Origin of the sequence: Pseudomonas gozinkensis (assembly GCF_014863585.1) — a bacterium.
Lineage (GTDB): Bacteria > Pseudomonadota > Gammaproteobacteria > Pseudomonadales > Pseudomonadaceae > Aquipseudomonas > Aquipseudomonas gozinkensis.
The window spans coordinates 5,438,897-5,495,261 of sequence record NZ_CP062253.1; the positions used below are offsets into that span (position 1 = coordinate 5,438,897).

Genomic DNA, 56,365 nt, shown 5'->3' on the forward strand with positions numbered 1-56,365 from the left:
TCTTTTTCGAGGAATGTTCGTACGCTGTCGCGGAACAATTCGTGCTCGGAGCTGAACAAGGTTCTGGGAATCATGCGGCACCTTTTCTTTATTGTTGGAGGGATCAGACCTTCAGAGACTAAGCCTCGCTTCCGATACAGGACACTGGACACATCCGACAAAAAATAAGACGATCCAGCCGTCTGGTGACCACTTTCCCTTATAAAAACAAAAGTTGAATTATGTCCAAGCAAGTCTCCACGCCCTTGCGGCGCGTCAGCATCCTGGCGATCGACCGGGTTTTCGCTTCCACCCTCATGCAAGCCAAGGATTTCTTCCACCTGGCCAGCCTGCGTTACGGCAAACAACTGGGCCACGGCCTGACTCCGGCGTTCGAAACCCGCCTGGTCAGCCCCGACGGCAAACCGGTGAACAGCTTCAGTGACGTGGTCATGCCGGTGGACGGCGGCCTGGAAAACGCCGATGTCATCATCCTCCCGGCGTTCTGGGACGATTTCGATACGCTGTGCCAGCGTTATCCACAGGTCCTGCCGTGGCTGCGCGAGCAGCATGCCCGGGGCGCCGTGCTCTGCGGCGAGGCCACCGGGGTGTTCTGGCTGGCCGAGGCCGGATTGCTCAACGGCAAAGAAGCGACTACCTACTGGCGTTTCTTCAACGCCTTCGCCGAGCGCTTCCCGCAGGTCTATCTCAATCAGGACAAACACCTGACCGACGCCGACAACCTGTATTGCGCCGGCGGTACCACCTCGGCCTGCGACCTCTACATTTACCTGATCGAGCGCTTCTGCGGCGCCAATGTCGCCCAGGCGGTGGCCCGCGACATTCTCTATGAAGTGCAACGCAGCTATGCACCGGGCCGCATCGGTTTCGGCGGCCAGAAACTGCACCAGGACGTGATCATCCTGCAGATCCAGCACTGGCTCGAAGAGCATTTCGCCGACAAGTTCCGCTTCGAAGACGTGGCGCGCGAGCACGGTATGAGCATCCGCAACTTCATGCGCCGCTTCCAGACCGCTACCGGCGACAAGCCGCTGCACTACCTGCAACGGCTGCGCATCGAGACCGCCAAGGGCTTGCTTTCCGGCAGTCGCAAGAGCATCAAGACCATCAGCTACGAAGTCGGCTACGACGATGCGAGTTTCTTCGCACGGCTGTTCCGCCAGCACACCGAACTGTCGCCGAACCAGTACCGGCAGCAGTTCCAGCAAGCTGCCTGACGATTCGACCAGACACAAAAAAGGGCCTGCATCTGCAGGCCCTTTTTGTTTCCCGAATCTGCTTAAGGCTTGTGTGCCCGAGACAGGAATTCGTGAGATTGCATCTCCAGCAGACGGCTGAGGGTACGCTGGAATTCGAACGTCAGGCGTCCGCCGGTGTACAAGTCTTTCAACTCGACTTCGGCAGAAATGATCAGTTTGACGTTACGGTCGTAGAACTCGTCGACCATGTTGATGAAGCGTCGGGCGATGTCGTCGGTGGTGACGCTCATCTGCTCTACGCCACTGAGCAGCACGGCATGGAAAATCTTGCCGAGCTCGATGTAGTCGTTCTGGCTGCGCGGGCCGTCGCACAGTTCGCGGAAGTCGAACCAGGCCACGTCGTCGCAGGTGCGCAGGGCGCGGATTTCGCGGTTTTCGATGATCAGCACATCGTTTTCCACCGCCGCCGTGCACTCAGGCGTCAGCGCGCGGAAGCTCTTGCGCAGGCTTTCGTGAGCGGCTTCGTCGAGTGGGAAGTGGAACAGTTCCGCCTGCTCAAGGTGACGCAGACGATAGTCGACGCCGCTGTCGACGTTGACGATTTCGGTGTTCTGCTTGATCAGCGCGATGGCCGGCAGGAAGCGCGCGCGTTGCAGGCCGTCCTTGTACAGGCCGTCCGGCACGATGTTCGAAGTGGCGACCAGGGTCACACCGTTCTTGAACAACTCTTCCATCAGCGTGCCGAGGATCATGGCGTCGGTGATGTCGGAGACGAAGAACTCATCGAAGCAGATGACCCGCGATTCCGTCGCGAAACGCTTGGCGATGATGGTCAGCGGGTTTTTCTCGCCGCCGAGGGTTTTCATTTCTTCGTGCACGCGCTTCATGAAGCGGTGGAAGTGGGTGCGGGTCTTTTCCTTGAATGGCAGGGCTTCGAAGAAAGTGTCCACCAGGTAAGTCTTGCCGCGACCCACGCCGCCCCAGAAATACAGGCCCTTGACCGGGGTCTGATCCTTTTTGCCAAACAGCTTGCCCAGCAAACCCGGCTTGTTCTGCTCGGCCGCGATCAGATCGTCGTACAGGCGCTGCAGATGACGCACGGCAGTTTCCTGGGCGGCGTCATGGAAGAAGTCCGGGCGTTTCAGATCAGCTTGATATCGTTCTAGGGGCGTCATAATTCGTTAGCAAGGCAACAAAAACGGGCCGTCACTGTAGCGATGGCCCGTGGGAATGGCAATCGGCCCTTGGTCGGACCGGCCCGTTGATTATTCCTGAACCGGTGTCAGAGCGATCCGCAAGGCCTCGACGGCCGCGTCCCGCGCAGCCACGTCGGCGAACGCCGGGCTGTCGCCGACGCACTCGCCTTCCAGCCAGACGCTGAAGCTCAGGTCTTCGCTGCGCACATCCAGCGCCTGACCCGATTGCAGCTGCTTGGTCACCTGACCGGCGGTTTTACCGTCGGCGAAGTTACGCGACAGCAGCAATTGCTCGCCGTCGGCCGCCAGCAGACGGAAACGGAAGCTGCCGTCGTCTTCACGGAAGCTGACGAAACGTGCGGCTTTCGCGGCTTTCTTCTTGGTGGTCGCGGCCACCTGAACCTGATTGACGAAGGAGCGCAGACCGACTGCTTCGCGCAACTCGTTGAGGAACGGCGTCGCCACCGCACGGGCCTTCTTGGCGCCGTGCTGCAGGATGTCTTCCAGATCTGCCGGACGCTCGATCAACTGGTGATAACGCTCGCGGGACTCGCCCAGTTCGTTATCCAGCAACTGGAACAGACGGTTTTTCGCCTCGCCCCAACCCAGACCGCCCAGCAGTTCGCTGCGGAATTCGTCAGCCTGCGCCGGCGTGGAGAACGCCTGGAACAGGGTGAACAGGTGCGAGTTGTCCGGATCTTTCGCTTCGCCCGGCGCGCGGGAGTCGGTGACGATCCGCGAAATCGCGTCCTTCATTTCCTTGGCGCTGGAGAACAGCGGAATGGTGTTGTCGTAGCTCTTGGACATCTTGCGACCGTCCAGGCCCGGCAGGGTGGCAACGCTTTCCTCGATCAGCGCTTCGGGCATGGTGAAGAATTCCTTGCCCTGACCGAACAGGTGGTTGAAGCGCTGGCCGATATCACGGGCCATTTCCACGTGCTGGATCTGGTCGCGACCGACCGGCACCTTGTGCGCGTTGAACATCAGAATGTCCGCCGCCATCAGCACCGGATAACTGTACAAGCCCATGGTGATGCCGGCATCCGGGTCTTCGCCGGTCTCGACGTTCTTGTCCACCGAAGCCTTGTAGGCGTGGGCGCGGTTGAGCAGGCCCTTGGCGGCGACGCAGGTCAGCAGCCAGGTCAGCTCGGGGATTTCCGGGATGTCGGACTGACGATAGAAGGTCACGCGATCCACATCCAGACCACCGGCCAGCCAGGTCGCGGCGATTTCCAGACGCGAGCGCTGGATGCGCAGCGGGTCATCGCACTTGATCAGGGCGTGATAGTCGGCCAGGAAGTAGAACGAATCGGCATTGCTGTCGCGGCTGGCGAGAATCGCCGGGCGGATGGCGCCGGCGTAGTTGCCCAGGTGCGGCGTGCCGGTGGTGGTAATGCCGGTGAGGATGCGGGTACGGTTCGTCATGGGTAATCGCTTGTCAGACTGCAATCAATTCGAGAGACGCGGCAGGATCAGATCCTTGAGATCGGTCAGCTTGCCATGAAAAAAGTGTCCGCATTCTGCCACTTTCAGCAGCTCATGGGGGCGCTGGAGTTTGTCGGACCATTCGTAGACCAGCTGCGGATCGATCACTTCGTCGGTTTCCGGCTGGATCACGGTCAGTTCGCCCTGCTGCGGCAGTTGATCCTGATCGCCCAGACGCATCACCGCCGGCGCGACCATGAACAGGTGCTTGAGCGTGATGCCTTGGGCTTCGAGTCGACCGCCGAGACTTGCTGCAACAAATCCACCGAAGGAGAAACCGAACAGGGTCAGCGGCAGATCCGGATGCTTTTCCAACAGCCAGGCGGCAGCGGCCTGAGCGTCGTCGACTTCACCGGTGCCCATGTCATGAGAACCTTCGCTGGCACCGACGCCGCGATAGTTGAAGCGCAAGGTGATCAGGCCCGCATCGCGCGCGGTGCGCTGCAGGGTCGAGACGACCTTGTTGAGCATGGTGCCGCCCTGCACCGGGTTCGGATGGCAGATCAGCGCGATGCCGCGGGGCTGCTCGTTGTCCAGATACAAAGACTCAAGTTGCCCCACCGGGCCATCAATCACTACAGGGGTTTCACGCATCAGCAAGGAAGGAACTCCGTGACCTCGAATCGGGTCGACTCGTCTAGCAAATTGTCTGTGCCAGTCTATTGCGAGTGAATCGCGGTATACAGCGCAGGTTCGAGCCGTTAACGTAAAGCAAAGCCGTTTATAGAGGAAGGACTCGTGGAACACTCGCTCTTAGTTTGGTTGTTACCGACTCTTGCCCTGGTTGTGGGTGTCGCCATTGGTTTCCTGATCGCACGCGTTGCGCCGAACGCCGCGCCCAGCCGCACGCAGCGTCAACTGGATGATATTCAGGAACGTTTCGACAGTTATCAGAACGAAGTGGTGACCCACTTCAACAGCACCGCCAATCTGGTCAAGAAACTGACCCAGAGCTATCAGGAAGTGCAGGACCACCTCGCCGAGGGCGCCAACCGTCTGGCCCTGGACGAGCAGACCCGTCAACGCCTGCTCGCCTCGCTGCACTCTGAAGCAGCACAGTCCCCGCGGGAACGCCTGACGCCACCGCGGGATCAGGAACCGCCGCGTGACTACGCGCCAAAGACCCCGAACTCGCCAGGCATGCTCGACGAGCATTACGGCCTGAAGAAGTAATCAGCCTTCGCGCCAACAAAAAGCCCCCGGACAATTCGGTTGTCCGGGGGCTTTTTTGTATCCGCCGATATGTATCGCCAGTGATGGCCTCATCGCGGGCAAGCCCGCTCCCACAGGTATTGGTGGTGTACACAAAATCTGTGTTCCACACATCACCCTGTGGGAGCGGGCTTGCCCGCGATGGGGCCATAACAGGCCACACACAAAAATGCCCGATCATCAGGACCGGGCATTTTTTCATTCAGGCTTCAGTTACGGATACTGCTGAACTGTGCCCGGCTGTTGCTGCTGACCACCGTACTGTTGGCCCGGGATCGCCTTGAGGTTGACCTCGACGCGGCGGTTCTGCGCGCGGCCGTTGACGTCACCGTTGCTGGCGATCGGATTATCCGGACCGGCACCGCGGGCGCTCAGGTTGGCACCGCTGACGCCTTGCGAGGTCAGGTAGGTGGCCACGCTCTGCGCACGACGCTGGGACAGGTCCATGTTGTGCTGACGGCTGCCGGTGCTGTCGGTGTAGCCGACGATTTCGATCTGGTTCTGGTTGAACTCTTTGAGCGAGTTGGCCAGGTTGTTCAGTGGCTGATAGAAGCTGGAAGCGATGTTAGCCGAGTCGGTGGCGAAGGTGATGTTGCCCGGCATGATCAGCTTGATCTGATCGCCCTGACGCTGCACTTCAACTCCGGTGTTGGCCATGCTGGCGCGCAGTTTTTTCTCCTGCTGGTCGGCGTAGTAGCCATAACCGGCGGCCGAAGCACCGACGACGGCTGCGCCGATCAGCGCGCCCTTGCCGCGGTTGTTGTGGTCGATGGCGGCACCGGCCAGCGCACCGGCCAGTGCACCGAGGCCACCGTACTTGGCGGTTTTGCTCATGCCCTGGGAGCCACCGTCGGCCTGACCCTGATTGTCATACGGGTTGGGCGAGGCGCAGCCGGACAAAACGGCCACGGCAGTAGCGACAATAATCAAACGACGCGTGGTGAACATGGAGTGCTCCTACATTTTGCATTCTGTGGTGCAGCGGCCATTGGCAATTGGCCCGTGCGGGCGTTGGATCATGACAATGCACAAAAATTCCGCCGGGCACCCGTGACAAAATGTTTAGGCACGCACGAACGGGTTTTCACGCATTTCATCCCCCAGACGCGTATCCGGACCATGCCCGGTCACAACGGTTGCATCTTCATCCAGGGTGTACAGCCGCTGCTTGATCGATCGCACGATGGTCGCCTGATCGCCGCCCCACAAATCCGTGCGCCCTACTCCGCGACGAAACAACGTGTCGCCGGCAATCAACAGCTTAGCCTCGGAAAACCAGAAGCTCATGGAACCTGGCGTATGCCCCGGCGTATGCAACGCCACGCCGCAGCCGCAGGCCAGTTCCTCGTCGTCGCTCAACCAGCGATCCGGCGACGGCACCGGCGTGTAAGGCACGCCGAACATCTGGCATTGCATCTCGAGGTTGTCCCACAGGAACTGATCATCCTTGTGCAGGTGCAAGGTAGCGCCTGTCTTCTCTTTCATCTGGCCGGAAGCCAGGAAGTGATCGAGGTGCGCGTGGGTGTGAATGATGCTGACCACTTTCAGACCGAGGGCATCGAGGCGAGCCATGATCAGGTCAGGATTGCCGCCCGGGTCGACGACGATGGCTTTTCTGGTGATCGGGTCGCCGATGATCGTGCAGTTGCACTGAAGTGGGCCGACGGGGAAGGTTTCGCGGATGAGGGTGTTCATAGTGCCACTCGTCGAATATTCATGCGTATTGGGGGTGTGCCCAAGAATAACAGCTGATTTTTTTCTGCAGATTCAACAAGCCGTCCCGATATACAAGGTGAGCCAATTTTCTGACGTCAGTATCAAAAAAATAATGGCGTAGTGATATCAATTGACGCTGAATCTGGTACAAAATTATTGCTTTGTAGCGGCCATATCAGGACGGCCGCAAACTCACTCAGGATATTCAAATGTCGTCTCCGCTTGGCTATGCACTCACGCAGTCGTCGTTTTTAACCGGCAATACGCAGGCCGATAGCCTGATCTATGGCACGCAATGGCTGAGCCCGGACTTCGGAGGGGAGGATTTCCTTTCGACCCGCCTGACCTACAGTTTTGTTACGGTGGGTCAATCGTACTTCGCCAGAGACTACACGCCAGATAACGAATTCCTGAACAGCTTCAACCTGACCACCGCGCAACAGTCGGCTATCACCAGTGCCCTCAATAACTGGAGTTCGGTGGCGAACATCAAGTTCACGCTGGTGAGTGACAACATCAACAGCGCAGGTGACCTGCGGTTTGGCGGTTACTCGGGCATGGATCCGAAGACAGCTGCCTGGGCGTATTTCCCAGATGAAAAACCATCGGCAGGCGACGTGTGGATCGGGCCTGTGACGAACGACCCGAACCCGGTCAAAGGCACCTACGACTACATGACGTTCGTGCATGAAATTGGTCATGCGCTGGGTCTCAAACATCCTTTTGAGGCCAGCACATCCAACAGCAATGTAATTTCGCCGCTACTGGACGACTCGCATTTCACGGTGATGAGTTACAACAATGCCTACTCGTACCAGCCAACTACGCCGATGTTGCTGGACATTCTGGTCATTCAGAAACTGTATGGCGCCAACATGCTTTGGCAAACCGGTGACAATGTCTACAAATGGGGCGCCAACCAATCGGTATTCGAAACAATCTGGGATGCCGGCGGCAACGATACTATCGATGCCAGCAACCAGTTGGCGCCCGTCAGCCTGAACCTTAATGAAGGCGCGTTCAGTCAGATCGGCAAAGCATTCACCGACGGCACCAACCTGTTGAATGATGGCTTGGCAATTGCCTATGGTGCCAAGATCGAAAATGCCATCGGCTCGGCCTTCGACGATGTCCTCACAGGTAACGATCTGAACAACACCCTCGACGGTGGTCTTGGCGCAGACACCATGATGGGCGGTGCCGGCATCGACACGTATTACGTCGACAACGTCAACGACGTGGTCATCGAAACCGATGCCTCGCTGACCGCCATCGACCGGATCTTCTCCAGCGTCAGCTACAGCCTCGGCGCCAACGTCGAGAACCTGTTGCTGACCGGTAGCGCCAACATCAACGCCACCGGCAACGAAGTCGTCAACCGTCTGGTCGGCAACGACGGCAACAACATTCTCGACGGCGGCCTGGGTGCCGACCGACTGGAAGGCGGCCTGGGCAATGACACCTACATCGTCGACAACGTCGGTGACATCGTCATTGAAACCAGTGCCCTGGCCAATGAGATCGACACCGTTCAAGCCTCGGTTAGCTACAGCCTCAGCGCCAACGTTGAAGATCTGATCCTGACCGGTACTGCCCATATCAATGGTACCGGCAACAGCCTGAGCAACACCCTGACCGGCAATGCCGGCAACAACATTCTCGACGGCGGCCTGGGTGCCGACCGACTGGAAGGTGGCCTGGGCAATGACACCTACATCGTCGACAACGTCGGTGACATCGTCATTGAAACCAGTACCCTGGCCAACGAAATCGACACGGTGCGCGCCTCCATCGACTGGACCCTGGGTGCCAACCTGGAAAACCTTGTCTTGACCGGCAATGCCATCTACGGCACCGGCAACAACCTGGACAACACCCTCACCGGCAACGACCAGGACAACGTCCTCAATGGCGGCGTTGGCGCAGACATCATGATCGGCGGTGCCGGCATCGATACGTATTACGTGGATAACGTCAACGACGTGGTCATCGAAACCGACGCCTCGCTGACCGCCATCGACCGGATCTTCTCCCGCGTCAGCTACAGCCTCGGCGCCAACGTCGAGAACCTGTTGCTGACCGGTAGCGCCAACATCAACGCCACCGGCAACGAAGTCGTCAACCGTCTGGTCGGTAACGACGGCAACAACATTCTCGACGGCGGCCTGGGTGCCGACCGACTGGAAGGCGGCCTGGGCAATGACACCTACATCGTCGACAACGTCGGTGACATCGTCATTGAAACCAGTACCCTGGCCAATGAGATCGACACCGTTCAAGCCTCGGTTAGCTACAGCCTCAGCGCCAACGTTGAAGATCTGATCCTGACCGGCACTGCCCATATCAATGGTACCGGCAACAGCCTGAGCAACACCCTGACCGGCAATGCCGGCAACAACATTCTCGACGGCGGCCTGGGTGCCGACCGACTGGAAGGTGGCCTGGGCAATGACACCTACATCGTCGACAACGTCGCTGACCAGATCATCGAAACCAGCAACAACGCCAACGAAATCGACACGGTGCGCGCCTCCATCGACTGGACTCTGGGTGCCAATCTGGAAAACCTTGTTTTGACCGGCAACGCCATCTACGGCACCGGCAACAACCTGGACAACACTCTCACCGGCAACGACCAGGACAACGTCCTCAATGGCGGCGCTGGCGCAGACATCATGATCGGCGGTGCCGGCATCGACACGTATTACGTCGACAACGTCAACGACGTGGTCATCGAAACCGATGCCTCGCTGACCGCCATCGACCGGATCTTCTCCCGCGTCAGCTACAGCCTCGGCGCCAACGTCGAAAACCTGTTGCTGACCGGCAGCGACAACATCAACGCCACCGGCAACGAAGTCGTCAACCGTCTGGTCGGCAATGCCGGCAACAACATTCTCGACGGCGGCCTGGGTGCCGACCGACTGGAAGGTGGCCTGGGCAATGACACCTACATCGTCGACAACGTCGGTGACATCGTCATTGAAACCAGTACCCTGGCCAACGAAATCGACACGGTGCGCGCCTCCATCGACTGGACCCTGGGTGCCAACCTGGAAAACCTTGTCTTGACCGGCAACGCCATCTACGGCACCGGCAACAACCTGGACAACACCCTCACCGGCAACGACCAGGACAACGTCCTCAATGGCGGCGTTGGCGCAGACATCATGATCGGCGGTGCCGGCATCGATACGTATTACGTGGATAACGTCAACGACGTGGTCATCGAAACCGACGCCTCGCTGACCGCCATCGACCGGATCTTCTCCCGCGTCAGCTACAGCCTCGGCGCCAACGTCGAGAACCTGTTGCTGACCGGTAGCGCCAACATCAACGCCACCGGCAACGAAGTCGTCAACCGTCTGGTCGGCAACGACGGCAACAACATTCTCGACGGCGGCCTGGGTGCCGACCGACTGGAAGGCGGCCTGGGCAATGACACCTACATCGTCGACAACGTCGGTGACATCGTCATTGAAACCAGTGCCCTGGCCAATGAGATCGACACCGTTCAAGCCTCGGTTAGCTACAGCCTCAGCGCCAACGTTGAAGATCTGATCCTGACCGGCACTGCCCATATCAATGGTACCGGCAACAGCCTGAGCAACACCCTGACCGGCAATGCCGGCAACAACATTCTCGACGGCGGCCTGGGTGCCGACCGACTGGAAGGTGGCCTGGGCAATGACACCTACATCGTCGACAACGTCGCTGACCAGATCATCGAAACCAGCAACAACGCCAACGAAATCGACACGGTGCGCGCCTCCATCGACTGGACCCTGGGTGCCAATCTGGAAAACCTTGTTTTGACCGGCAACGCCATCTACGGCACCGGCAACAACCTGGACAACACTCTCACCGGCAACGACCAGGACAACGTCCTCAATGGCGGCGCTGGCGCAGACATCATGATCGGCGGTGCCGGCATCGACACGTATTACGTCGACAACGTCAACGACGTGGTCATCGAAACCGACGCCTCATTGACCGCCATCGACCGGATCTTCTCCCGCGTCAGCTACAGCCTCGGCGCCAACGTCGAGAACCTGTTGCTGACCGGCAGCGACAACATCAACGCCACCGGTAACGAAGTCGCCAACCGCCTGGTCGGCAACGCCGGCAACAACATTCTCGACGGCGGCCTGGGTGCCGACCGACTGGAAGGTGGCCTGGGCACCGATACGCTGACCGGAGGTGCAGGTGCAGATACCTTCATATTCAATAACTGGAATGAAACCGGTACGGGAAGCCTGCGTGACGTCATCACCGACTTCAGCAGCGCGCAGGGTGACAAGATCGATCTGTCGAAGTTTGATGCCAACTTGCTGAGTGCCGGTTTCAACGGGTTCAGCTTCATCGGCGCTGCTGACTTCACGGGCGCAGGTCAACTGCGCTTCGTAGACCATGTACTCTCGGGAAATGTCAGCGGCAATGTCGGGGCGGATTTCGAAATTCAGCTGGTGGGTGTCAATGCATTCAGTGCCAGCGATCTGGTGGCCTGACGCTCTTATTGACTGCCTCACACGGCGTCGGAAATTGATTCACCTTCAAAAACAAAACGCCCCGACCATTCGGGGCGTTTTGTTTACGATGCCTGGCATCAACTCAAAACACCCAGCGACTTTGCCCGCGCCACCGCTTGCGTTCGCCGCCCCACCCCCAACTTGCTGTTGATGTGGCTGGCGTGAGTTTTCACCGTGTGCAACGAGATGAATAACTGCTCACTGATTTCCTGATTCGAGCAACCTTGGGCGATCAGGCGCAGTACCGCCAGTTCGCGACTGCTGAGCTGCTCAGTGGCTCCACACTCCACGGTCACGCGGAGCGCCGTCACCGGAAGGTGCTCCAACAATTGCGGTCCGGCCAGCGTCGGTGATGCCTGCAACTGTCCACGTAACCAGTCCGAGTGTTCTTTCACCAAACCATCGAACGGCTGCAACACACCACCCGCCGCAGCTTCCAGCGCCAGACTCAACGTCTTGCGCGCCTCCGGTTCGCGCCCCGCCACCAGTAGCAGCGCGACCTTCTGCGTCAACGCCATCACGCTGAGCAACTGGCGACCGGTTTGCTGGCCGTTCTCGTGCAAGACGCTCAACCGCCCTTCGGCGAGCATCAGCTTGCCTTGTGTCACATCGAGCAGCGCCTGCTGCAGTTCGACATGCAAGGGCAACTGAGGATGAAACTCAGGCGGTGCGGCGGCACGGTCACCGGTGTAGGTCTGGCCGAGGCGCACCAGCCAGGCTTCCGCCAGATCGGTGCGGCCCTGGGCCAGCCAAAGTTCACATTTGACCAGGGTAATCATCGCCAGGTAGTAGATCGGCGGAACATCCCAGATGTGCATCAGACGTTCGGCTTCGGCGAGTTCAGCGAAGGCTTTGGCGAATTCGCCGCTCGCACCGTCCAGCCGCGCGATCACGCAGTGACCGATCAATACGCTGATGTCGCGGCAGGCTCGTGCTTCACCCAACCCCGCCTGCAATCGCACCTTGGCCGCCTGAGGCTGCAAACGCATTGCCAGCAGGAAACCTTCATAAAGCGTCAGTCTGGCACGCACTGCGTACAACCGCTGAGCCGAGAGGCCACGCAAGCGCCCGAGGCCCTCATGGACCTCCTCCAGAGCACGCAGAATTTCGCCACGGGCCTGCAACACACGGGCGCGATCGTAATGCGCGAGTGCTTCGAACAAGGGATTGCCAACCCTCTGCGCCAGCTCCAGCGATTCGCGATTCAACCTGCGGGCGCGCCAAAGATCACCATCGGCAATCGCCAGATTGGACAAGGTCGACAGGCACATCAGCCGCTGGCCGTAACGTTTGGCCGGCAGACTCTCAAGCGCCTCGCCGCAGTAGGTCAGCGTCAGTTCGCGCTGACCGCGCCCGCGCGCGATGATCCCGCTCAGCGCCAGCCATTGCGCGAGCATGGACTTTTGCGCTGTGGCCGAAGGTGCCGGCAGAAACCGGCTCAGATGGCTGACGAGTTCTTCCGCCGCATCGAGCTGACAGGCCAGTCCCAGCGCCCAGCTGTACAACACGATCAAGCGGGGGGTGCTTATCAGCAGGCTGTCGGGCAAGTCCATTTTCCAGCGCAGCAACATGCCGACGTTCTGTTCGGCCAGCAGCTGTTCTTCGGAAAGGTTCTGCACCAGGTTAGCCGCCACATCTAGATGACCGGCGCGTAACGCCTGCTCCACCGCTTCGTCGAGCAAGCCCTGCGCATTGAACCAGCGGCAGGCACGCAGATGCAGCGTCGCGGTCGGCACCATCGCCTGGGCGACCGCCCGACTGCGCAACAGATCAGAGAACAGATGGTGATAGCGATACCAGTGGCCATGTTCGTCCAGCGGCACCAGGAATACCTGATGCGCCAGCAGAAACCTGAGGATTTCGGCGCTGTCATGTGCCTCTCGTACGGCATCACACAGCTCACTGCAAAAACGCTCCTGGGATGCGGTTTCGAACAGAAACGCCTGAACCTCGGCAGGCAGGCAATCGATGACCTCCTCCAGCAGATAATCGCGAATCAGCCCTTCTCCGCCGTTCAGCGCGTGTGGCAGCACTGAATCACTCTCGGCTTCGGACTGGGCCAGCAACCAGAATCGCAGTCCGGCCACCCAGCCTTCACTACGCAGGATCAGGTTTTCCAGCGCTTCACCACGCAACGAACTGCTGTGTCGATCAAGCAGGGCCGCCGCTTCGTCGTGGGTCAGGCGCAAATCCTGTTCGTGCAGTTCCAGCAGCTGGCGCGACAGTCGCAGGCGAGCCAGGTGCCAGTCCGGGCGCTGCCGGCTGGTGACCATGACCACCAGGCCATCCGGTAAATGATTGAGGAAAAATTGCAGGCAACGGTCGAGCACCGGCCCTTGAGCCAAGTGGTAATCATCCAGTACCAACAACAGCGGAGCCGTCGTTTGCAGATGCAGCGCCAATTCATCCAGCAGCCCGTCGAGCCATTCCTCGAACGCAAATGGCTGATGACGTTGACGCATTTTGAGCAGCCCCAGTGCCCGGCTGCCCAATTGCGGAAAGTAATCCTGCAGGCCTTCGAGCAGACGCTCGAGAAACCGCCCCGGATCGTTGTCCCGGGGGCTCAGACCTAGCCACAGACTTTGCCAGTGTGCCGGCAGACTTTGGCAAAACTCTACCGCGAGCGAGCTCTTGCCGAACCCGGCCGGAGCGCTGACCAGCAACAAGCGCCCTCCGAGCCCCGCACTCAGGCGCTCGCACAAACGGGGTCGCAGCACGTAGCCATCGGGTAACGGCGGACGGAAAAAACGTCCGTCCAATGCCGCGACGGCAACGCTTGCGGGGCCCGGAAGTGGGGAGAGATCAGTCATGGCCGGCTCTTGTTTGTATGGCTGTTGGCGGCGTAGCAGATGTCCGCAGACTAGCCTTAAACGAAGCGGTTATGAAGGTCGTTGCTACAAATGGCTACAAAAAGGCTACGGAAAAAGCGACAGGCAAAAAAACGCCCCGAACCGGTCGGGGCGTTTTCACGAGGATGCGGCCTCGGTTTACAGCAGCTTAGCGAATACCGTCCTGGCGCAGCGCGGCCGGCGAGAAGTCGCTGATGGTGGCGGTGAAGCCAAAGTCATAAGCCCGGCTTTCTTCGTTCTTCATGCCCAGTGCCAGATAACGACCGGACTGCAGATCGTAGAGCGTTTCCAGGGTGTACCACGGCACTTCCACGTTGTAGTAGTCCTGAGCGTGAGCTTCCGCCACGCGCCACAGTTGGTTGCGACCGTCGTAGTGATCGATCACGGCCGCTTGCCAGGTGTCTTCGTCGATGAAGAAGTCACGCTTGGCGTAGATGTGACGCTGACCTTCCTTCAGGGTCGCGGTCACGTGCCAGACGCGACGCAGTTCATAACGCGCCAGATCCTGGTTGATGTGCCCGGCCTTGATGATGTCGGCGTACTTCAGCTTCGGATCGTCAAGCTTGTAGCTGTCGGAGGCGATGTACATCTCTTGTTTGCCGACCAATTTCCAGTCGTAGCGATCCGGTGCGCCGTTGAACATGTCCAGGTTGTCGGAAGTACGCAGGCCGTCTGCCGCGGTACCCGGGCCGTCATAAGACACTTGCGGTGCGCGACGTACACGACGCTGACCGGCGTTGTAGACCCACGCCGAACGCGGCTCCTTCACCTGGTCGAGGGTTTCGTGTACCAGCAGTACACCACCGGCCAGACGTGCCGGCGCGGTCACTTTCTGCTTGAAGTAGAACAGGATGTTGCCCGGGTTCGCAGGATCGTAATCCTTCATCCGGTCGCGGAACACGAACTGATCCTGGAAGTACACCAGGCTGAACGAGCCGTTCGGTTGCGGAGTGGCCTGGGTCACCAGACGGGTCACGCTGCCGCCGCGATAGCGGGTGATGTGGTTCCAGATGACTTCCACGCCGGTTTTCGGAATCGGGAACGGCACGGCGGTATCGAAGTTTTCCAGGCCGTTGCCACCCGACACCAGGGTCGTGGTGGTGGCGTTCTTCTTGATGGCGGCGAACACCGCATCCGGCACGGTGGCACCGCGATGGGACGGATAGACCGGCATCTTGAAGGTGTCAGGGTAACGCTGGAACATCGCGTACTGACCCGGTGCGAGCTTGGCCTTGTACTGATCGACGTTCTGCTTGGTGATGGTGAACAGCGGTTTTTCACTGGCGTACGGATCGGACAGGAAACCCTTGCTGTCGACAGTGCCGGCATTTTTCGGCATCGGTTTCCAGGCCGGGATCGAACCGTCGGCGTTACCGGCCATTTCGGCGCCCATCGGGGTCAGGCTCTTGCCCAGCTTGTCCGCTTCGGCGGCAGGCACTGCCGCCATGACACCGGTCGCCAGCAGCGACAGGCCCAAAACACCGGCGTGGAACAGACTCTTTGTTATTTTCATAAATTCGTTCGTCCTGAAAATGCAGTGCTTAGAAGTTCACGCCGAAGCTGAGCGCCACGAAGTCGCGGTCATCCACGGTGGTGTACTTGCCGTCGAAGAAGTTGGTGTAGGCCAGGCTCGCGGTGTAGGTGTTCTGGTATTCGGCATCGACGCCCAGGCTGACGGCCTTGCGACCTTCCTCGAAGTTGCCGCCAGGACCTGGCGAGTAGCCGCTGACGTCGTGGGACCAGGCCACGTTCGGCTTGAGGTTCACACCGGCGAACACGTCGTTGTATTCCCAGATCGCACGACCGCGGTAGCCCCACGAAGTAGCCGTGGTAAAGCCACCGTTGGTGCAGTTGCGGCTGCGGTTGTTCTGTGGCGAGCCAGGGCCTGCACCATTGATGGTGCTGGCGTTGAGGATGTTGGCACAGGTGTTGGTCGTGCCGGTGGCCGGCAACTCGCCAGGTCCGTAGACCGGGTCACGGCCGTAACGGACGTCGGACGTGCTTTCCAGACCGCCAACATGGGTCACGCCCACTTCGCCCACCAGGGTCAGACGGCTGGCGCCCATGACCTGATCGAAGAAGTGCGTCAGGGTGGTCTGGAACTGGGTGATTTCCTTGCGACGATAACCGTGCAGGTCCTGGCCCGGAACACCGGTCAGCAGCGAAGCATTAGTCAGCGCGCCGCCCAGCGGACGCACACCGGCGAACAGAATGTCGGTGGAGTTCAGTTGCACCGGCGCGTTCGGCCGGTAGCTGATTTCACCGCTCCACGCCGTACCGGTAGGCAGGGTGGTGGAGAAGCTCAGGCCATACAGGCGGATGTCTTCAGGGTATTCGACGAAATACTTCGAGTTACCCGCCACCAGCAGCGGACCCAGCGCGGCGAACGGACCCGGCAAGGCCGCAGCGGTGTTGTAGACCGATTGCGGAGCACCGGTGGCACTGAAGATCGGTGCGCGGCTGTGATAGTTCATGAAGTACGCGCCGAACTCGGTGTCGAGCGGTTCGAACATGTACTTGAGGGAAGCCCCCCACTGGCCGCTGTCGCGTGCATCGCGATCACCGCCGCGCTGGACCAGAACGCCTTCCTCGTTGACGTTGACGCCGTTGGCAGCCAATGGCCCCAGAGCAATGGCCGGGATCTGCGAGCGCTTGTTCAGCACGCGCAGGTTGTTGTCGCAGCCGTCGGCAATGATGTCCGGCTGGGAGAAGAAGGTGCCGCAGTTGTCGACGACGGTCTGGTCCCACTCAAGCTGATAGAAGGCTTCGGCCGACAGGTTTTCGGTCAGGCTCTGGGACACGTAGAACATGTTGACCGGGATCAGGCCTTCCTTGATCTCGGCACCCGGACGACGGAACGCGGACACGTCGATCGGGTTGATCGAGTTGATGCCGCCGCCGATGAAGGTACTTTCACCCCAGCTCACCACCTGCTTGCCCAGACGCACGGAGCCTGGCTGATCGGCGACCGAATAGTTGTGGTAGACGAAGGCGTCGAGGATCTGACCGCCGGCGGACTTGGCGCCTTCCTTGCGGTTGTGGTCGCTGATGTCCTTGAACTCGCGGCTCTCGTCCTTCAGTTCGAAGTCGTACCAGTACTTGCCACGGACGAACACGCCGGTGTCGCCGTACTTCAGTTCGAGGTCATGGATGCCCTTGAAGATCTTCGAGAAGGTTTCGCCGCTCTTGAAGTTGGCATGACCGTCATCGGAAGTCTGGGACAGACCGTGACCGCCGTTGTTGACGCCGATGAGGTTCTTGTTCGGGCTCTGGGTGGACCAGCTGGCACCGATCGACAGGGAGGAGTCGAACTGGCCTTCGATTTCACCGACGTTGAAACTGACGCCGAATGCGGGCCCGGCGAGCGAAGAAGCAAGACTGACGGCCAGAGGCAGCTTTGCCCGGCGCCAGAACTGGTTTACTGAGGTCATCGACGCTACTCCATGTGCATTATTGTTATGGCAGTGAGTACTTTTAAAAACGCCTGAAGGACCGGGCGCCAGAGGCTTCCCGAAATCGCTTCAATGTTGCATCGCCCCGTTTGTGCGTGTGCCCCGTTCTTAAAAATCCTTGAGCGGACTATAGCCAGCAGGTGGTACTGCTTGATCCCTCTAAAGTGTGATTTGCAGCTGCCGGCCACTCTGGAACAGTCCTTTCGCCAGTCCGACGCATGTCGGCACCGCAAGGATGGCTGAAAATTCGGATTTCACAAGCCAAGCGCTTGCTTGGTGGGTCTGGCGCGCCGTTTTCGGCGCGCCAGGGGACGCTCAGAGCGTCGAGAGGAAGGTGCTGTTGTTGGCCTGCCATTCGGTGATGTCTAGGCGGATGCGCTTCTTGTCGAGCTTGCCGACACTGGTCTTGGGAATTTCAGTAACAAGCGCGATCTGGCTCGGGATTGCCCACTTGCTCAAGTGCCCCAGTTCAACGAACGGCTTGAGGTGTTCCTTGAGCTCGCGTGCCCCGATGGCATGCCCTTCGCGGACCACCAGCAAGGCAAACGGACGCTCGCCCCACTGCGGATCGGCGATGCCCACCACTGCTACTTCACGTACCGCGACGTGGCGGCTGATCAGGTCTTCGAGGTCCAATGAAGAGATCCATTCGCCACCGGTCTTGATCACGTCCTTGATCCGGTCGCGGATGTCGATCACGCCCATGCTGTCCAGCGTGGCGACATCACCGGTGTGCAACCAGCCGCCAGACCACAGCTCGGCGCCCTTCTGCGGCTCGTTGAAATAACCCTCGGTCAGCCATGGCGCACGCAGCACCAGTTCGCCCTGGGTTTCGCCGTCGGCCGGGAGGAAATTCCCCTCGGTGTCGACGATCGCCGCCTCAACCAGTGGCCCCGGCACGCCAGCCTTGATCCGGTAGGTGGTGCGCTCGTCTTCGCTGCCCGCCATCAACTCATCGTTGAGGTGCGCGCACGAAACCAATGGCCCGGTTTCCGACATGCCGTAGGCGGCCGTCAGTTGAATGCCCTTGCTCTTGGCCGTTTCATACAGGGAACGATTGAGCGCACTGCCGCCAATGACGATTTTCCAGCCGCCGAAATCAGTGCCTTGCGCGCCCTTGGCGTTGAGCACCATCTGCAGGATGGTCGGCACGCAATGGGAGAACGTGACCTTTTCCTTGCGCCACAACTCGACCAGAAACTCCGGGTCATAACGTCCCGGGTAGACCTGCTTGAGCCCCAGCATCGTCGCCACGTATGGCAGGCCCCACGCATGCACGTGGAACATCGGGGTGATCGGCATGTACACGTCGTTGGTGCCCAGCAGCCGCACGCTGTCGATGGCGCCCATGATGGTCGATACACCCATGGTGTGCAGCACCAGTTGCCGATGGGTGAAGTACACGCCTTTCGGATTGCCGGTGGTGCCCGTGGTGTAGAACGTGGTGGCGACCGAGTTTTCGTCGAAATCCTCGAAATCGTACTGTGGACTCGCGGCTGCCAGCAGCTGCTCGTACTCGCCGACCAGATTCGGCAGATCGGCGGTCTTTTCCGGCAGATCGGTCAGCAGCAGGGTTTTATCCACCGTGGTCAGGTGCGGTGCGATGGCCTGGTACAGCCCCACGAATTCGCTGTTGACCAGCACGAAGCGGTCCTCGGCGTGGTTCATGGTGTAGAGGATCTGCTCAGGTGACAGGCGCACGTTGATGGTGTGGATCACCGCACCGATCATCGGAATTGCAAACATGCATTCGAGGTAGCGATGGCTGTCCCAGTCCATCACCGCCACGGTATCACCGGCCTTGACCCCGGCCGCCGTCAGCACGTTGGCCAGCCGCGCGACCCGCTCGATCAGGGTCGGGTAGCTGTAGCGCAACTGGTCACGGTAGATGATCTCGCGGGTTTTCTCGTAACGGGCGCCCGACATCAGCAGCCGTTTGATCAGCAGTGGATACTGGTACGCCCCTTCGGCGGGCGGAATAACGCGAGTCTGCAACATAAGAATCCCTTTTCTGACTGCACGGTGTTGGCTTTGGAGTTTCGTACTCTAGAACCGTTATACGTCAGCCAAATCAGCCAAAGGAATGATTTGCAGAGCCGTACAAATGCTAGCTTTGCGCCAGCATTTGCCGAGCCAGGTGACACCGCAGAAGGATCAATGCATCTCGGTGAACGCGAGTTTCACGCCGATGGCGATCAGCACGGCGCCCATGGTGCGGTCGAACCAGTGGCCCATGCGGGCGAAACCGGCGCGCACACGCTGCTGGCTGAACAGCATGGCCACCAGGCAGAACCAGGTGGCAGTCGCAACGGCCAGGTAAATGCCGTAACCGGCCTGCACAGTCAGCGGGGTGTGCGGGTTGATCACCACGGTGAACAGTGACAGGAAGAACAGCGTGGCTTTCGGGTTCAGGCCATTGGTCACGAAACCCGAAGTGAAGGCGCCACGGGCGGTGCGCTCGCCGGCCTCTTTGTGCAGATCATCGGTCACGGTTTTCGCCGGTTGCGCGCGCAGGGCCTTGAAGCCGATGTACAGCAGGTAGGCGGCGGCCGCCCATTTCAAGGCGTTGAACAACACGATCGATTGGGAAACGATCAGGCCGATCCCCAGCAGCGAATAACCGACGTGCAGGAAAATCGCCGTGCCCACGCCCAACGCGGTCCAGGTCCCGGCGCGTCGACCATGGGTCACGCTTTCGCGCACCACTACGGCGAAATCAGGACCGGGGCTGGCGACGGCCAACAGGTGGATCAGGGCAACGGTCAAGAATTCGGTCCAGTACATGGGGGCTCCTTTCGGCCAAGCGTAACGAGTTGTTTCATCTGGTAGGCTCGGCAGATTACGCCTTCCCTTCAAAGCACAACAGGTACAGTTGATGACGAACGCCCACCGCGCCGTATTCCTCGATCACCCGTCGCTGGATCTTGGCGATCTCGATCTGAGTCCTTTGCGTGACTGTTTCAGCGATCTGCAACTGTTCGCCCAGACGTTGCCTGGGCAGGTGAGCGAACGCCTGCAAGGGGCGACCGTGGCGATCAGCAACAAGATCCTGATCGACGCCGCCGCCATGGCCGCCAACCCACAGTTGAAGCTGATCCTGATCACCGCCACCGGCACCAACAACGTCGATCTGGCCGCCGCCCGTGCCCACGGCATCACCGTATGCAACTGCCAGGGTTACGGCACGCCATCGGTGGCGCAACACACGATCATGCTGCTGCTCAACCTCGCCACACGCCTGGCCGATTATCAGAAAGCCGTCGGTGAAGGCCGCTGGCAGCAGGCGAAACAGTTCTGCCTGCTGGATTACCCGATTGTCGAACTGGAAGGCAAAACCCTCGGCTTGCTGGGTCATGGCGAACTCGGCGGCGCGGTCGCGCGTCTGGCCGAAGCCTTCGGCATGCGCGTGTTGCTGGGGCAGATTCCGGGGCGCCCGGCTCGTCCGGATCGTCTGCCGCTGGAAGAACTGCTGCCGCAGATCGACGCCCTTACCCTGCACTGCCCGCTCAACGAGCACACCCGGCACTTCATCGGCGCCCGCGAACTGGCGTCCATGAAACCCGGCGCCTTTGTGGTCAACACCGCCCGTGGCGGGCTGATCGACGAGCAAGCACTGGCCGATGCCCTGCGCAGCGGTCATCTGGGCGGCGCGGCCACCGATGTGTTGAGCGTCGAACCACCGACCAATGGCAATCCGCTACTGGCCGCCGACATCCCGCGCCTGATCGTCACCCCGCACAACGCCTGGGGCAGCCGCGAAGCGCGGCAGCGTATCGTCGGCCAACTGGTCGAAAACACCCAGGCGTTCTACAGCGGTAAGGCGCTGCGGGTCGTCAGTTGATAAACTGCGGCACTTTTTTTCACAGGAGCAGTTATGGATCCGCGCAGTGAAGTACTGCTTCGTCAGGCCGAGTCATTCCAGGGTTCGGTGTTGCTGGCCGGTTTGCCTGCCGATGATCTGCTGGGGCGGCTGCCCGATGCGTTTGGCTGGTGCTGGCACGCCGGCGATCAGGCCGCACTCGATGCGCGTTTCGAAGGGCGTAGCCATTTTGGCGTGAACGTGCCGGACCGCTCGTTCGACACCGCCGTGGTGTTCCTGCCCAAGGCCAAGGACCTGACCGATTACATCCTCAATGCCGTGGCTGCGCGCCTGGCCGGGCGTGAGGTGTATCTGGTCGGGGAAAAACGCAGCGGTATCGAAGGCGCCTCCAAACAGCTCAACCCGTTCGGCAAGCCGCGCAAGCTCGACAGCGCGCGCCATTGCCAGCTGTGGCAAGTGACCGTGGCCAACGCCCCGGAAGCCAAGCCGCTGGAAAGCCTGGCGCAGACCTACGAACTGCCTCTGGCCGAAGGCCCATTGAAAGTCATCAGCCTGCCGGGCGTGTTCAGCCACGGCCGACTGGATCGCGGCAGCGCCCTGCTGCTGGAACATCTGGACAAACTGCCGAGCGGCCATCTGCTGGATTTCGGTTGCGGTGCTGGCGTGCTCGGTGCGGCGGTCAAACGTCGCTATCCGCACAATCAGGTCACGTTGCTCGACGTCGACGCATTCGCTGCCGCCAGCAGTCGCCTGACGTTGGCCGCCAACGGTCTGGAAGCCGAGGTGCTGACCGGTGACGGGATCGACGCCGCACCAATGGGTTTGAACGCGATTCTGAGCAATCCGCCGTTCCATGTCGGCGTGCACACCGATTATTTCGCCACCGAAAACTTGCTGCGAAAAGCGGCCAAACATCTGAAAAACGGCGGCGAACTTCGGCTGGTCGCCAACAGCTTCCTGAAGTATCAACCACTGATCGAAGAGCATCTCGGGGTCTGCGCGATCAAGGCAGAAGGCAACGGATTCCGGATTTACCGGGCCAAGCGCGGCTGAAAATTAGCACTTGCCGAATGGATTCTGCCTAGGCAGAATCCGCTCCGTCCTAGGGGAGTAGTCTCCCACGAGCGCCAAGCTCGTCCGGCATACGTCAACATACTTGATCCTCAGATCATGGCGTATGCGACCCAAGCGTCCGCAGCAGACGGATCGCAGGGTTTGACAAGACCTATGACACGCACACCTTACCCGGGGCGGGAAGGCTGTACGTGTCATAGCCGTGTCGACCCGCCCCTTAGGAAATCCTGATGCTGGACTCGTTACTCGTTCCCACCGCAATCGTTGCCTTGGCCGAAATCGGCGACAAGACGCAATTGCTCGCGCTGATTCTCGCCGCTCGCTTCCGCAAACCCTGGCCGATCATCGCCGGTATCGTGGCTGCGACCCTGGCCAACCACGCGGCAGCCGGTGCGGTCGGCGCCTGGTTCGGCAGTTTCTTCTCCGATTCCGTCCTTCACTGGATTCTTGCCGCGAGCTTTGCCGCCACCGCTCTGTGGACACTGGTCCCGGACAAGATGGACGACGATGAAGCCAGCACCGCCCGCAAGTTCGGGCCATTCCTGACCACGCTGATTGCGTTCTTCCTCGCGGAAATCGGTGACAAGACCCAGATCGCCACCGTGATGCTGGCAGCGCAGTACCCGGAACTGTGGCTGGTGATCATCGGTACGACGGCGGGCATGTTGATCGCCAATGTGCCAGTGGTACTGGCGGGTAATTTTGCGGCGGAGAAACTGCCGCTGACCCTGATCCGTCGACTGGCCGCCTCGGCGTTCCTGATCCTGGCGATCGTTGCGGTGTACAAGGCGATGCAGAGCAGCGGCTGGGTTTGATTTCGGCCAGTCGCTCCCACACTCGGTGTGGGAGCGACCATTGATTCAGGACTTGGGCGCTTTCTCGTAAAGCGGCATGACCTTCGGAATCGCCGCCTGCAAGGCAGCCGTGCGACTGCTGGAAGACGGGTGAGTGCTCATGAACTCTGGCGGGGCGCCTTCAGAAGCCTTGCTCATCTTGTTCCAGAGGGTGATCGCTGCGTTCGGGTTGTAACCCGCACGCGCAGCCAGCTCCAGACCAATCAGGTCGGCCTCGTTCTCGTTGGCGCGGCTGTTGGGCAGCGTCATGCCGTAGTTGGCCACGGTGTCGGCCAGCGCCAGACTGTCCTGACCCAGGCCGAGCAACGCACCCGCGCCCTGCTTGGCCATTTCGATGCCATAGGCCTTGGACATTGCTTCACGACCGTGCTCGCGCAGGGCATGGGCGATTTCATGGCCCATAACCGCGGCGATTTCATCGTCGGTGAGTTTCAGGCTGTCGATCAGCCCGGTGTAGAAAATGATCTTGCCGCCAGGGCCACAGTTGGCGTTGAGCTCGTCGCTCTTGATCAGGTTCACCTCCCACTTCCATTGCGCCGCGTCCGGACGGAAGTTCGGCGCCTGGGCGATCAAGCGGTTGGCAATCGCCTGAACGCGCTTGGCATCGTTGCTGGTCTTGTCCAGCACGCCTTTGCTGGACGCTTCGCCCACGGTCTTCTGATAGGACTGGGCATACATCTGGTCGACCTCTTGCGAGGACAGCATGCTGAACATGTACTGCTTGCGTTCCACGCCCACGGCACCGCCGCTGGTGGTGTTGACCGACTGACAGCCGGCCAGCAACAGCGCTGCGCTCAGTGCACTTACAACCAATGTCTTGTTCATTCAAAAGCTCCCTGAAAACCTGCCGCGTATCCTAGGCGGGTAATTGTATCGACGCCAGATACAACGGACGTGTTGCACGCACTTTCAGAAGTCGCCCGCCAGCATTGTAGGAAAAAATTCACATCCACCGCCGGGCCCTCTGCAACTGCGTCGCGCACTGATCCATTTGCGACATCCGGCTCCAATTCCACGCACCTTGCCTCATGGCGCAATAGTGGCTGCCGATACAGCAGCGCAGACGTCCTCTCGCGTGCGGAGCTCCCATGAAGTTCAAGTCGATCCAGTTTTCCGTGGCGGCCCTGGCCGGCGCCATCGTACTCAGCGTAGTCGCCGCGCTGGTGCTGTATGCGCTGTTCTCCGGTGCCCGCACCCAGGAGATGGTCCAGCAACGGACCCAGGCCCAGTTCGAGCAAGTCATCGAACAGCGCCTGACGTCGCTGGCACAGACCCAGGTCAGCCAGATCCAGCGCGAACTGGAAGCGCCGCTGTTGATTGCCGGCGGGCTGGTACGCGTCAACGCCCTGCTCGGCACGCCGGGCGCCGACGGCCAGCCGCGACTGACCGTCAGCCGTGAGCAACTGATCAGCCTGATCAAGGAAAACGTCGAGAAGAACCCGAAGATTCTCGGCACCTACATCGGTTGGGAAAAGAACGCACTCGACCACAACGATTCGGCCTACGTCGGCACCAGCGTGGTCGGCATCGACGCCGCCAACGGGCGTTTCCTGCCGTGGTGGTTCCGCAATGACGACGGCACCCTGGGCCTGGACAAACTGGTGGACGTCGACGACCAGAAAGTCCTGTCCACCGGCGTGCGCGCCAGCGAGTACTACCTGTGCTCGAAAGAAACCAAGAAATCCTGCGTGATCGATCCCGCCCCGTACAAGGTCGGCGACAAGATCGTCATGCTCGCCTCCTTTATTGAGCCGATCATGCTCAACGGCACGTTCCAGGGCATCGTCGGCGCCGACCTGTCGGTGAACTTCATCCAGGAAATGCTCCTGGGCGCCAACCAGAAGCTGTACAGCGGCGCCGGGCAAATGGCCCTGATCGGCGGCAACGGCCGGATCGTCGCCTACACCAAGGACCCGAGCAAATTCGGCGAGAAGGTCAGCGACATCCTCGACGCCCAGCAGATTGCCAACATGGCCAATCTCAAACGCGGCGAAGTGACGTACACCGTCAATAAAGAGCAAGGCCGGATCGAGTTGTACCTGCCGTTCGGCATCGGCCAGACCGACGCGCGCTGGACACTGATGCTGCAACTGCCGCTCGACGCGGTGATGGCCGACCTGCAAAAGCTCCAAGGCGACCTCGACGCCCAGCGCAAATCCGACACCTTCGGCATGGCCATGGTCGGCCTGATCATCGCCGGCCTCGGCCTGCTGGTGATCTGGCTGGTGGGCCACGGCATCGCCCGTCCGCTCAAACAAATGGTGACCATGCTTGATGACATCGCTCAGGGCGAAGGCGACCTGACCCGTCGCTTGAGCAGTGACCGCAATGACGAACTCGGTTCAATTGCCAAAGGCTTCAATACCTTCCTCGCCAAATTGCAGGGGATGATCACGCAGGTGGTGTCGTCGGTGCAGAGCGTCAGCGATTCCTCGGAGCACACGGCGGACATCGCGATCCGTACCAATATCGGCATTCAGAAGCAGATGGCCGAAATCGATCAGGTCGCCACCGCCGTGCAGGAAATGACCGCCACCGCGCAAGACGTGGCGCGCAACGCGACCCAGGCAGCGCAAGCGGCCAGCCATGCCGATCAGGCGGCCAGTCAGGGCATGCAGATCGTGCGCGACACTTCCAATTCGATTGGCGTGCTGGCCGTGGAAATCGGCAAGGCCGTGGACGTGGTGCAGACGCTGGCCAAGGACAGCGAGAACATCAACGCGATCCTCATTGCCATTCGCGGCATCGCCGAGCAGACCAACCTGCTGGCCCTCAACGCGGCGATCGAAGCGGCCCGTGCTGGTGAACAAGGACGCGGTTTCGCGGTAGTGGCTGACGAGGTGCGCAACCTGGCGCAGAAGACCCAGAAGGCCACCGAAGAAATCCAGAGCATGATCCAGCAACTGCAACAGGGCACCCGCGATGTGGTGCGGGTCATGGAAGACAGCCAGAACCGCACCGACGAAAGCGTGCAGCACGCGGCGAAGGCAGCCGAAGCGCTGGAGACCATTACCCAGGCGGTGTCGGTAATCAACGACATGAACACCCAGATCGCCAGCGCCGCCGAGGAACAGAGCGCGGTGGCCGACGACATCAATCGCAACGTGATCAATATCGGTCAGGTGGCGAATGAGGTGGCGGGTGGTGCCGATGAATCGAGCTCGGCGAGTGCCGATCTGACCAAACTGGCGGAGCAGCAGCGGCGGTTGATCAATCAGTTCAAGGTCTGACCGATCAGGCCGGAGTCAGGCACTCCGGCCCGTTGAGTTTCGGATCATTGACCAGATTCGCCAGCACCCGCTCGCGCAAGGCGGCGGGTTCGCTGGCGAGCAGGCCTTGCAGAACATGCAACGGTGTTGCCGGGTCGAGCCATGCTGCCTGCCCCGCCTCGTCAAGAATCAACGGCCGGCGCTGACTGGCCGCCGGCTGGGTAATCACCGCGGTGCTCAGCCACACCTGTTCCTGCACCGGGTACGCTTCCCAGATCGCCGCAAAAAACAGCGAAGCCCCCTCCCCCGGCGTCAACCAGTACGGCCGCTTGCGCACGTTGCCGCGCCATTCGTAGAAACCGTTGGCCGGCAGCAGACAGCGGCGCAGGCGCAGGGCTTCGCGAAACATCGGTTGTTCGGCGACGGTTTCAGCCCGGGCGTGGGCCGGCGTGCGTGACAGGTCGGTCAGCCACGGCGGTGTCAGCCCCCAACGGGCACGGGCCAGGGTGCGCTGGCCGTCGGGTTCGGCGCGCAGCATCAACACCGAATCGTTGGGTGAAATGTTCCACTGCGCCTGCTGATCGGCAGGAAAACCTGGCAGGCTCGCGAAATCGCGGTTCCAGCGAAACAGGGCATAACGTCCACACATGGGGCAGCACGACTCACAAATAAAACGAACGCCAGCCTAACAGACCAGCGTCCCGGGATAGCTGTCCGGTTCATCGCCGGGCAGCGGCAGCGCGGCATTGTACGCACTGATCAGCTCGCGGGCGTATTCGGCCTGGTCGTTATCGACCGACAGTCCCAACAGACCAAAGATCGGCAATTCCCCCGTGCCGCCCAGCAGATCGCGCCCCACCAGATGCGCCTCGATGCCTTCGCTGGCGAGCATGCCCTTGAGCATCTCGCCTTCCATCAGGTTTTCCGGCTCGTAGATTCGCTGCATGGGCGCGCCTCACTCGTTTTCGCTGAAGACTTCCAGAAACCAGTCCTCTCCATGGACCTGCAACACAAAGGTGATCGGCCGACAGCACACCTGACAGTCTTCGATATAGGTCTGGTCGCCAGCGGAGAGATCCACGGTCGTCTCGACCTCTTCACCACAATACGGACATTCATATACTGCGCTTTCCAGCATCGCGGTCTCCCGGGTGACTTGTGCGTATAATCGCCGGTCTATTTGCAGGGCTATTTTTGTCTGGCTACTTTTTCAGACCGTGCCCCGTTGGTTTTCGATCAAAACCTTTACTTACCCTAGCCGTTTCCAACAAGAGAGCATGATGGGCGAATTCGATGCCATCCGACCTTACGACGACAGCGAAGTACCTGCGGTACTGGCGCGACTGCTCGGCGACAAGGCGTTTCTAGATATCCTCACCCACTTCCGCTTCCCGCGTTTTGCCGGTGCCTTCGGCTGGATGCTCAAACCACTTATAGCCCATCGGCTGCGTCGTGAGTTTGCCGACGTGACCTCCGTGGCCACTTTGCAGGACAAGGTCGAGTTCTACGTCGACCACACCATCGAGCGCGCCACCGACGGCGTGACCTACACCGGCGTCGAGCAATTCAAGTCCGGCAGCGCCTATCTGTTCATCGCCAATCACCGTGACATCGTGATGGACCCTGCCTTCGTCAACTACGCGGTGTACCACGCCGGCCTGCCGACGCCGCGCATCGCGATTGGCGACAACCTGCTGCAAAAGCCGTTCGTCAGCGATCTGATGCGTCTGAACAAGAGCTTCATCGTTCATCGCTCGATCACCGGGCGCCGCGAGAAAATGGCCGCCTATCAACTGCTGTCGGCGTACATCAACCACTCGATCCGCAACGACTGCGCCTCGATCTGGATCGCCCAGGCCGAAGGCCGGGCCAAGGACGGCGACGACCGTACCGAGTCGGCGATCCTCAAGATGTTCCACATGAGCCGCAAGGACGAGCCGTTCGGCGAAGTGATTCAGTCGCTGAACCTGACCCCGGTGTCGATCAGCTACGAATACGACCCGTGCGACCAGGCCAAGGCCCGCGAGCTGTACATCCGCGCCACCACCGGCACCTACAGCAAGGCGCCGGGCGAGGATGACGTGAGCATCGCCAAGGGCATCACCGGCTACAAGGGCCGGGTGCACGTGAACTTCGCCGCGCCGATCACCGAATTGTTCGAAGACACCAAGCAATTGGCGGTCGAAATGGACAAGCAGATTCTCGGCGGCTATCGCCTGTTCCCGGTGCATTACCTGGCGTACGCGCAGTGGGCGGATGCCGATCCGCAGCTGAACGTACCCAAGGCTGCCGAGGTGTTCGGTGCCGAGGAGCTGGCCAAGGCCCAGGAAGAATGGCAGAACCGTCTGGACGCCTGCCCCGAGGAGCACCGTCCGTATCTGGTGCTGCAATATGCGACGCCGGTGCGCAATCAGTACCGGGTCAAGGCTGGACTGCCGCTGTAAGCGCTGTCGGCCAGATACAAAAACGGCGCCTTCGGGCGCCGTTTTTCGTTCAGAAGCGGGTACTGATCCAGGACACCAGCAACGCCAGGCCCAGACAGGCAAAACCGAAGCGGTAGAAGAAGCGGTTCATGCGCAGGGTCGCCCAATCGAGCACCGGCTCCTGATCCGGCTGGTGCTGACGCTGGGCCGCGATACTGGCCATCGCCCGTTGTTCACGGCGGCGGGTCGCGTGCAGCAGCCAACTGCCGGGGAAGGCCAACAGCAGGGCCAGCAGGTTGATCAGTTTGGCGGGATGGGCGGTAAACAGCGTCATCAAGTGCAGCGACATCACAGACCTCAATCTAGACCGGTATGGCGAACGCCAGACCGACGACCGCGGCGCGGATTCTACCGAAACCCTCCCCGACTGCCCTAGCCTTTGCGACAAATAACCCGTCAATCGACCGATGGCTGTCCTGTGTCACGGCATCGTCATTTGTTTCAGTCACCCTGCGCGCCTCGAAACCGACACGGAACGCGACATGCTTCACGCTGAAAACCAGGATCGCCTGTACCTCATCTCTCCGTCCGACGAACAACAGACCCTCGTCGGCAGCCTGGCCTTCAATGTTCAGGACCGTCACTGGCTGGTGTATTGCGCCCTCGGCGGGCATCAGCATGCGGACTTGCCCGAGACCGACCTGCTGACTGGCGTCAGCGTCCTCGACTTCTACTCACAAGCCGCCTGAACGAAAAAGCCCGGGGCCATCACTGGCCCCGGGCTTTTTCACATCAGCCGAATACTTACTCGGCGAGGATCTGACCCACGGTCGGATCCTTGAACAGGCGGGTCAGCGCATCGCTCAGCACGTCGCTGACCAGTTTGGTGTTGGTTTCCTGATTCGGCGCCATGCCGAAACGCTGGTCCAGCGAGGCACCGTAACGACCGCTGTAGCGACGGTTGCCGCTCTGCACGTCGGAACGGAAGGTCGCGCCGATGGTGGCTTCGGTGACGTACATACCTTCTTTCGGCGACTGGTATTTCAGTTCAGTCAGGGTCACGGTCAGTTGTGGAGCATTCATCGCGCCATTGGACGGGGTGAAGCCCAACAGACGCACGGCCGCTTCAGCCTGAGCCTGCAACTTCGGCAGGATCTGCTCGCGCTGCACGGTGATGGCGCTGGTTTCCGGGTACAGGCCGCCACGGGTGCCGAGGGTTGGTGACGGACGACCGTCGACCACGCGGACCACGACAGGCTGGCCATGGCCGACCGGTGCCAGCTGAGTGGTCAGCTTCGGTTCCGGGCTCAGTTGTTGCGGGCTGTGGGCGCAGCCAACCAGGGTCAAACTGGTCACAGTGATCAAACCGAACAACAGGCGTTGCAACATGCTCTTCTCTCCAGAATCAGGCACAGACAGGCCGGCAGTATAGCGGTGGGCCACTGTGGGTCACCAGCACTGAAATCTCTGACAAAACCCGCCGCCAGCGGTTCCTGTCACACATTCTTCACCCCCCATACACGTTCGCGTCACGGCCTTTTGACAATCTTGCTCACAGATCCCCAGAAGGAGCACTGCCATGCGCTATCTGATCTCGTTGTTCGCCCCACGCCCGCTGCACCGCAGCTTCGCCCTGCTCGACCGCAACGGCCATTGCCAGGCCTTCAAGCAATGCAGCCTGCAACCGATGGGTGACGGCTGGGTGGAAATCGAGGAAATCCGTCTCAACTGGCTGCACCAGCCGCTGCCCGCCAGCGCCCGGGTCGAACAGCAGCGCCCACGCGCACGTGCCCAGGCGATGTTGAGCATCTGACCGGATGCCTAATAAAAGTCATTAAACTCGACCAACTCCCCGCATTTCTTCGATACAATCTCCCCCCGATTATAAGGACGTCTCCTGATCGGGCCCCGCAACAGCGTCAATGCGCTTGCATTGGCATCCAAATCGCCCACAGAGAGCCGCCCACACAGATCGAGTGAAGCTGGCGTGCTTGCTGTTTCCCTGGCAAATCCCGCTTTTCGCGAATCTGCAGAGCTGTCATGACGCTCGGCCACTGAGTTGTTTGCCCCTCCGGGCACGGTGCCAGCCCCGGACAGCCCTTTTTGAGGTTCACGTCTTCAAAAGAGCGTGAAAAAAACGGGTTTTCACAACTTCACAAGAGTGTGGCGAGCAAATGAATAGTTTTGCGTCTGAACATGCACCATTAGCGTCTGAAACAGCCCAACGACACAGGAACGGGAACGCCTCGAATACCGGAGCCTGAAGCCTGTCCGCTACGGATTTGGTTGCACAAACGGATGTCTCGACCATAAGTCGAATTGCCAGCCCCGTGCCGAAATGAGTTCATGGGACTCTTGAAGCCAGGCCGCACGCATCCGTCGAAGTTGCGAAAAATTGCGAAGATTCGGACATGGCAAACCTGACCAAGGATACCCGGGGCTTAACTGACCTGCCCTGAACGCCTGGCAGCCATGCCGACAATTTGGTGCTGCAGATTTTGGAGACGCGTTAAATGGCGCATAACGAAGCAGTCGACGTAGTTCTGGTTGGGGCCGGCATCATGAGTGCCACCCTCGCAGTACTGCTCAAGGAACTCGACCCGGCGATCAAGCTGGAAGTCGTCGAGCTGATGGATTCCGGTGCCGCGGAGAGTTCCAACCCATGGAACAACGCCGGTACCGGCCACGCCGGCCTGTGCGAGCTGAACTACACGCCGCAGGCTGCCGACGGCACCGTCGACATCAAGAAAGCCGTGCACATCAACACCCAGTTCGAGGTGTCGAAGCAATTCTGGTCGTACCTGACCAAAAAGGGCACGTTCGGCTCGTGCAAATCCTTCATCAGCCCGGTTCCACACCTGAGCTATGTCGAAGGCGAAAAAGGCGTTTCATTCCTCAAGGAACGCTTCAACGTATTGCACAAGCACCACGCCTTCGCCGACATGGAATACACCGAAGACAAGGCGAAGATGGCCGAGTGGATGCCGCTGATGATGCCGGGTCGTCCGAAAGACCAGGTACTCGCCGCCACCCGCGTGATCAACGGCACCGACGTCAACTTCGGCGCCCTGACCAATCAGTTGCTCAAGCACCTGACCAGCGCACCCGATGCCCAGGTCAAGTACTGCAAGCGCGTGACCGGCCTCAAGCGTAACGCCAACGGCTGGACCGTCAGCATCAAGGACGTCAACAGCGGCAGCAGCCGTGAAGTCGACGCCAAATTCGTATTCCTCGGCGCCGGTGGCGCGGCCCTGCCGCTGCTGCAAGCTTCGGGCATCGAAGAAAGCAAAGGCTTCGGCGGCTTCCCGATCAGCGGCCAGTGGCTGCGTTGCGACAACCCGGAAGTGGTCAAGCATCACCAGGCCAAGGTTTACAGCCAGGCCGCCGTGGGTTCGCCACCGATGTCGGTGCCGCACCTGGACACCCGCGTGGTCGACGGCAAGAAATCCCTGCTGTTCGGGCCATACGCCGGTTTCACCACCAAGTTCCTCAAGCACGGCTCCTTCATGGACCTGCCGCTGTCGGTTCGCGCCGGCAACATCGGGCCGATGCTGGCTGTGGCGAAAAACAACATGGACCTGACCAAGTACCTGGTCAGCGAAGTGATGCAGTCGATGGAACAGCGCCTGGAATCCCTGCGCCGTTTCTACCCGGAGGCGAAAGCCGAAGACTGGCGCCTGGAAGTGGCCGGCCAACGGGTGCAGATCATCAAGAAAGACCCGAAAAAAGGCGGCATCCTGCAGTTCGGTACCGAACTGGTCGCCGCGAAGGACGGCTCCCTCGCCGCCCTGCTCGGCGCTTCGCCAGGCGCTTCGGTGACCGTTTCGATCATGCTGGAACTGATCGAGAAATGCTTCCCGGCCAAGGCCAAGGGTGAGTGGGCTGCCAAACTGGCGGAAATCTTCCCGGCCCGTGAAAAGGTCCTGGAAACCGACGCTGCGCTGTATCGCAAGATCAACACGCAAAACAACGTCGCGCTGGAACTGGTTGAAGCCAGCAACGAGACCGAAAGCTACGCCTGATTCGGCGCCATGAAAAACGCCCCGCACTCGGTGAGTGCGGGGCGTTTTTTTATGCCTGTGGAAAACTTCGTGCTATCAGCCGCGTGCTTTCTCGATCAGCTCGATGTATTCCGGGGCGTTGCGCTGATCGCGGATCTGGTCGACGAAGGTCTTGCCGTGCTCGTCCTTGCCGTCCACGTCATAACCGGCTGCAACGAAGAACGTCAGGAAACGCTCGAAATCGTCGATGCGCAGGCCACGGTAAGCCTTGACCAGTTTGTGCAGCGACGGCGAGGTGGCGTCGACCGGCTCAAAATCGAGGAACAGCTTGATCTGCTCATCGCCGATCTCGTCACCAATCACTTGCTTCTTATCTTTACGCATTGCCGACTCCAGCTCGCAGACATTTCACGGGGCGGGCAGTTTACCCCTGCGCAGGCACAAGGCTCAACGCGAGCGCGTGCTGCCGGTGTGCAAATCGGCCCAGATGTGGCCGTTGGCGTAGGTCAGGAACTGGCAATACACGGTGTCATTGCGCAACAGATCGATCACCACCCGGTACTGGGCCAGCGGGTAGAACAGCGTCAGGGTCTTGCTCTTGTCGTCATACACCGGTTTTTTCAGACTTTTGCTTTCGCCATCGAAGTTGACCAGCACCTGATTGATCGTCGCGCCCTTGTTCAGGGACTTGCCCTTGAGGCGGATCATCAATGGCGACGTGACCGGAATCGGCTGCTGATTGGACTGACGCTGGGCCCCCACGACCACTGAATAATCGGTGACCTGCAACAGTTGCTGCTGCTCGGGTTCGGCATCGCGCAGGGTCAGGTCGTCCGGCGGCAGGAATTGGCTGTGCATCGGGGCGGCGGCCAGGGGCAGGCTGAGGGTCAGCAACAGGGCGGCGCAGCTGCGGATCAAGAGGCTCATGACAGGCTCCGGGGGGCGGGGCCGAGCACTCTAGCATGGGTATCGCGGATGGATCAGCACACACAAAAACAACTGTGGGAGCGTGGCTTGCCCGCGATAGCGTCGGGTCAGATTCCAATGACGGTGACTGACACGACGCCTTCGCGGGCAAGCCCGCTCCCACAGGGCTTGGGGTTACCCGGAATTACATGCCTTTGACGGCGAAGATCCCGTTGGCGTTGCGCCAGTAGCCTTTGTAGTCCATGCCGTAACCGAAGATGTAACGGTCGATGCACGGCAGACCGACGAAGTCGGCTTTCAGGTCAGGACGGGCCTTGCGGTCGTGATCCTTGTCGATCAGCACGGCGGTGTGTACTTTGCGCGCGCCGGCGTGACGGCAGAAGTCGATGATCGCGCCCAGGGTGTGACCTTCGTCGAGGATGTCGTCGATGATCAGCACGTCGCGGTCGATGAACGAGACTTCCGGCTTGGCTTTCCAGAACAGGTCGCCGCCGCTGGTTTCGTTGCGATAGCGGGTGGCGTGCAGGTAGGACGCTTCCAGCGGGAACTGCAGATGGGTCAGCAGTTTGCCGGAGAAGATCAGACCGCCGTTCATCACGCAGAACACCACCGGATTGCTGTCGGCCAGTTGTTCGTTGATTTGTGCACCGACGCGGGCAATGGCTGCCTCGACTTCAGCTTCGGTGTACAGGCAGTCAGCCTCTCGCATGATTTGACGGATATGCTCGAGATCAGCGGACATGGCGCTCTCCAAGGGGGGTCTGTTTCGGAAAAGCGGGCAAAGGTACGCATCCCGCACGGCCGAATCAAGCATTTGTGGACTAACGTACTGTATGTCCTATAGGACATCACCCTCGGATAGATTAATCTAGGCCGGTTTTTTTGCCCGCCGCCGGAGCCTTTCCCCATGTCCATCCAAGAGATCCGCCATCCGCTGATCCGTCACAAACTTGGCCTTATGCGCCGTGCAGACATCAGCACCAAGAATTTCCGCGAGCTCGCTCAGGAAGTCGGTGCGCTGTTGACCTATGAAGCTACCAAAGACCTGCCGCTGGAAACCTACGACATCGAAGGTTGGTGCGGCACCGTGTCGGTCGAGAAAATCGCCGGCAAGAAGATTACCGTCGTGCCGATCCTGCGTGCCGGTATCGGCATGCTCGAAGGCGTGCTGAGCCTGATCCCGGGCGCCAAGGTCAGCGCCGTCGGCGTTGCCCGTAACGAAGAAACCCTGCAGGCCCACACCTATCTGGAAAAACTGGTTCCGGAAATCGACGAACGCCTGGCGATGATCATCGACCCGATGCTCGCTACCGGCAGCTCCATGGTTGCGACCATCGACCTGCTGAAGAAGGCCGGCTGCAAGGACATCCGCGCGATGGTGCTGGTGGCCGCGCCGGAAGGCATTGCCGCTGTCGAGAAAGCTCACCCGGACGTGATCATCTACACCGCGTCCATCGATCAGAAACTCAACGAGCACGGTTACATCATTCCTGGGCTTGGCGATGCCGGTGACAAGATCTTCGGCACCAAGCAGAAGGACGCGTAACCATGCAGCAAGAGTTCAACGATCCGCTCTGGCGCACGGTGCTGTCCGGCGCACAGATGCTGTTCGTGGCTTTCGGCGCCCTGGTGCTGATGCCGCTGATCACGGGCCTGGACCCGAACGTGGCACTGTTTACCGCGGGTCTGGGGACGATTCTGTTCCAGATCGTCACCGGGCGTCAGGTGCCGGTGTTCCTGGCGTCGAGCTTTGCCTTCATCACTCCGATCATTCTCGCCAAGGGTCAGTTCGGCCTCGCCGCGACCATGGGCGGCGTGATGGCGGCCGGTTTCGTCTACACCTTCCTGGGCCTTGCCGTGAAGATCAAAGGCACCGGGTTCATTGACCGTCTGCTGCCGCCGGTGGTGATCGGTCCGGTGATCATCTCCATCGGCCTGGCCATGGCGCCGATTGCCGCGAACATGGCGATGGGCAAGGCCGGTGACGGTTCGGAGCTGATCCATTACCAGACCGCCATGATGATCTCGATGCCGGCGCTGCTGACCACGTTGATCGTGGCGGTGTTCGGCAAAGGCATCTTCCGTCTGGTGCCGATCATTTCCGGCGTGCTGGTGGGTTTCGCCATGTCCTTCTATTTCGGTGTCGTCGACACCGCGAAGATTGCGGCGGCCCCATGGTTTGCACTTCCTCATTTCACCGCGCCGGAGTTCAATTGGCAGGCGATCCTGTTCATCGTCCCGGTGGCGCTGGCCCCGGCCATCGAACACATCGGCGGCGTGATTGCCGTCGGCAGCGTGACCGGTCGCGACTACCTGAAGAAGCCGGGCCTGCATCGCACTCTGCTCGGTGACGGTATCGCCACCACGGCAGCCGGCCTGTTCGGCGGCCCGCCCAACACGACCTACGCGGAAGTGACTGGCGCGGTGATGCTGACCAAGAACTACAACCCGAAAATCATGACCTGGGCGGCGATCTTCGCCATCACCCTGGCGTTCATCGGCAAGTTCGGCGCCCTGCTGCAAAGCATTCCGGTGCCGGTGATGGGCGGGATTCTGTGCCTGTTGTTCGGTTCGATCGCAGCGGTGGGGATGAACACCCTGATCCGCCACAAGATCGACCTGGGCGAGGCGCGCAATCTGGTGATCGTTTCGGTGACCCTGGTCTTCGGCATCGGCGGTGTGCTGGTCGGCACCGGCACAGGTCCGGATGACTTCGGCCTCAAAGGCATCGCGCTGTGCGCGGTGGTGGCGATTGCGCTGAACCTGATCCTGCCGGGCAACGACAGCTGGAAACACAAGAAGGCGGATGAGCCGCTGATCTAACGACGGATCGTTCCCACGCTCATCGTCATGATCGTTCCCACGCTCCGCGTGGGAATGCAGCCAGTGACGCTCCGCCTCACTGGACGCGGAGCGTCCCCAGAGGCATTCCCACGCAGAGCGTGGGAACGATCAATCATCGACGATCATCAAAGGGCCAGTGGCGCCCGTTCACACAACGTTGCCAACGCCTTCGCCCATTGCGGGTCATCGTTCAGGCACGGCACCAGCACCAGCTCCTCTCCCCCCGCCTCGCGGAACTGCTCCTTGCCGCGATCGCCGATCTCTTCCAGGGTCTCGATGCAATCGGCAACGAACGCCGGGCACATCACCAGAATCTTCTTCACGCCGCTCTTGGCCAGTTCATCCAGCCGCGCTTCGGTGTAGGGCTCGATCCACTTCGCCCGACCCAGCCGCGACTGAAACGACACCGACCACTTGCCGTCCGGCAGCCCCATGCGCTCAGCGAACAATGCCGCCGTGCGCAGGCATTGCGCGCGATAACAGGTGGCCAACACTGCGGGCGAAGCATTCTTGCAGCAATCGGCATTCTTGAAGCAATGATTGCCGGTCGGATCGAGTTTGGTCAGGTGCCGCTCCGGCAGGCCATGGAAGCTCAGCAGCAAGTGATCATAATCCTGCTGCAAATGCGGTCTGGCGCTCGCCACCAGAGCGTCAAGGTATTCCGGCTGATCGTAGAACGGCTGCAGGATTGATAGCTGCACATCAAGTTTCTTCTCGCGCACGACCCTTCTGGCTTCCTGAATCACCGTGGTCGTGGTGCTGTCGGCGAACTGTGGATAAAGCGGCGCGAGGGTGATGCGTTTATGCCCCGCCGCGACCAGCTTCAACAGACTTGTCTCGATCGACGGCTCGCCGTAACGCATGGCCAGCTCAACCGGGCCGTGAGTCCACTGCGCCTTCATCTGCTGTTGCAGGCGACGACTGAGCACCACCAGCGGCGAACCCTCGTCCCACCAGATCGAGGCATAGGCATGGGCCGACTGCTCGGGTCGCTTGATCAGGATCAGCGACACCAGCAGACGCCGCACCGGCCACGGCAGGTCGATCACGTACGGGTCCATCAGGAATTGATTGAGGTAGCTGCGCACGTCGGCCACCGAAGTGGAGGCCGGCGAACCCAGGTTGACCAGAAGCAAGGCGTGATCGGTCATGCAACGTCCTATTTCAGAGGCGGCTGGAAAGATCGTCCAGGGCCGCGCGTAAATCCGTGAACCGGAAAGTGAATCCCGCTTCCAGCAAGCGTTTCGGCGTGGCCCGTTGGCCACCCAGCAACAGCAATGACATCTCGCCGAGCCCGACCTTCAACGCCAGGGCCGGCATCGGCATGAACGCCGGGCGGTGCAGCACGCTGCCCAGCGTCTTGGCGAATTCGCGATTGCGCACAGGTTTCGGCGCGCACGCATTATAAGGACCGCTCGCCTGATTGCGGTGCAGAAGAAAATCAATCAGGGCAATTTGGTCATCGATATGAATCCACGGCATCCACTGCCGACCGTTGCCCAAAGGCCCGCCCAGCCCGAGCTTGAACGGCAGCAGCAGGCGCGACAAAAAGCCGCCCTCGGCCGACAGCACCAGGCCTGTGCGCACCAGCACCACGCGAATATCCATCGCTTCGGCGCGTTGCGCGGTTTCCTCCCAGGCGATGCACAACTGGCTGGCGAAATCGTCGATCACCGGCGGCGAGTCTTCGGTCAACTCGCGCTCGCCGCCGTCACCGTACCAACCCACGGCCGAGCCCGAGATCAGCAGCGACGGTTTCTGCCCGCGTTTCTCCAGCCACGCCAGCAACGACTCGGTCAGCGTGATCCGGCTGCTCCACAACAATGCCTTGCGCCGATGAGTCCACGGCCGGTCGGCGATCGGCGCGCCGGCGAGGTTGACGATCACGTCGACCGGTTCGTCGCCAAGGTCCTCCAGACGCGCAATGCCACGCATCTGGGCGCCACAGATTTTTGCGACTTTCTCCGGACGACGACTCCAGACGGTCAGGCGATGACCTTGCCCGGACCAGAGCCGGCAAAGCTGACGTCCGATCAATCCAGTACCGCCGGTCAGCAATATGTGCATGACATCTTCCTCGCGTGGCGTTTTACCTCGATCACTAGTCTATTTTTATAAACAGGGATCTTTTCTATCGGGCAGGCTCTATTGTTTAACCATAGGCCAAGCTGTCAGAACGAGAACGCTGGAAGTTATACCAAAAAACAAAATTGTACAGGTTTCATCCACGGCGTAGTCTGTACAGAAAGGTAAACGAGGCCCCTATGACTGTACCTATCGCAATCATTGGCACCGGCATCGCCGGACTCTCCGCCGCCCAGGCCCTGACGGATGCCGGGCATACCGTTCAGCTGTTCGATAAAAGCCGCGGCAGCGGCGGGCGCATGTCGAGCAAGCGCAGCGACGCAGGCTCGCTGGACATGGGCGCGCAATACTTCACCGCCCGTGACCGGCGCTTCGTCACCGAAGTCCAGCGTTGGCAAAGCAAAGGCTGGGTCGCCGAATGGGCGCCGCAGCTCTACACCTATCATGGCGGGCAACTGAACCTGTCGCCGGACGAACAGACCCGCTGGGTCGGTACGCCGCGCATGAGCGCCATCACTCGGGGGCTGCTCGACGGACTTGAAGTGCATTTCGCCTGTCGGATCACCGAGGTCTATCGCGGCGAAGAACACTGGCACCTGCAGGACGCCGAGGGCTTCACCCACGGGCCGTTCAGCCACGTCGTGATCGCCACGCCGGCGCCTCAGGCCACCGCCCTGCTGGCAGCCGCACCGAAACTCGCCGGCGCCGCCGCCGGAGTCAAAATGGACCCGACCTGGGCCGTCGCCCTCGCCTTCGACACACCGCTGGATACGCCGATCGAAGGCTGCTTCGTCCAGGACAGCCCCCTCGACTGGCTGGCCCGCAACCGCAGCAAACCGGGACGCGACACCACGTGTGATACCTGGGTCCTGCACGCCACCAGCGCCTGGAGCCGGCAACACATTGATCTGCCCAAGGAAGCGGTGATCGAACAATTGCACGGCGCCTTCGCCGAATTGCTGCACAGCGCCATGCCTGCCCCGACCTTCAGTCTCGCCCACCGCTGGCTCTATGCCCGCCCGGCCAGCAGTCATGAATGGGGCACTCTGGCCGACGCCGATCTGGGCCTGTACGCCTGTGGCGACTGGTGCCTGTCAGGCCGGGTCGAAGGGGCATGGCTCAGTGGCCAGGAAGCTGCACGCCGCCTGCATGAGCACCTTCAGTGAACCGAATCAATCCGCGCAAATTGCTGCTGTCGAAGTGGACAGCAGCCCATCCGCAAAACCGTGAGAAGCACTTTCTGGTGACCGAACTGTTCCGCGACGAGGACGGTACGGTGCTGGAAATCGAGTTGCAGGCAGTGCTGACCCGGCGTACCGAGCAATGCGACTGGCAAACCCTGCAAGATGATTCACGCTGGAAAATGGGCTGGCGCTGAAAACCTCAAAAACTTGTACAAACAATTTGACTTGTACATCTTTGAATCTATGCTGAAAGAATGTTGTACAGACCTATTCGTCTGTACAGGTTCAGATTCGAGGTTGCTGCATGTCCGACTTATCGACGTCCCTGCCCAAAATCGCCATCAGCGCCTGCCTGATGGGCGCCGAGGTGCGCTACAACGGTGGCCACAAGGAATCGCGGCTGTGCAGTCGTACCCTGGCGGAGCATTTCGAATTCGTTCCGGTGTGTCCCGAAGTAGCGATCGGTCTGGGGATTCCTCGTGAACCGATCCGTCTGGTGGGTGACCCGAACAAGCCTGAGGCGGTCGGCACCGTCAACCCATCGATCAATGTCACTGATCCACTGGCCGCCTACGGCGAAAAAATGGCTGCAGAACTCAACGATATCTGCGGCTACATCTTCATGCAGCAGTCGCCGTCGTGCGGTCTGGAGCGGGTCAAGGTCTATCACGCCAACGGCGCACCGGTGAATGGTGGCGGACGTGGCATCTACGCCGAAGCATTCTGCGCACGGCATCCGGATCTGCCGGTGGAAGAAGCGGGCCGCCTGAACGATCCCGTACTGCGGGAAAATTTCATCACCCGTGTACTCGCCTACAGCGAATGGCAACAAGTGCTCAAGCACGGCCTGAGCCGTCGGGTGCTCACCGAATTCCACTCCCGCTACAAATATCTGCTGATGGCCCACAACCCGGTGCAATACAAGGCGCTGGGCAATCTGCTGGGCAACATGGGCCAGACCGACCCGGTCGAGCTGGGCCCGCGCTATTTCAGCGAATTGATGGCGGCGCTGAAAAAATGCGCCACCCGCCGCACCCACAGCAATGTCCTGCAGCACATCAGTGGTTACCTGAAACAGGTCATCACCCCCGAAGACAAACAGGAAGTGCAGCACATCATCGGCCAGTACCGTCACGGCATCGTGCCGCTGGTGGTCCCGCTGACGCTGCTCAAGCACCACTTTCGCCTCCACCCGGATCCCTACATTGCGCAGCAGGTGTACTTGCAGCCGCATCCGGAAAACCTCAGCCTGCGAAACGCCATTTGATGAACGACTCACCCGACACCAGCGCCCGTGAAGACCTGGGCGCCGACTTCAAGAAAGCCCTCGACGAAGGTTGGCTGCCGATCCGTGAAGTCGCGCGGCAAACCGGCGTCAATGCCGTAACGCTACGCGCCTGGGAGCGACGCTACGGGCTGATCGTCCCGCAGCGCACACCCAAGGGCCATCGCCTGTACAACGCCGAGCATGTGCAACGTATCCAGCACATCCTCACCTGGCTCAACCGCGGCGTTGCGGTCAGCCAGGTCAAACCGTTGCTCGACACGGCGCAGGCCGTCAACGAACCGGTGGAGAACGAATGGTTTGCGCTGCGCCAGGCTGCTTTGATGGCGGTCACGCAACTCAATGAACGCAGCCTCGACGACAGCATCAACCAGGCGATGGCGCTGTATCCGCCGCGCACGCTGTGCGAGCAATTGCTGCTGCCGCTGCTGACGGATCTCGAACAACGCTGGCAGGGCCAGTTCGGTGCGCAGATGGAGCGCGTGTTCTTTTATGCCTGGTTACGCAGCAAATTCGGCGCACGCATCTACCATAACAATCGTCAGTTGCGCACCGCGCCGCTGCTGCTGGTCAATCAATCGGATCTGCCGCTGGAACCGCATCTGTGGCTCTGCGCCTGGCTGATCAGCAGCGCCGATTGCCCGGTACACGTGTTCGACTGGCCTCTGCCGCCCGGTGAGCTGGGTTTGGCAACCGATACCCTGCAAGCCCGTGGCGTACTGCTGTATTCCAGCAAAGCCCTGAACCTTGCGCAGCTGCCGAAACTTTTGAATGGCGTCAGCTGCCCAAAACTGATTGCCGGACCAACGGTGTGCATCCACCACGCCGAGTTGTCCGTAAAAACCTGCGAACTCGCTGATCTGTTCCTGGCCGAAGATCCCCTGTCGGCGCATCGGGTACTCGTTCAGCGTGGGTTGATTTAATGATTCAGACAGAGACCGACATGCAATTGATCTGGCTGCGCAGTGACCTGCGCCAACATGACAACACCGCCCTCGCGGCCGCCGCCGAGCGTGGCCCGACCGTGGCCGTGTACCTGTTGAGCCCGCAGCAATGGCAGGAACATGACGACGCGCCCTGCAAGATCGATTTCTGGCTGCGCAATCTGCGTGAATTGAACAAAAGCCTCGGCGACCTGAATATCCCGCTCTTGATCCGCACCGCTGCGCGTTGGGACGAGGCACCGACGGTGCTGCTCGAACTGTGCCGGCAACTGAAGATCGAGGCGGTTCACGTCAACGAGGAATACGGCATCAACGAAAGCCGTCGCGATGCCGCCGTTGCCGAGGCCTTGCAGGCGGCAGGCATAACCTTCCACAGCTACCTCGACCAATTGCTGTTCAAGCCCGGCAGCGTACTGACCCGAACCGACACTTACTTTCAGGTGTTCAGCCAGTTCCGCAAGGTCTGCTACGAGCGCCTGCACCGCTCGATGCCGTCACTGAAACAAGCACCGGGCAAACAGTCAGCGCTGAATATCGACAGCGATCCCGTCCCAGCAGCCATCGAAGGATTCCCGACACCCGGCGAATCCCTGCGCGCCCTGTGGCCCGCCGGTGAAGCCGAAGCCCGACGTCGCCTCGACACGTTCGCCGATGCGCAGATCGACTACTACAAAAGCGAACGCGACTTCCCGGCCAAACCCGGCACCAGCCAGCTCTCGGCCTATCTGGCCGCCGGTGTGATCTCGCCGCGCCAATGCCTGCACGCTGCCCTGCAAAGCAATCAGGGCGAGTTCGAAAGCGGCAAGGTCGGGGCTGTCACCTGGATCAACGAGCTGCTGTGGCGCGAGTTCTACAAACACATCCTTGTCGGTTATCCGAGGGTTTCACGACATCGCGCGTTCCGCCCGGAAACCGAAGCCCTGGCCTGGCGCCACGCCCCGGAGGATCTGACCGCCTGGCAAGAGGCCCGAACCGGCTTGCCGATTATCGATGCCGCCATGCGCCAACTGCTGGAAACCGGCTGGATGCACAACCGTCTGCGGATGGTGGTGGCGATGTTTCTGACCAAGAACCTGCTGATCGACTGGCGCGAAGGCGAGCGTTTTTTCATGCGCCACCTGATCGACGGCGACCTGGCGGCGAACAATGGCGGCTGGCAGTGGAGTTCATCGACCGGCACCGATTCGGCGCCGTACTTCCGGATCTTCAATCCGGTCAGCCAGTCGGAAAAATTCGACAGCGAAGGCCTGTTCATCAAGCACTGGTTGCCAGAGCTGGCCGGGCTGAACAAGAAAGAAGTCCACAACCCGTCCAGTGCCGGCGGGCTGTTCGGTGTGGCGGACTATCCGGCACCGATCGTCAATCTGAGCACCTCCCGGGAACGGGCGCTGGCAGCGTTCAAGAACCTGCCGTCACGCGCGTCGCAAGGAGTGAGCGATGAGTGAATTTCTGCGCGGTTTCGCCCAGCGGTTTGCGCAGTTGAACAAAGACAACTTGCGCAACCTGGACGAACTGTACAGCGAGAACATTCATTTCACCGATCCACTGCACGAAGTGCAGGGGCTGACGAACCTGCGCGGTTACTTCAGCGAGTTGTACGCCAACGTCAATGAACTGCGCTTCGATTTTCACGGCTTCGACCAGATCAGCGAAGGCGAAGGCTATTTGCGTTGGGTCATGAGCTATCGCCACCCGCGTCTGAGCGGTGGGCAAGTGATCCGTGTCGCCGGCTGCTCGCACCTGCTCTGGCGCGACAAGGTTTACCAGCATCGGGATTACTTCGATGCCGGAGCACTGCTTTATGAACATTTACCCGTATTGGGTCGGGTGATCGCCTGGCTGAAAAGGAGATTGGGATGAGTCGTACAGCTCCACGGCGTTACTGGTTGACCGGTGCCAGCAGTGGCATCGGTGCAGCATTGGCAGAAGAAATCCTCAAGGCCGGTGCACATCTGGCAGTCAGTTCCCGCCAGGTCGCACCGCTCAAGGTGTTGTCGCAACGTTATCCGGGGCAAGTGCTGGTGGTGCCCGGCGATCTGACCAACAGTCAGACCGTGCGCGAGATCGGCGAGCAAATTGCTGCGGACTGGGGCTCGCTGGATACCGTGATCCTTAATGCCGGCACCTGCGAATACGTCGATGCCCATCAATTCGACGCCTCGATCATCGAGCATGTGGTGCGCACCAACCTGCTCGCCAGCAGCTATTGCATCGAAGCCGCGCTGCCCTTGCTGCGCAAAGGGACGGCACCGCATCTGGTGGGCATGGCCAGTTCGGTGACCTATGTGCCGCTGCCTCGCGCCGAAGCCTATGGCGCATCAAAGGCCGGATTGCGTTATCTGTTCGAATCCCTGCGCATCGACCTGGCCGACGAAGGCATTGAAGTCACCGTGATCAGCCCCGGTTTCGTCGAGACACCGCTGACCGCCAAAAATGATTTCCCGATGCCGCTCAGTTGGCCTGTGGAAAAAGCCGCGCGGCATATCTTCGCCAAGCTTAAGGATCGACCTCTGGAGATCGCCTTCCCCGCACTGTTCATGGCGGTCCTGTGGCCTTTGTCGAAAATGCCCGCACGCGTACAACTGGCGATTGGCAAACGCATGGTGCGCAGCAGCCCTCCGCTCAGGGATCCAATGTGAGAATCGCCATCGTCGGCACCGGCATCGCCGGTTTGACCTGCGCTTACCTGCTCGCACGCCGACACGAGATTACCGTGTTCGAAGCCGACGCCCGGGTCGGCGGCCACACGCACACGGTGCCGGTGACGATGGAGGGGCGCGAGTACGCGGTGGACACCGGCTTCATCGTGTTCAACGACTGGACGTATCCGAACTTCATTCGCTTGCTTGGACAGTTGGGCGTCACGTTCAAGCCCACCGAGATGAGTTTTTCGGTCAACGATCCGGACACAGGCCTGGAATACAACGGCAACAACCTCAACAGCCTGTTCGCCCAACGCAGCAATCTGTTGTCCCCCGGATTCTGGGGCATGCTGCGCGATATCCTGCGGTTCAATAAAGAAGCCCGGCGCGACCTCGCCGAACAGCGGATCGCCGCCGACACCACCCTGGACGATTACCTCAAGGCCGGCGGTTACGGCGAGCGTTTCATCCTGCATTACATCGTCCCGATGGGCGCGGCGATCTGGTCGATGCCGATGGCCGAGATGCTCAATTTTCCGCTGCAATTCTTCGTGCGTTTTTTCGAGAATCACGGGTTGCTGTCGATCAGCAATCGGCCGCAATGGCAGGTGATCGAGGGCGGCTCCAGTGCCTACATCACTCCGCTGACGGCGTCGTTCAAAGAGTGCATCCGCCTGAACTGTCCGGTAAAACGGATCGATCGCGACGAGCACGGCGTGGCTATCCACAGCCCGGCCGGCATCGAGCGCTTCGATAAAGTGGTGCTGGCCTGTCACAGCGATCAGGCGCTGCGATTGCTGGGTAATCCCGGTAATGCCGAACGGGAAATCCTCGGTGCCCTGCCCTATGCCGACAACGAAGTGGTGCTGCACACCGACACCCGTCTGCTGCCCACTCGCAAACTGGCGTGGGCCAGCTGGAATTATCGCCTCGGCGGTGCCGGTCATACCCAGGCTGCCGTGACCTACGACATGAACATCCTGCAAGGCATCCAGAGCGACACCACGTTCTGCGTCAGCCTCAACCAGAGCGCCGGCATCAGTCCGTCGAAAGTGCTGGCCCGCTTCACCTACGCCCACCCGCAATTCAGCCTCGCGGCGGTGGCGGCGCAACGGCGCTGGGCCGAACTGGACGGCGTTCAACATACACACTATTGCGGTGCTTACTGGGCCAACGGCTTTCATGAGGACGGCGTGGTCAGCGCCCTGCGCGTGGCCGCGTCATTCGGAGAAAGCCTGTGAACAGCGCACTCTACAGTGGCTGGATCGCCCATCGGCGATTCTCCCCTCGCCGCCATGAATTTCGTTACCGGATCGGGCTGCTGTACCTCGATCTGACTGAACAGGAGGCTGTACTGGGCCTGTCCAGGCTGGCAGGTTCCAGCCGCTTTGCGCCGTTTTCATTTCGCGAAACCGACTACCTGAAAACCTTCACCGGCCGGGGCATCTCCCTGAGCGATGCGGTGCGCCAGTTGGTCGGCGAATCCCTGGGCCATGCGCCGCAAGGCTCGATCTGCCTGCTGACCCAGCCGCGCAGCTGGGGCCTGTCGTTCAACCCGGTGAGTTTTTTCTATTGCCACGAGGCCGACGGCCAACTGGCGGCGATTCTCTGCGAAGTCAGCAACACCCCGTGGCGTGAGCGTTATCACTACGTGCTTCCAGCCAGAGCGCCGACCCATCTGCAGGATTTCCACCAGCACTTCGCCGTGGCCAAGGCGTTTCATGTGTCGCCATTCCTGCCGCCGGATCTGGAATACCGCATGAGTTTCAGCCCTGCCGCGCAGACCCTGGGCGTGCACATGGCCGACTGGCAGGGCGAGCAGAAACTGTTCGACGCCACCCTCGACCTGCAACGCGAACCCCTTGACCGACGCCATTTGCACCGGCACCTGTGGCGCTTTCCCTGGATGACCGCCAAGACCGCGTTGGCGATCTATTGGCAGGCGCTGCGCCTGTTGCTCAAGCGCACTCCGGTATTTGCCCACCAGCGCGCCGACGACCGTTTTCGAACCGCCACCGTACCGACCGAGGAACGCCACCATGAAATCCACTAGCGTCTCGGCCAGAGCCAGTAGCCTGCTAAGCCCCCACGGACTGAGCGGTTCGCTGCTGCGCCGGGGAGTACTGCGCCAGCTGGAGCAGCTCAAGCATGGCCAACTGATCGTCATCGAGGACGGCGAACGCCACGTCTTCGGCACACCGGGCAGTGCACTGGTGGGCGAGATTCAGGTACTGGATCCGGCCGTCTGGGGCCTGGTCGCCGGCAACGGTTCGATCGGTGCCGGTGAGGCTTTTATTCATGGCTATTGGCGTTCTCCGGACCTGACGGCGGTGGTGCGGGTTTTCGTCAGCAACCTTGAAGTGCTCGACGGAATGGAAGGTGGCCTGGCCCGGCTCGGTCGGCCACTGGTGCGCGGGCTGCACTGGCTCAACCGCAATACGCGCAAGGGCTCGCAGAAAAACATCGCCGCGCATTACGACCTCGGCAATGACCTGTTCGAGCAGTTTCTCGACCCGACCATGATGTATTCGGCCGCGCAGTTTCTCAGCCCCGACGACAGCCTGGAGCAGGCGCAATTGAACAAACTGGAGCGGATCTGCCAGAAACTCGCGCTCAAGCCCGGCGACCATCTACTGGAAATCGGCACTGGCTGGGGTAGCATGGCGCTTTACGCGGCGCAGCATTACGGATGTAAAGTCACCACCACCACGTTGTCGAAGGAGCAGTTCGCCTTCACCGCCGCGCGCATCGAACGCCTCGGTTTGCAGGATCAGGTGACGCTGCTGCTCAAGGACTACCGCGACCTCACCGGCCAGTACGACAAACTGGTGTCGATCGAAATGATCGAGGCCGTCGGCCACCGCTTTCTGCCGACCTACTTCAAACAGTGCGCGCACTTGCTCAAGAGCAACGGCCTGATGCTGCTGCAAGCGATCACCATCCGCGAACAACGCTACGAGCAGGCGCGCCGTGGAGTGGACTTCATCCAGCGTTACATTTTCCCCGGCGGCGCCCTGCCCTGCGTGCAGAAAATGCTCGAGATCGTCAGCCGCGACACCGACATGAACCTGTTGCACATGGAAGATTTCGGCCTGCACTACGCCCGCACCCTGCGCCTGTGGCACGAGAACTTTCGCCATGCTCACGGCCGTCTGACCGAACTGGGCTATGACGATTACTTCCTCAGGTTGTGGGAGTTCTACCTGTGTTACTGCGAGGGCGGATTCCTCGAACGCACCATCGGCACCGCACAACTGGTGCTGGCCAAACCGGCGGCGATGACCGCGCCTTTGCTGGGCCGTTTCGATGCTTGAGCGGTTGACCAACGCAGCACTGTTCCAGATCGGCTGGCTGGCCTGCGTGCTTGGCGGCAATAGCCTGTGGTTGCTGCTGGCGCTGGCGGTGCTCGTGATTCATCTGTGCTGGATCAGCAGTTGGGCGCAGGAAGGCCGGCTGATGCTCAGCGTGGTGATCATCGGCACGGTGGTGGACAGCATGCTGCGGGGCCTTGGGGTTTTCGAGTTCAAGGATCTGTCGCCGCTTATTCCGTTGTGGCTGATGTTGTTGTGGGCGTTGTTTGCCACGACTTTGCGCCACTGCCTGCAATGGAGCGCGAGACCGTGGTGGCTGGCCAGTCTGCTCGGCGCGGCAGGTGGCGCGCTGTCCTATGGCGCCGGCGGACGACTGGCCGGCGTGCAGTTTCCTTTCGGTGAGCGCCCTACCCTGGTCGGCATCGCGCTGCTGTGGGCGTTACTGTTTCCGCTGCTGCACCAATTGTCCCGGCGGCTGGCGCGCTAAACGTCTGTCAGGCCTTTCACACGCTCATCGGTCACTGCCGTACACTGGCGCCATGAAAACCATTCCCCACCGGCAAATCGCCGAACCCGTGGTCACCTGCTCGACCTGTGCAGCCTGCTGCTGTCAGCTCGAAGTGATGTTGATCACCGACACCGGCGTGCCCGAGCGTTTTATCGATACCGACGATTGGGGTGGAGAGGTGATGCTGCGTCTGGACGACGGCTGGTGCGCAGCGCTGGATCGCGACACGATGATGTGCACGATCTACGAGAAGCGCCCGCTGATCTGCCGTGAGTTTGAAATGGGCGCGCCGGAATGCATCGACGAACGCCAGGGGATTGCCACGGCGTATCGCTGAACACAAAAAAGGAGCGCCTGGCGCTCCTTTTTCATGGGGCTGACTTTCTGGGGGCTTATAGCGGCATCGTGTAATGCAGCGAGTAGCTTTCTACCCCGTCGTTGTTGCTGCTCAGGCCGGCGTTGGAATAGTGCGTCGCACGGATCCCGACTTCATGCCCGCCATTGAAGCGCAGGCCGAAACCGAAACGGTCTTCGAACTGGAAGGCGCCACCCAGCTTGTTGTCCTCGTACTCGGTATTGGAGAACAGCGCCACGCCGATCCCCGCCTCGACGTAGGGTTTGACCGACTGACCGGCGAACTCGTAAACCAACACCGGCGAGAACGACAGGCTGTTGTTGCCGGAGGTCTTGTCACCTTCCCAATAGGTGTAGGCGCCGCTCCAGTAACCGGTCAGGCGACCGACATCACTTTGCAGCCAGCTCTTGTCCCAATCGAAATTCATGCCCAGGCGATAAGTCATCGTCGAATCGCTGGTAGCACCCACTGCAAACTCGACGCCAGCAGCTTGTGCGGTAAAACTTTGCCCCATCAGTGCAGCCGCAATCGCGGCCAAGCAGAATAGTCGCTTCACGTTGAAACTTCCTTTTCCGGAACGATCGTTTGGTTTTCTAGGTCACTCTGCGCTATAGAAATCCGCGCTTGGTCAGAAGTTCAGCTGACTTTTTAGATATTTCACATTTTTTTTACAAGGTGAATTTTTCGACGTCGCCATCGACTTGGCCCAGCAAGACCAAGGTCTTGCGCAAAGACGCGGGATCGGCGCTGGTCCAGAATCTGACCGGTCGGTTCGGCCCTTCGGCGAGCAGATCCCGCTCGGCCAGCAGCCGCTGCAATTGGCGCGCTACCGCCGCGCCCGTATCGATCAGGCTGATGCTCTCGGGGATCATCGACTTGAGCATCGGCTTGAGAAACGGATAGTGGGTGCAGCCCAGGATGATCGTGTCGCAACCGTTGGCCAGTAGCGGATCGACGTAGTGCTTGAGCAATGCACGCAACTCGGGGCTGTGCAGATCGCCGCATTCAATCCGCTCGACCAGTCCGGGGCACGGTTGAGTGATGACACGCACATCGGTGGCAAAACGATCGAGCAGCGCTGCAAACTTTGCACTCTGCAAGGTGCCGGTGGTGGCGAGTACTCCCACCACGCCGCTGCGGGTGGCGGCCGCGGCCGGTTTGACCGCCGGCTCCATGCCGACAATCGGCCACTCGGGAAAGTCCCGGCGCAGATCGGCGACGCCGGCCACGGTCGCGGTGTTGCACGCGATCACCAGCGCCTTGGCGCCCTGCTCGCGGAAAAAGCCGGCCATCACGCTGCAACGCTGGCGGATGAATTCCGGGGTTTTCTCGCCATAAGGAATGTGGCCGCAATCGCCGAGATACAGCAGCGATTCATTCGGTAGCAGTTGCTGGATTTCCGCCAGCACCGACAGACCGCCGACGCCGGAATCGAAGACGGCAATCGGCGCTTCACGCATGCTGCGAACCACAGACGCTGCAACCGGGGTCGCGCTTGACCCGCAGCTCACGGAATCGCGAGCCCAGTGCATCGATCAACAGCAGACGACCCACCAGTGGCTCGCCGAAACCCGCCAATAACTTCAGGGCTTCCAGCGCTTGCAGGCTGCCGACCAGACCGACCAGCGGCCCGACCACGCCGGCTTCGCTGCACGTCAGTTCGGCCTCGCTGCCGTGACCATACAGGCAGTGGTAGCACGGGCTCTCGGCGCGACGCGGGTCGAACACCGAGAGTTGACCTTCGAGGCGGATCGCCGCGCCACTGACCAATGGTTTACGCGCAGCCACACACGCAGCGTTGACCGCCTCGCGGGTGGAGAAATTGTCGGAGCAGTCGAGTACCAGATCCACCGCGGCCACGGCCGCAGCGAGGGAATCCTCATCCAGTGCCTGACGATGGGGCACCAGTTTGATTTCAGGGTTGATTGCGCCCAAGCGCTTGAGCGCCGAGTCAACCTTGGTCAATCCGACGCTGTCAGTGTCGTGGATGATCTGGCGTTGCAGGTTGGTCAAATCGACCGTGTCGAAATCCGCCAGATGCAATTCACCGACACCCGCCGCTGCCAGGTACAACGCCACCGGCGCACCGAGACCACCGAGGCCGATGATCAATACCCGGCTGTCCTTGAGCTTCAACTGGCCATCGATGTCGATGTGTTGCAGCAGGATCTGCCGACTGTAGCGCAACAATTCCTGATCATTCAGCACGGCAGGCGCCCCAGGCTGATCCGTTGATGGCCGCCCAGATCGGTGCGACTGTGGACTTCTTCAAAACCTTGCGTCAGCAGCAGATCGCGCACAGCTTCGGCTTGATCATAGCCGTGTTCGAGCATCAGCCAGCCACCGGCCTCCAGATGGGCTGGCGCCTGGGCGATGATCAGACGCAGATCGTCGAGCCCGTCGATGCCGGCCACCAAGGCGCTTTCCGGCTCGAAACGCACATCGCCTTCCACCAGATGCGGATCGGCGGCGCGAATGTACGGCGGGTTGCTGATGATCAACTCGAAACGCTTGCCTTCAAGGGCGCTGAACCAGTGGCTGCTCAGAACTGTGGCGTTGTTCAAGTGCAGGCGCTGGCGATTGCGCTCGGCCAGGGCCACGGCTTCCAGCACGCGGTCCACGGCGGTGACTTTCCACGCCGGGCGCTCGCTGGCCAGTGCCAGGGCAATCGCCCCGCTACCGGTGCCGAGGTCGAGGACTTTGGCCGGAGTCGCTGGCAGCAATTCCAGTGCGGCTTCCACCAGCAGTTCAGTGTCCGGGCGCGGGATCAGCGTGTGCGGCGCGACTTCCAGATCCAGCTTCCAGAAACCCTGCTGACCCAGAATGTAGGCGACCGGCTCGCCGCTGCGACGACGTTGCAGGTACTCGGCGAAAACCAAAGCGGCTTCGCTCGGCACGATGCGCTCGGGCCAGGTGTGGAGAAAACTGCGCGACTTGCCCAGCGCAGCGGCCAGAAGCAATTCGGCGTCCAGACGCGCGGTGGGCGAATCCGGCAGTTCGGCGGCGCGCAACAGGCTGGCGATGATGGTCATTTACTCACCTATCGCTGCGAGTTGGTCAGCCTGGTATTCGGCCAGCAACGGTTCGATCACCGCTTCGACGCCACCGGCGAGGATTTCATCGAGGGAATACAGGGTCAGGTTGACGCGGTGGTCGGTAACCCGGCCCTGGGCAAAGTTGTAGGTGCGGATACGCTCGGAGCGGTCACCGGAACCCACCAGCAATTTACGTTCGCTGGCGATGGCGTTGGCCGCCGCAGCAGTCTGCTGATCGTTGAGCTTGGCCGACAGCCAGGCCATCGCCCGGGCGCGGTTCTTGTGCTGGGAACGTTCTTCCTGGCACTCGACAACGGTGCCGGTCGGTATGTGGGTGATGCGGATCGCCGAATCGGTGGTGTTGACGTGCTGACCACCGGCCCCGGAGGAGCGGTAAGTGTCGACGCGCAAATCCGCCGGGTTGATCTCGATGGCTTCACGCTCGTCCGGCTCGGGCAGTACCGCCACGGTGCAGGCCGAGGTGTGGATACGGCCCTGGGATTCGGTGGCGGGTACACGCTGTACGCGGTGCGCGCCGGATTCGAATTTCAGCTTGCCGTAAACGTTGTCGCCTTCGATGCGGGCGATGACTTCTTTATAGCCGCCGTGTTCGCCCTCGTTTTCCGAGAGGATCTCCACCCGCCAGCCACGCCGTTCGGCGTAACGCGAGTACATGCGGAACAGATCGCCGGAGAAGATCGCCGCCTCGTCGCCACCGGTGCCGGCGCGAATTTCGAGAAACACGTTGCGCCCGTCGTTGGGATCCTTGGGCAGCAACATGCGTTGCAGGTCGGATTCCAGCGTGACCAGCAATTCCTTGGCTTCGCGGACTTCTTCCACGGCCATTTCACGCATGTCCGGGTCGCTGTCCTTGAGCAGTGCCTGCGCGCCTTCAAGATCGCTTTGTACGCCGAGCAGCTTTTTATAGCCTTGTACCACTGGCTCAAGTTCGGCGTATTCCTTGGAATAGGCGCGAAATTTTGCTTGATCAGAAATCACTTCGCCGTCGCCGAGCAGCGCGGTCAGTTCCTCGAAACGGTCCTGGAGAACATCCAGCTTATTGAGCAGTGACGCTTTCATTGCGGTTTTTTATCCGAAAAGCTATCCGGTGAGCCCTCGAGGGCAAAGAGTTCCTGAGCCATGGCCAGCGCATCGAGGCGGCCTTCGGCAGAAAGCTTTTTCAACTGCACGCTCGGGGCGTGCAGGAGTTTGTTGGTCAGGCCACGGGCCAGTTGCCCGAGCACGTCTTCGGCGTTGCCGCCGTTGGCCAGCAGGCGCAGGGCCTTTTGCAATTCTTCGTCGCGCAGGCGTTCGCTCTGTTGACGATAGGCCTTGAGCACGTCGACCGCCGCCAGCTCGCGCAGGCGCACCATGAAATCGTCGGCACCGACTGAAACCATCTCTTCGGCCGCCTGCGCTGCACCCTGACGGCTCTTGAGGTTTTCGGCGACCACTTCGTGCAGATCGTCGACGCTATAGAGGTAAACGTCGTCGAGTTCGCCGACTTCCGGCTCGATGTCACGGGGAACAGCGATGTCGACCATGAAGATCGGCTTGTGCTTGCGCAGCTTCAGCGCGCTTTCCACCGCGCCTTTACCGAGGATCGGCAACTGACTGGCGGTAGAGCTGATGACGATGTCGCTGCGCACCAGTTCGGCCGGGATGTCCGACAGCAACACCGCGTGAGCGCCGAACTGTTCGGCCAGCAGGCTGGCACGCTCCAGCGTCCGGTTGGCGACCACGATGCGCTTGACCCCGAGCTCATGCAGATGGCGGGCGACCAGGGTGATGGTCTCGCCGGCGCCGATCAGCAGGGCCTGGCTGCGTTGCAGGTCGCTGAAAATCTGTTTGGCCAGGCTGACGGCGGCAAACGCCACGGATACCGGGTTTTCGCCGATAGCCGTGTCGGTGCGCACTTGCTTGGCGGCATTGAAAGTCGCCTGGAACAGTCGCCCCAGCAGCGGCCCTATGGTGCCGGCCTCGCGGGCCACGGCGTAAGCCGATTTCATCTGGCCGAGAATCTGCGGTTCGCCCAGCACCAGCGAGTCGAGCCCGGAGGCGACGCGCATCATGTGACGAACTGCCGCATCATCTTCATGCACATAAGCGCTCGCGCGCAGCTCATCGAGGCTTAAATGGTGATAGTCGGCCAGCCAGCGCAGCACGATATCGGCCGAAAGCTGATCCTGTTCTATATACAGCTCACTGCGATTGCAGGTGGAGAGGATCGCAGCTTCGCGGCTGTCGGTGAGTCGGCAGAGCTGCTGCAAGGCCTCCACCAGCTGCTCAGGGGTAAAAGCCACGCGCTCGCGGACGTCTACTGAAGCAGTCTTGTGGTTGATACCGAGTGCAAGGAAGGCCATTCAAAGTCGCTGATGGTGACGTGAAGCCGGCAATTGTCCTACTTCGTCAGATTCAGAACAACTACCGCTGACTATTGTCCCAATTATCGGCCCCTATAATGGCCACAATCGAGACTCGGTTATGTTTGGCCGAAGGCTTGTGTCATGATGATCCGACCGCAGGTTAGTCGTCCTCTTCCTATATGAATAGATCTTCCGCGTTGCTCCTCGCTTTTGTCTTCCTCAGCGGCTGCCAGGCCTTGGCCCCCGTGTCGCAGGACGGTGCCTCACCGGTCGAAGACACCACGCCGGCCCCTGAAAAGCCCAAGGTTTACAGCTCGTTCAGCCAGGAAACCGTGTTCAGCCTGCTGAGCGCCGAACTCGCCGGCCAGCGCAATCGTTTCGACATTGCCCTGGACAACTACGTGACCCAGGCGATCAACACTCAGGATCCGGGCGTTTCCGAGCGTGCGTTCCGCATTGCCGAGTACCTGGGCGCCGACCAGCCGGCCCTCGATACCGCGCTGATCTGGGCGAAAAACGCCCCGAACGACCTCGAAGCGCAACGCGCGGCCGCCGTGCAACTGGCCCGCGCCGGGCGTTATGACGACTCGATGGTCTACATGGAGAAAGTCCTGCAGGGCAAGGGCGACACCCATTTCGACTTCCTCGCGCTGTCGGCCGCCGACACCGATCAGGAAACCCGCAACGGCCTGATGAAAAGCTTCGATCGCCTGTTGCAGCGTCACCCGAACAACAATCAGCTGATTTTCGGCAAGGCCCTGCTGATGCAGCAGGATGGCGACACCCAAGGTGCGCTGACCCTGCTCGAAGACAATCCGCCGGAAGACGGCGAGATCGCTCCGATTCTGCTGCGCGCGCGCCTGCTGCAAGGGCTGAACCGTGGTGACGAAGCCTTGCCGCTGCTGCAGAAAAGCATCAAGAAATACCCGGACGACAAACGCCTGCGCCTGACCTACGCGCGGATGCTGGTGGAACAGGACCGGATGGACGACGCCAAGGTCGAGTTCTCCACTCTGGTTCAGCAATACCCGGAAGATGACGAACTGCGTTATTCCCTGGCACTGGTCTGCCTGGAAGCCAAGGCCTGGGACGAGGCCAAGGGTTATCTGGAAGACCTGATTGCTCGGGAAAGCCACGTAGACTCGGCGCACCTGAACCTGGGCCGCATCGCTGAAGAACGCAATGATCCGCAAGGCGCGCTCATCGAGTACGCCCAGGTCGGTCCCGGCAACGACTATCTGCCGGCGCAACTGCGTCAGGCCGATATTCTGATGAACAACGGCAAGACCGCCGAAGCCCAAAGCAAACTGGCCGCCGAGCGTGACGAGCAGCCGGATTATGCGATCCAGCTGTACCTGATCGAAGCCGAAACCCTGTCCGCCAACAATCAGGGCGACAAGGCCTGGAAAGTCCTGCAACAAGCGTTGCAGCAGTACCCGGACGATCTGAACCTGCTTTACACCCGTGCGATGCAGGCGGAAAAACGCAATGATCTGGCGCAGATGGAAAAAGACCTGCGCCTGATCATCAAGCGCGATCCGGACAACGCCATGGCCCTCAACGCCCTCGGCTACACCCTGTCCGACCGCACTACCCGCTACGCTGAAGCCAAGGCGCTGATCGAGCAGGCGCACCAGATCAACCCGGAAGACCCGGCTGTTCTCGACAGCCTCGGCTGGGTGAACTTCCGCATGGGCAATCTGGAAGACGCCGAGAAATACCTGCGTCAGGCCCTCGAGCGCTTCCCCGATCACGAAGTCGCCGCGCATCTGGGCGAAGTGCTGTGGGCCAAAGGCAAGCAGCGCGAAGCGAAACAAATCTGGGGCAAGTTCCTCAAGGACCAGCCTGACAGCACCATCC

General features: G+C 60.6%; 54 protein-coding genes, 1 pseudogene and 1 riboswitch (2 of these 56 cut by a window edge). Of the genes and pseudogenes, 27 read left to right on the forward strand and 28 right to left on the reverse strand.

Annotated features, from left to right (window positions below; translation table 11 throughout):
• Positions 1–74 carry the start of an acyl-CoA dehydrogenase family protein gene (locus IHQ43_RS24170; protein WP_192562361.1) on the reverse strand. 1,063 nt of this gene lie to the left of the window's left edge, so only the first 74 of its 1,137 coding nucleotides appear in the window; it begins with the start codon at positions 72–74; its stop codon lies beyond the left edge, outside the window.
• Positions 75–320: 246 nt separating this feature from the next.
• Here IHQ43_RS24170 and IHQ43_RS24175 point away from each other — a divergent pair, with 246 nt between their 5' ends.
• Positions 321–1,217 carry a GlxA family transcriptional regulator gene (locus tag IHQ43_RS24175; RefSeq protein ID WP_178076451.1) on the forward strand — a complete coding sequence of 299 codons (897 nt, stop codon included), beginning with the start codon at positions 321–323 and terminating at the stop codon, positions 1,215–1,217.
• Positions 1,218–1,279: 62 nt separating this feature from the next.
• Here the strand turns inward: IHQ43_RS24175 and zapE are convergent, their stop codons facing one another.
• From zapE to IHQ43_RS24190, 3 genes are all read right to left on the reverse strand, one after another.
• Complete coding sequence (zapE, locus tag IHQ43_RS24180; RefSeq protein ID WP_085606932.1) at positions 1,280–2,374, reverse strand: cell division protein ZapE; 1,095 nt, start codon at positions 2,372–2,374, stop codon at positions 1,280–1,282.
• A gap of 90 nt (positions 2,375–2,464) precedes the next feature.
• Complete coding sequence (locus IHQ43_RS24185) at positions 2,465–3,820, reverse strand: tryptophan--tRNA ligase (RefSeq protein ID WP_007956800.1); 1,356 nt, start codon at positions 3,818–3,820, stop codon at positions 2,465–2,467.
• 24 nt (positions 3,821–3,844) lie between these two features.
• On the reverse strand, positions 3,845–4,474 hold the full coding sequence (locus IHQ43_RS24190) for an alpha/beta hydrolase (RefSeq protein WP_192565055.1): 630 nt from the start codon (positions 4,472–4,474) through the stop codon (positions 3,845–3,847).
• A gap of 144 nt (positions 4,475–4,618) precedes the next feature.
• Between IHQ43_RS24190 and IHQ43_RS24195 the strand changes: the two genes are divergently transcribed.
• Entirely contained in the window at positions 4,619–5,053 is a 435-nt protein-coding gene (locus tag IHQ43_RS24195; RefSeq protein ID WP_192562362.1) for a Z-ring associated ZapG family protein, read from the forward strand.
• A 252-nt stretch (positions 5,054–5,305) separates the two neighbouring features.
• On the opposite strand, the gene IHQ43_RS24200 is transcribed toward IHQ43_RS24195, so the two are convergent.
• Both IHQ43_RS24200 and IHQ43_RS24205 read right to left on the reverse strand, forming a co-directional pair.
• Positions 5,306–6,040, reverse strand: coding sequence for a YiaD family glycine zipper/OmpA-like lipoprotein (locus tag IHQ43_RS24200; protein WP_192562363.1), 735 nt, complete (start codon positions 6,038–6,040; stop codon positions 5,306–5,308).
• 114 nt (positions 6,041–6,154) lie between these two features.
• A complete protein-coding gene (locus IHQ43_RS24205; RefSeq protein WP_192562364.1) occupies positions 6,155–6,787 on the reverse strand; it encodes an MBL fold metallo-hydrolase in 633 nt (210 codons plus the stop codon).
• Positions 6,788–7,017: 230 nt separating this feature from the next.
• Between IHQ43_RS24205 and IHQ43_RS24210 the strand changes: the two genes are divergently transcribed.
• Positions 7,018–11,316: a M10 family metallopeptidase C-terminal domain-containing protein gene (locus IHQ43_RS24210; RefSeq protein ID WP_192562365.1), complete on the forward strand. Its 4,299-nt coding sequence runs from the start codon at positions 7,018–7,020 to the stop codon at positions 11,314–11,316.
• Between the two features lie 98 nt (positions 11,317–11,414).
• Here IHQ43_RS24210 and IHQ43_RS24215 read toward each other — a convergent pair whose 3' ends face one another.
• The 5 genes from IHQ43_RS24215 to IHQ43_RS24235 form a co-directional block, all read right to left on the reverse strand.
• A complete protein-coding gene (locus IHQ43_RS24215) occupies positions 11,415–14,147 on the reverse strand; it encodes a winged helix-turn-helix domain-containing protein (protein WP_192562366.1) in 2,733 nt (910 codons plus the stop codon).
• A 187-nt stretch (positions 14,148–14,334) separates the two neighbouring features.
• Positions 14,335–15,699, reverse strand: a complete 1,365-nt coding sequence (locus tag IHQ43_RS24220; RefSeq protein WP_192562367.1) for a DUF1329 domain-containing protein — start codon at positions 15,697–15,699, stop codon at positions 14,335–14,337.
• 28 nt (positions 15,700–15,727) lie between these two features.
• Positions 15,728–17,617, reverse strand: a complete 1,890-nt coding sequence (locus IHQ43_RS24225; protein WP_192562368.1) for a DUF1302 domain-containing protein — start codon at positions 17,615–17,617, stop codon at positions 15,728–15,730.
• Between the two features lie 336 nt (positions 17,618–17,953).
• Positions 17,954–19,636: a fatty acid--CoA ligase gene (locus IHQ43_RS24230; protein ID WP_192562369.1), complete on the reverse strand. Its 1,683-nt coding sequence runs from the start codon at positions 19,634–19,636 to the stop codon at positions 17,954–17,956.
• A gap of 156 nt (positions 19,637–19,792) precedes the next feature.
• The gene (locus IHQ43_RS24235; protein WP_007956831.1) at positions 19,793–20,422 is read right to left on the reverse strand and encodes a LysE family translocator; all 630 of its coding nucleotides are present in this window, start codon (positions 20,420–20,422) and stop codon (positions 19,793–19,795) included.
• 91 nt (positions 20,423–20,513) lie between these two features.
• Between IHQ43_RS24235 and IHQ43_RS24240 the strand changes: the two genes are divergently transcribed.
• From IHQ43_RS24240 to IHQ43_RS24250, 3 genes are all read left to right on the forward strand, one after another.
• Positions 20,514–21,479: a 2-hydroxyacid dehydrogenase gene (locus tag IHQ43_RS24240; RefSeq protein WP_179693775.1), complete on the forward strand. Its 966-nt coding sequence runs from the start codon at positions 20,514–20,516 to the stop codon at positions 21,477–21,479.
• Between the two features lie 33 nt (positions 21,480–21,512).
• Positions 21,513–22,511, forward strand: coding sequence for a class I SAM-dependent methyltransferase (locus IHQ43_RS24245; RefSeq protein ID WP_192562370.1), 999 nt, complete (start codon positions 21,513–21,515; stop codon positions 22,509–22,511).
• Positions 22,512–22,550: 39 nt separating this feature from the next.
• Positions 22,551–22,675, forward strand: a riboswitch (yybP-ykoY riboswitch).
• An 87-nt stretch (positions 22,676–22,762) separates the two neighbouring features.
• The gene (locus tag IHQ43_RS24250; protein WP_007956837.1) at positions 22,763–23,347 is read left to right on the forward strand and encodes a TMEM165/GDT1 family protein; all 585 of its coding nucleotides are present in this window, start codon (positions 22,763–22,765) and stop codon (positions 23,345–23,347) included.
• Between the two features lie 45 nt (positions 23,348–23,392).
• On the opposite strand, the gene IHQ43_RS24255 is transcribed toward IHQ43_RS24250, so the two are convergent.
• Entirely contained in the window at positions 23,393–24,211 is an 819-nt protein-coding gene (locus tag IHQ43_RS24255; protein ID WP_192562371.1) for a M48 family metallopeptidase, read from the reverse strand.
• A 1,352-nt stretch (positions 24,212–25,563) separates the two neighbouring features.
• Between IHQ43_RS24255 and IHQ43_RS29895 the strand changes: the two are divergent.
• A pseudogene (locus IHQ43_RS29895) lies at positions 25,564–25,758 on the forward strand (HAMP domain-containing protein); the annotation flags it as partial.
• A 114-nt stretch (positions 25,759–25,872) separates the two neighbouring features.
• Positions 25,873–26,616 (forward strand): methyl-accepting chemotaxis protein, encoded by a 744-nt coding sequence (locus IHQ43_RS29900; protein WP_371857322.1) that lies wholly within the window; start codon positions 25,873–25,875, stop codon positions 26,614–26,616.
• A 4-nt stretch (positions 26,617–26,620) separates the two neighbouring features.
• On the opposite strand, the gene IHQ43_RS24265 is transcribed toward IHQ43_RS29900, so the two are convergent.
• The 3 genes from IHQ43_RS24265 to IHQ43_RS24275 are packed head-to-tail and all read right to left on the reverse strand — an operon-like array spanning position 26,621 to position 27,733.
• Positions 26,621–27,244, reverse strand: coding sequence for an SOS response-associated peptidase (locus tag IHQ43_RS24265; RefSeq protein ID WP_192562373.1), 624 nt, complete (start codon positions 27,242–27,244; stop codon positions 26,621–26,623).
• 36 nt (positions 27,245–27,280) lie between these two features.
• Positions 27,281–27,541 (reverse strand): putative signal transducing protein, encoded by a 261-nt coding sequence (locus IHQ43_RS24270; protein WP_011335895.1) that lies wholly within the window; start codon positions 27,539–27,541, stop codon positions 27,281–27,283.
• A 9-nt stretch (positions 27,542–27,550) separates the two neighbouring features.
• On the reverse strand, positions 27,551–27,733 hold the full coding sequence (locus IHQ43_RS24275; protein ID WP_011335896.1) for a CPXCG motif-containing cysteine-rich protein: 183 nt from the start codon (positions 27,731–27,733) through the stop codon (positions 27,551–27,553).
• 142 nt (positions 27,734–27,875) lie between these two features.
• On the opposite strand from IHQ43_RS24275, the gene IHQ43_RS24280 reads away from it, so the two are divergent.
• Positions 27,876–29,039, forward strand: a complete 1,164-nt coding sequence (locus IHQ43_RS24280) for a 1-acyl-sn-glycerol-3-phosphate acyltransferase (RefSeq protein WP_170929378.1) — start codon at positions 27,876–27,878, stop codon at positions 29,037–29,039.
• A 49-nt stretch (positions 29,040–29,088) separates the two neighbouring features.
• Here IHQ43_RS24280 and IHQ43_RS24285 read toward each other — a convergent pair whose 3' ends face one another.
• Entirely contained in the window at positions 29,089–29,367 is a 279-nt protein-coding gene (locus tag IHQ43_RS24285; RefSeq protein ID WP_085745372.1) for a hypothetical protein, read from the reverse strand.
• Between the two features lie 193 nt (positions 29,368–29,560).
• Between IHQ43_RS24285 and IHQ43_RS24290 the strand changes: the two genes are divergently transcribed.
• The gene (locus IHQ43_RS24290) at positions 29,561–29,767 is read left to right on the forward strand and encodes a hypothetical protein (protein WP_039766399.1); all 207 of its coding nucleotides are present in this window, start codon (positions 29,561–29,563) and stop codon (positions 29,765–29,767) included.
• Between the two features lie 55 nt (positions 29,768–29,822).
• Here the strand turns inward: IHQ43_RS24290 and IHQ43_RS24295 are convergent, their stop codons facing one another.
• Complete coding sequence (locus IHQ43_RS24295) at positions 29,823–30,407, reverse strand: YajG family lipoprotein (RefSeq protein ID WP_096822774.1); 585 nt, start codon at positions 30,405–30,407, stop codon at positions 29,823–29,825.
• Positions 30,408–30,597: 190 nt separating this feature from the next.
• On the opposite strand from IHQ43_RS24295, the gene IHQ43_RS24300 reads away from it, so the two are divergent.
• Positions 30,598–30,831, forward strand: coding sequence for a hypothetical protein (locus IHQ43_RS24300; RefSeq protein WP_039766297.1), 234 nt, complete (start codon positions 30,598–30,600; stop codon positions 30,829–30,831).
• A gap of 700 nt (positions 30,832–31,531) precedes the next feature.
• On the forward strand, positions 31,532–33,040 hold the full coding sequence (gene mqo, locus IHQ43_RS24305) for a malate dehydrogenase (quinone) (protein WP_192562374.1): 1,509 nt from the start codon (positions 31,532–31,534) through the stop codon (positions 33,038–33,040).
• Between the two features lie 75 nt (positions 33,041–33,115).
• Here the strand turns inward: mqo and IHQ43_RS24310 are convergent, their stop codons facing one another.
• The 3 genes from IHQ43_RS24310 to IHQ43_RS24320 all read right to left on the reverse strand — a co-directional run bounded on the left by IHQ43_RS24310 (position 33,116) and on the right by IHQ43_RS24320 (position 34,688).
• The gene (locus IHQ43_RS24310; protein ID WP_007951679.1) at positions 33,116–33,403 is read right to left on the reverse strand and encodes a PA4642 family protein; all 288 of its coding nucleotides are present in this window, start codon (positions 33,401–33,403) and stop codon (positions 33,116–33,118) included.
• 63 nt (positions 33,404–33,466) lie between these two features.
• Positions 33,467–33,946 (reverse strand): hypothetical protein, encoded by a 480-nt coding sequence (locus IHQ43_RS24315; protein WP_007951680.1) that lies wholly within the window; start codon positions 33,944–33,946, stop codon positions 33,467–33,469.
• A gap of 184 nt (positions 33,947–34,130) precedes the next feature.
• The gene (locus tag IHQ43_RS24320) at positions 34,131–34,688 is read right to left on the reverse strand and encodes a hypoxanthine-guanine phosphoribosyltransferase (protein ID WP_007951681.1); all 558 of its coding nucleotides are present in this window, start codon (positions 34,686–34,688) and stop codon (positions 34,131–34,133) included.
• A gap of 165 nt (positions 34,689–34,853) precedes the next feature.
• Between IHQ43_RS24320 and upp the strand changes: the two genes are divergently transcribed.
• Together upp and IHQ43_RS24330 are read left to right on the forward strand one after the other, a co-directional pair.
• A complete protein-coding gene (gene upp, locus IHQ43_RS24325; RefSeq protein ID WP_007951682.1) occupies positions 34,854–35,492 on the forward strand; it encodes a uracil phosphoribosyltransferase in 639 nt (212 codons plus the stop codon).
• 2 nt (positions 35,493–35,494) lie between these two features.
• A complete protein-coding gene (locus tag IHQ43_RS24330) occupies positions 35,495–36,769 on the forward strand; it encodes a uracil-xanthine permease family protein (RefSeq protein ID WP_007951684.1) in 1,275 nt (424 codons plus the stop codon).
• A 146-nt stretch (positions 36,770–36,915) separates the two neighbouring features.
• On the opposite strand, the gene hemH is transcribed toward IHQ43_RS24330, so the two are convergent.
• Positions 36,916–37,941, reverse strand: coding sequence for a ferrochelatase (gene hemH, locus IHQ43_RS24335; RefSeq protein ID WP_192562375.1), 1,026 nt, complete (start codon positions 37,939–37,941; stop codon positions 36,916–36,918).
• A gap of 13 nt (positions 37,942–37,954) precedes the next feature.
• Positions 37,955–38,857 (reverse strand): TIGR01777 family oxidoreductase, encoded by a 903-nt coding sequence (locus IHQ43_RS24340; protein WP_192562376.1) that lies wholly within the window; start codon positions 38,855–38,857, stop codon positions 37,955–37,957.
• Between the two features lie 197 nt (positions 38,858–39,054).
• Here IHQ43_RS24340 and IHQ43_RS24345 point away from each other — a divergent pair, with 197 nt between their 5' ends.
• The 12 genes from IHQ43_RS24345 (at position 39,055) to IHQ43_RS24400 (ending at position 49,086) form a co-directional block, all read left to right on the forward strand.
• Positions 39,055–40,041, forward strand: a complete 987-nt coding sequence (locus IHQ43_RS24345) for an NAD(P)/FAD-dependent oxidoreductase (RefSeq protein WP_192562377.1) — start codon at positions 39,055–39,057, stop codon at positions 40,039–40,041.
• The gene (locus IHQ43_RS24350) at positions 40,038–40,253 is read left to right on the forward strand and encodes a TIGR02450 family Trp-rich protein (RefSeq protein ID WP_007951688.1); all 216 of its coding nucleotides are present in this window, start codon (positions 40,038–40,040) and stop codon (positions 40,251–40,253) included. The genes IHQ43_RS24345 and IHQ43_RS24350 overlap by 4 nt, the downstream gene beginning before the upstream one ends.
• Before the next feature lie 110 nt (positions 40,254–40,363).
• Entirely contained in the window at positions 40,364–41,326 is a 963-nt protein-coding gene (locus IHQ43_RS24355; protein ID WP_192562378.1) for a YbgA family protein, read from the forward strand.
• Positions 41,326–42,267, forward strand: a complete 942-nt coding sequence (locus IHQ43_RS24360) for a MerR family transcriptional regulator (RefSeq protein WP_192562379.1) — start codon at positions 41,326–41,328, stop codon at positions 42,265–42,267. Before IHQ43_RS24355 ends, IHQ43_RS24360 begins: the two co-directional genes overlap by 1 nt.
• A 20-nt stretch (positions 42,268–42,287) precedes the next feature.
• The gene (phrB, locus tag IHQ43_RS24365; protein ID WP_192562380.1) at positions 42,288–43,733 is read left to right on the forward strand and encodes a deoxyribodipyrimidine photo-lyase; all 1,446 of its coding nucleotides are present in this window, start codon (positions 42,288–42,290) and stop codon (positions 43,731–43,733) included.
• Entirely contained in the window at positions 43,726–44,148 is a 423-nt protein-coding gene (locus tag IHQ43_RS24370) for a nuclear transport factor 2 family protein (protein WP_192562381.1), read from the forward strand. Before phrB ends, IHQ43_RS24370 begins: the two co-directional genes overlap by 8 nt.
• Positions 44,145–44,927, forward strand: a complete 783-nt coding sequence (locus IHQ43_RS24375; RefSeq protein ID WP_192562382.1) for an SDR family NAD(P)-dependent oxidoreductase — start codon at positions 44,145–44,147, stop codon at positions 44,925–44,927. Before IHQ43_RS24370 ends, IHQ43_RS24375 begins: the two co-directional genes overlap by 4 nt.
• On the forward strand, positions 44,924–46,171 hold the full coding sequence (locus IHQ43_RS24380) for an NAD(P)/FAD-dependent oxidoreductase (RefSeq protein ID WP_192562383.1): 1,248 nt from the start codon (positions 44,924–44,926) through the stop codon (positions 46,169–46,171). Before IHQ43_RS24375 ends, IHQ43_RS24380 begins: the two co-directional genes overlap by 4 nt.
• Complete coding sequence (locus IHQ43_RS24385; RefSeq protein WP_192562384.1) at positions 46,168–46,983, forward strand: DUF1365 domain-containing protein; 816 nt, start codon at positions 46,168–46,170, stop codon at positions 46,981–46,983. Before IHQ43_RS24380 ends, IHQ43_RS24385 begins: the two co-directional genes overlap by 4 nt.
• On the forward strand, positions 46,970–48,244 hold the full coding sequence (locus IHQ43_RS24390) for an SAM-dependent methyltransferase (RefSeq protein WP_192562385.1): 1,275 nt from the start codon (positions 46,970–46,972) through the stop codon (positions 48,242–48,244). Before IHQ43_RS24385 ends, IHQ43_RS24390 begins: the two co-directional genes overlap by 14 nt.
• Positions 48,237–48,728, forward strand: a complete 492-nt coding sequence (locus tag IHQ43_RS24395) for a DUF2878 domain-containing protein (protein ID WP_192562386.1) — start codon at positions 48,237–48,239, stop codon at positions 48,726–48,728. The genes IHQ43_RS24390 and IHQ43_RS24395 overlap by 8 nt, the downstream gene beginning before the upstream one ends.
• Before the next feature lie 52 nt (positions 48,729–48,780).
• Positions 48,781–49,086 carry a YkgJ family cysteine cluster protein gene (locus IHQ43_RS24400; protein WP_011335918.1) on the forward strand — a complete coding sequence of 102 codons (306 nt, stop codon included), beginning with the start codon at positions 48,781–48,783 and terminating at the stop codon, positions 49,084–49,086.
• 55 nt (positions 49,087–49,141) lie between these two features.
• Here IHQ43_RS24400 and IHQ43_RS24405 read toward each other — a convergent pair whose 3' ends face one another.
• The 6 genes from IHQ43_RS24405 to hemA form a co-directional block, all read right to left on the reverse strand.
• Positions 49,142–49,660 carry an acyloxyacyl hydrolase gene (locus IHQ43_RS24405; RefSeq protein ID WP_192562387.1) on the reverse strand — a complete coding sequence of 173 codons (519 nt, stop codon included), beginning with the start codon at positions 49,658–49,660 and terminating at the stop codon, positions 49,142–49,144.
• A 112-nt stretch (positions 49,661–49,772) separates the two neighbouring features.
• On the reverse strand, positions 49,773–50,564 hold the full coding sequence (gene murI / locus IHQ43_RS24410; RefSeq protein WP_192562388.1) for a glutamate racemase: 792 nt from the start codon (positions 50,562–50,564) through the stop codon (positions 49,773–49,775).
• Positions 50,557–51,312 (reverse strand): molybdopterin-synthase adenylyltransferase MoeB, encoded by a 756-nt coding sequence (locus IHQ43_RS24415; protein WP_192562389.1) that lies wholly within the window; start codon positions 51,310–51,312, stop codon positions 50,557–50,559. The genes murI and IHQ43_RS24415 overlap by 8 nt, the downstream gene beginning before the upstream one ends.
• Positions 51,306–52,136, reverse strand: coding sequence for a peptide chain release factor N(5)-glutamine methyltransferase (gene prmC / locus IHQ43_RS24420; RefSeq protein ID WP_007951712.1), 831 nt, complete (start codon positions 52,134–52,136; stop codon positions 51,306–51,308). Before prmC ends, IHQ43_RS24415 begins: the two co-directional genes overlap by 7 nt.
• A complete protein-coding gene (gene prfA, locus IHQ43_RS24425) occupies positions 52,137–53,219 on the reverse strand; it encodes a peptide chain release factor 1 (RefSeq protein ID WP_192562390.1) in 1,083 nt (360 codons plus the stop codon).
• Entirely contained in the window at positions 53,216–54,502 is a 1,287-nt protein-coding gene (hemA, locus tag IHQ43_RS24430; RefSeq protein WP_007951716.1) for a glutamyl-tRNA reductase, read from the reverse strand. Before hemA ends, prfA begins: the two co-directional genes overlap by 4 nt.
• A gap of 182 nt (positions 54,503–54,684) precedes the next feature.
• Between hemA and IHQ43_RS24435 the strand changes: the two genes are divergently transcribed.
• Positions 54,685–56,365: the 5' portion of a tetratricopeptide repeat protein gene (locus IHQ43_RS24435; protein ID WP_192562391.1), read on the forward strand. The gene runs 44 nt beyond the window's last position; the window shows 1,681 of its 1,725 coding nt (coding positions 1–1,681); the start codon lies at positions 54,685–54,687; the stop codon falls past the right edge of the window.

Bases quoted from the DNA above. Each gene is read 5' to 3' on its own strand.
- zapE (WP_085606932.1), bottom strand. From the start codon at position 2,374: ATGACGCCCCTAGAACGATATCAAGCTGATCTGAAACGCCCGGACTTC.
- IHQ43_RS24185 (WP_007956800.1), bottom strand. From the start codon at position 3,820: ATGACGAACCGTACCCGCATCCTCACCGGCATTACCACCACCGGCACG.
- IHQ43_RS24190 (WP_192565055.1), bottom strand. From the start codon at position 4,474: ATGCGTGAAACCCCTGTAGTGATTGATGGCCCGGTGGGGCAACTTGAG.
- IHQ43_RS24200 (WP_192562363.1), bottom strand. From the start codon at position 6,040: ATGTTCACCACGCGTCGTTTGATTATTGTCGCTACTGCCGTGGCCGTT.
- IHQ43_RS24205 (WP_192562364.1), bottom strand. From the start codon at position 6,787: ATGAACACCCTCATCCGCGAAACCTTCCCCGTCGGCCCACTTCAGTGC.
- IHQ43_RS24210 (WP_192562365.1), top strand. From the start codon at position 7,018: ATGTCGTCTCCGCTTGGCTATGCACTCACGCAGTCGTCGTTTTTAACC.
- IHQ43_RS24215 (WP_192562366.1), bottom strand. From the start codon at position 14,147: ATGACTGATCTCTCCCCACTTCCGGGCCCCGCAAGCGTTGCCGTCGCG.
- IHQ43_RS24220 (WP_192562367.1), bottom strand. From the start codon at position 15,699: ATGAAAATAACAAAGAGTCTGTTCCACGCCGGTGTTTTGGGCCTGTCG.
- IHQ43_RS24225 (WP_192562368.1), bottom strand. From the start codon at position 17,617: ATGACCTCAGTAAACCAGTTCTGGCGCCGGGCAAAGCTGCCTCTGGCC.
- IHQ43_RS24230 (WP_192562369.1), bottom strand. From the start codon at position 19,636: ATGTTGCAGACTCGCGTTATTCCGCCCGCCGAAGGGGCGTACCAGTAT.
- IHQ43_RS24235 (WP_007956831.1), bottom strand. From the start codon at position 20,422: ATGTACTGGACCGAATTCTTGACCGTTGCCCTGATCCACCTGTTGGCC.
- IHQ43_RS24240 (WP_179693775.1), top strand. From the start codon at position 20,514: ATGACGAACGCCCACCGCGCCGTATTCCTCGATCACCCGTCGCTGGAT.
- IHQ43_RS24245 (WP_192562370.1), top strand. From the start codon at position 21,513: ATGGATCCGCGCAGTGAAGTACTGCTTCGTCAGGCCGAGTCATTCCAG.
- IHQ43_RS24250 (WP_007956837.1), top strand. From the start codon at position 22,763: ATGCTGGACTCGTTACTCGTTCCCACCGCAATCGTTGCCTTGGCCGAA.
- IHQ43_RS24255 (WP_192562371.1), bottom strand. From the start codon at position 24,211: ATGAACAAGACATTGGTTGTAAGTGCACTGAGCGCAGCGCTGTTGCTG.
- IHQ43_RS29900 (WP_371857322.1), top strand. From the start codon at position 25,873: ATGGCCGAAATCGATCAGGTCGCCACCGCCGTGCAGGAAATGACCGCC.
- IHQ43_RS24265 (WP_192562373.1), bottom strand. From the start codon at position 27,244: ATGTGTGGACGTTATGCCCTGTTTCGCTGGAACCGCGATTTCGCGAGC.
- IHQ43_RS24270 (WP_011335895.1), bottom strand. From the start codon at position 27,541: ATGCAGCGAATCTACGAGCCGGAAAACCTGATGGAAGGCGAGATGCTC.
- IHQ43_RS24275 (WP_011335896.1), bottom strand. From the start codon at position 27,733: ATGCTGGAAAGCGCAGTATATGAATGTCCGTATTGTGGTGAAGAGGTC.
- IHQ43_RS24280 (WP_170929378.1), top strand. From the start codon at position 27,876: ATGGGCGAATTCGATGCCATCCGACCTTACGACGACAGCGAAGTACCT.
- IHQ43_RS24285 (WP_085745372.1), bottom strand. From the start codon at position 29,367: ATGTCGCTGCACTTGATGACGCTGTTTACCGCCCATCCCGCCAAACTG.
- IHQ43_RS24290 (WP_039766399.1), top strand. From the start codon at position 29,561: ATGCTTCACGCTGAAAACCAGGATCGCCTGTACCTCATCTCTCCGTCC.
- IHQ43_RS24295 (WP_096822774.1), bottom strand. From the start codon at position 30,407: ATGTTGCAACGCCTGTTGTTCGGTTTGATCACTGTGACCAGTTTGACC.
- IHQ43_RS24300 (WP_039766297.1), top strand. From the start codon at position 30,598: ATGCGCTATCTGATCTCGTTGTTCGCCCCACGCCCGCTGCACCGCAGC.
- mqo (WP_192562374.1), top strand. From the start codon at position 31,532: ATGGCGCATAACGAAGCAGTCGACGTAGTTCTGGTTGGGGCCGGCATC.
- IHQ43_RS24310 (WP_007951679.1), bottom strand. From the start codon at position 33,403: ATGCGTAAAGATAAGAAGCAAGTGATTGGTGACGAGATCGGCGATGAG.
- IHQ43_RS24315 (WP_007951680.1), bottom strand. From the start codon at position 33,946: ATGAGCCTCTTGATCCGCAGCTGCGCCGCCCTGTTGCTGACCCTCAGC.
- IHQ43_RS24320 (WP_007951681.1), bottom strand. From the start codon at position 34,688: ATGTCCGCTGATCTCGAGCATATCCGTCAAATCATGCGAGAGGCTGAC.
- upp (WP_007951682.1), top strand. From the start codon at position 34,854: ATGTCCATCCAAGAGATCCGCCATCCGCTGATCCGTCACAAACTTGGC.
- IHQ43_RS24330 (WP_007951684.1), top strand. From the start codon at position 35,495: ATGCAGCAAGAGTTCAACGATCCGCTCTGGCGCACGGTGCTGTCCGGC.
- hemH (WP_192562375.1), bottom strand. From the start codon at position 37,941: ATGACCGATCACGCCTTGCTTCTGGTCAACCTGGGTTCGCCGGCCTCC.
- IHQ43_RS24340 (WP_192562376.1), bottom strand. From the start codon at position 38,857: ATGCACATATTGCTGACCGGCGGTACTGGATTGATCGGACGTCAGCTT.
- IHQ43_RS24345 (WP_192562377.1), top strand. From the start codon at position 39,055: ATGACTGTACCTATCGCAATCATTGGCACCGGCATCGCCGGACTCTCC.
- IHQ43_RS24355 (WP_192562378.1), top strand. From the start codon at position 40,364: ATGTCCGACTTATCGACGTCCCTGCCCAAAATCGCCATCAGCGCCTGC.
- IHQ43_RS24360 (WP_192562379.1), top strand. From the start codon at position 41,326: ATGAACGACTCACCCGACACCAGCGCCCGTGAAGACCTGGGCGCCGAC.
- phrB (WP_192562380.1), top strand. From the start codon at position 42,288: ATGCAATTGATCTGGCTGCGCAGTGACCTGCGCCAACATGACAACACC.
- IHQ43_RS24370 (WP_192562381.1), top strand. From the start codon at position 43,726: ATGAGTGAATTTCTGCGCGGTTTCGCCCAGCGGTTTGCGCAGTTGAAC.
- IHQ43_RS24375 (WP_192562382.1), top strand. From the start codon at position 44,145: ATGAGTCGTACAGCTCCACGGCGTTACTGGTTGACCGGTGCCAGCAGT.
- IHQ43_RS24390 (WP_192562385.1), top strand. From the start codon at position 46,970: ATGAAATCCACTAGCGTCTCGGCCAGAGCCAGTAGCCTGCTAAGCCCC.
- IHQ43_RS24395 (WP_192562386.1), top strand. From the start codon at position 48,237: ATGCTTGAGCGGTTGACCAACGCAGCACTGTTCCAGATCGGCTGGCTG.
- IHQ43_RS24400 (WP_011335918.1), top strand. From the start codon at position 48,781: ATGAAAACCATTCCCCACCGGCAAATCGCCGAACCCGTGGTCACCTGC.
- murI (WP_192562388.1), bottom strand. From the start codon at position 50,564: ATGCGTGAAGCGCCGATTGCCGTCTTCGATTCCGGCGTCGGCGGTCTG.
- prmC (WP_007951712.1), bottom strand. From the start codon at position 52,136: ATGACCATCATCGCCAGCCTGTTGCGCGCCGCCGAACTGCCGGATTCG.
- prfA (WP_192562390.1), bottom strand. From the start codon at position 53,219: ATGAAAGCGTCACTGCTCAATAAGCTGGATGTTCTCCAGGACCGTTTC.
- hemA (WP_007951716.1), bottom strand. From the start codon at position 54,502: ATGGCCTTCCTTGCACTCGGTATCAACCACAAGACTGCTTCAGTAGAC.